This window comes from Albibacterium sp. (assembly GCF_035514885.1).
Classification (GTDB): Bacteria; Bacteroidota; Bacteroidia; order Sphingobacteriales; family Sphingobacteriaceae; genus Albibacterium.
Genome location: NZ_DATJCH010000003.1, coordinates 1 through 57,671, shown reverse-complemented (window position 1 = coordinate 57,671; position 57,671 = coordinate 1). Strand labels below are relative to the sequence as shown.

The window sequence follows — 57,671 nt, the reverse complement described above, 5'->3', positions numbered from 1 at the left end:
CAAAGAGATACCTTTATTTTGGTGAATCTTTATAACAAAAATACTTAATAATTATAAATATGAGAAAGATTGGATATACACTTTTAATCGCTATGCTTGGGGGACTCCTTGCAGTTGGTGGTTATAAGCTGTTTGAGAACACACAATTGAATAAGATGAGTTTTGAAGAGAGTCAGAAAGTTTATTTTGCAAACAATCCGACGAAAATAAGTTCATCTACCGGGAATCCGGATTTTACACAAGCTAGTGCCGCAGTTGCTCCAGCGGTAGTGCATATTGTAACTACGTATGAGCCTAGTTCGGCATCGAACAGACAACAAGGTCCGGCAAGTCCTTTTGATATGTTTCAGGATTTCTTCGGAACACCAAGAGGTCGTCAGCAACAAGCACAACCATCGCGCGCATCAGGATCGGGAGTAATAATTTCTACGGATGGGTATATTGTTACAAATAATCATGTTGTGGAAAATGCTTCCAAAATAGAAATCAAATTGACTGATAAACGCGTGTTTGAAGCTAAGTTGATTGGACGTGACCCTAATACTGATTTAGCATTGTTGAAAGTTAGCGCTTCAGGCCCTCTTCCTATTGTTAAATTAGGTGATTCGGATGCCGTAAATATTGGTGAGTGGGTGCTGGCGGTAGGTTATCCATTGGGATTGGAATCAACCGTAACAGCAGGTATTGTTAGTGCAAAAGGTCGTGCCTTAAATTTATTAGGGCAAGAGGAACGTCAACAACAATATTATAATAATCCGGATGAGGTGCCCGTAAGTGCAGCCATTGAGTCTTTTATTCAGACGGATGCCGTAATTAACCGTGGTAATAGTGGTGGTGCTTTGGTGAATGCCAATGGCGAGTTAATTGGTATTAATGCAGCAATTGCTTCTCAAACCGGCTATTATGCAGGTTATGGTTTTGCGATTCCTGTAAACCTAGTAAAAAAAATAGCCAATGACTTTAAAGAATTTGGTGAAGTAAAACGTGGTTTTGTTGGTATTACATTTACCGAACTTGACCCGGATGTAGCTAAAAGTCTGGATATCTCTGAATATAATGGTTTGTATGTTCAGAATGTGGTTGTTCAAGGAGGAGCTGAAAAAGCAGGAATTAAAAAAGGGGATATTATTACTCAAATCGATGGACGTGTGATTACTGCATCTTCCGTTTTGCAAGAGCATGTTGGTCGGATGAGACCTGGCGATAAGATTGAATTAACTTATTTGCGTGATGGTAAGACTCATAAAACAACAGTTACTTTACAGGATGCCGCATCTTCTATGCCTTCCGCTTCCGCAAGTACTAGTAAGAGTGCAACCCAACTATACAATGATCTTGGAGCTGGATTCAGTACCATTCCGACTGATCGTAAGAAGGAACTGGGAATATCTTCGGGAGTTGTAGTTTCTGCTGTAAGAAAAGATGGATTGTTCTCTCAATACGGTGTTCCTCGTGGATTGATCATTACCAGTATTAATGGCGTTGCTATTAATAATATCGATCAGATTGAGGATGCATTGAGCAAATCAAGATCTTCTATGATTAATATTAAAGGGATTTCTCCTGACGGAGGCCGTGTAGAAATGACCTTCCCTACAAAATAATTAAATTTAGTTTTTGTTTTTAAAGCCGTACTTGTTAGTACGGCTTTTTTTGTTTTTTCCTTAGAATTATTCTAAATTGGTTTATTTTTAATAAAACTTTAGCTATATGGAAATCAAATGGATAATTTTGCTTACCATAATTAAAAACAAGCCATAAAAATGAGTCGTTTCAATCAATTATTTTCTTCCACAATAGGGAAGAAGCTAATCATGAGTTTGACAGGGATATTTTTAAGTTTATTCCTGGTAGTGCACTTGGTTGGGAATCTTCAATTATTCAAGAGTGATGGCGGTCTGGCATTTAATGAATATGCCTATTTCATGACCCATTTTGCACCAATTAAAGTTGTTTCATATTTGTTATATGCAACTTTCATTTTGCACGCGCTCTATGCTTTAATCATTACTTATCGTAATAGAAAGGCGAGACCAATTGCATATGCATCTTATAATGGTGCAGCAAACAGCACCTGGAATTCACGGAATATGGGTCTTTTGGGGACTATTATTCTTATCTTCTTGGTAACTCATATGAGTAATTTCTGGTACCAATATCATTGGGGAGAAGTTCCTTATGTAGAATATACCACAAATATTCAAACAGGAGAGACTTCTGTTCGGGACGTTCCTGCTGCTGAGTTTCATGATTTTGTGAAATACATTGATAATGGTTCTGAAATTATGGTTGCAAAGGATTTATATAAGCAAGTAAACTTTTCGTTCCAGAGCTGGTATTTGGTAGCATTTTATGTGTTAGCAATGATTGCGCTAGGTTTTCACCTGGCACATGGATTTAGGTCTGCTTTTCAGACCCTTGGTTTTGATCATAATCGCTATGCTCCGCTTATTGGGGCAATAGGTTTTTGGATATTTGGCATACTGATTCCATTGTTGTTTGCTGCTATGCCTTTATATTCCTTCTTTGTTATTAATGGTTAGCATGAAATGCTGAAAATAAAATATTCAAAATGATTTTAGATTCTAAAGTACCCGAAGGCCCATTAGCTGAAAAATGGACGAAACATAAGTTTAATCTGAAACTAGTAAATCCGGCAAATAAGCGGAAATATAATATTATTGTAGTGGGAACTGGCTTAGCGGGGTCTTCTGCTGCTGCTTCTTTAGCAGAGTTAGGATATAATGTTAAAACTTTTTGCTATCAGGATAGCCCACGTAGAGCTCACTCTATTGCTGCTCAGGGAGGTATTAATGCTTCTAAGAATTATCCAAATGATGGAGATAGTGTTTACCGCTTGTTTTATGATACTATTAAGGGAGGAGATTATCGCTCAAGAGAAGCTAACACATACCGTTTAGCTGAAGTTTCATCCAATATTATTGATCAATGCGTGGCTCAGGGGGTTCCTTTTGCACGTGAATATGGTGGTTTATTAGATAATCGTTCTTTTGGTGGAGCGCAAGTCTCACGAACATTTTATGCTCGTGGTCAAACAGGACAACAATTACTTTTAGGTGCTTATTCAGCTTTAAACCGTCAAATTAAAAAAGGGACAGTTCAAAGCTATACACGCCATGAAATGTTGGATTTAGTTACCATTGATGGCCAGGCACGCGGAGTTATTACTCGTGATATGGTGACAGGAGCTATTGAATCGCATGCGGCACATGCCGTTATATTATGTACAGGTGGATATGGAAATGTGTTCTTCTTGTCGACTAATGCAATGGGATGTAATGTAACTGCTGCTTGGCGGGCACATAAACGCGGAGCTTTTTTCGCAAATCCTTGTTATACTCAGATTCACCCGACTTGTATCCCGGTTACAGGTGATCATCAGTCGAAGCTGACCTTAATGTCAGAATCATTAAGGAATGATGGTCGTGTTTGGGTTCCAAAAACGGTGGAGATGGCTCAACGTTTGCGTAGGGGAGAAATTAAGGTATTCGATATTAAAGAAGAAGACAGAGATTATTACTTAGAACGTAAATATCCATCTTTCGGTAACCTGGTTCCTCGCGATGTAGCTTCTAGAAATGCCAAGGAAATGGTAGATGAAGGTAGAGGAGTGGGCAAATCAGGCGTGGCTGTATATTTAGATTTTAAGGATGCTATCGCTCGTTTGGGTGAAGATGCTGTACGTGCAAAGTATGGTAACCTGTTCGATATGTATATGCAGATTACGGATGAAAACCCTTATAAGCAACCAATGCGGATTTATCCGGCAGTTCACTACACCATGGGTGGTTTATGGGTTGATTATAACTTGATGACTACCGTGCCAGGTTTATATGCCTTAGGAGAATGTAATTTCTCTGATCATGGAGCAAACCGTTTGGGTGCATCTGCTTTGATGCAAGGACTTGCGGATGGCTATTTCGTTATCCCTTATACTGTGGGTGATTATTTAGCAAAATTAGGGTTTGGTCCGGTAGATGCCAACCATCCTAACTTCGAAAAAACACGTGCTGAAGTTGAAGCGAAAGTTAACACCTTGTTGAGCCTTAAGGGTAAACAAACTGTTGATGATATTCATAAGAAATTGGGACATATTATGTGGGAATACTGTGGAATGGCACGTTCTGCAGAGGGACTAAGCAAAGCAAAGGGACTGATTCAAGAATTAAAAAAAGAGTTTTGGGCTGATGTCAATGTACTTGGTGAGAATGAAGAATTAAACCAGTCGCTCGAAAAAGCGGGTAGAGTTGCAGATTTCCTTGAACTTGCTGAACTGATGGTTGATGATGCTTTCAACCGTAAAGAATCTTGTGGAGGACATTTCCGAGTAGAAAGTCAAACAGAAGAGGGCGAAGCAAAACGTAATGACGAAGAGTTTTCTTATGTTTCTGCATGGCAATATCACGAAAATGCGCCGGAAGAATTGCACAAAGAGGAGTTAAATTTTGAAAATGTTGTATTAACACAACGTAGTTATAAATAGGTGTGAGTTCAAAGATTTATAATCTTTCCCCTAACATCTCAAATCTATAAATAAAATGAGTGGAAATATGAATTTAACGCTTAAAGTTTGGCGTCAAAAAAATGAAAATACTCGAGGTAAGTTTCATACGTATGAGGCAAAGGATATTTCTGAGGATATGTCTTTTCTAGAAATGCTTGACGTTGTAAATGATGAACTAACTCATAAAGGAGAAGACCCGATTTATTTTGATCACGATTGTCGTGAAGGAATTTGTGGGATGTGCTCTTTATATATAAATGGTAGGCCACATGGACCAAAAGAACAAATAACGACCTGTCAGCTTCATATGCGAAGCTTTCACGACGGACAGACTGTTGTTATAGAGCCGTGGAGAGCTGCTGCTTTTCCTGTATTAAAGGATTTGGCAGTTGACCGCAGTGCTTTTGACCGTATTCAACAAGCCGGTGGTTATGTTTCAGTGAATACCGGAGGAGCGCCTGATGCGAACATTATTCCGATTCCAAAGGTTAAGGCTGATGAAGCTTTTAACTCGGCAACTTGTATTTCTTGTGGAGCTTGTGTTGCAGCCTGTAAGAACTCATCTGCGATGTTGTTTGTAGGTGCTAAGGTGTCGCAGTTTGCATTATTGCCACAGGGACAAGCGGAGCGTAAGGAAAGAGCTCAGGCTATGGTAGATCAAATGGATAAAGAAGGTTTTGGCTCTTGTACTAATACCGGTGCTTGTGAAGCTGAATGCCCGGTGGGTATTAAGTTATCAAATATTGCTACTTTAAATAGAGAGTATCTTAGTGCGAAGATTGTTAAAGAAGCAGAAGTTCACTAATTAAAATCTTATTGCTATAAACGAATAAAAGCTCCGATTATCGGAGCTTTTATTCGTTTATAGCAATGTGCTTCTTTATTAAAAAAGACTACAGATTGACTGCATGATGTTAAAATTCGGAACTTTAATAAATGAAATATTTAATGGAGTTTCTTGCTCGATTAATGTTACATCTGAATAAACTAATAGAACCACCAAGGCGATAAATATCGGTACTAAAAGCAATAAATAAGGGGAGATATTTAGGAATAAGCGTTTCATGGTATGTATTTAAATAGCTTAAGCCGCAAATCTACAACACGGAATTGATAATCTCAAATTTATTTATAGGTATTTTCGTGTCGATTAATGTTTTTTCTTAAGGGGTGTTGATATTTAGGATTTCTCTTCCCAGATTTTTGAAATCATCATGATCGTTAATACCGCTTTCTGCATATCCTGAACAGATACCCATTCTTGCTTTCCGTGAAATGCGTGTTCACCGGCAAAGATATTAGGACAAGGCAAGCCCATAAAAGATAAACGAGATCCATCTGTTCCACCTCGGATACTGCGAAGAATAGGATTAATATGTAGCCTTTCCATGGCTTCTATGCCAATTTCGGTTACTTGTGGAAAATCTTTAAGGACATTCTTCATGTTTCTGTATTGTTCATGCACTATAAATTCATACGTGCAACCCGGATAGCCTGAAACAATTGTTTCGGTTAAATTTCTTAACTCGGTTTCGTGATCCCTTAATTTATTATCGTCGAAGTCACGGATAATGAAGTGAAGGGTTGCTTCTTCTACTGTACCCTGAATTGCAACAGGGTGAATAAATCCTTCTCTTTCTGAAGTTGTTTCTGGCGATAATCGATCTTTTGGCAGAGAATCTAAAAGTTGTCCGGCTACTTTTAATGCGTTAAGCATGGTGTCTTTAGCAAATCCCGGATGAACGCTTATTCCTTGAATGCGGATAATTACCTCATCTGCTGAAAAAGTTTCATTTTCGATAGAACCTAGAGTTTCACCGTCTACCGTATAACCAAAGTCGGCTGCAAGTTTTTTCATATCCAGCTTCTCAACTCCCCGGCCAACCTCTTCATCGGGGGTGAAAAGAATTCGGATGTCTCCATGTTTAATTTCAGGGTGATTCAGTAAAAGACGCGCTGCATCCATAATTGCTGCAAGCCCTGCTTTATTATCAGCTCCTAATAGCGTAGTGCCACTGGCAGTAATAATATCATTACCGTATTGCTTTGCTAAGTCGGGGTGTTCGCTTTCTCTTAAGATCTGCTTTGGATCATCAGGTAAGATGATATCTGCGCCTTGATAGTTTTTATGAATTAGAGGTTTAACATCTAATCCGCTACAGTCTGGAGAGGTATCCATATGGGCACAAAAACAGATTGTTGGAATCTTTTTGTTTGTATTGGATGGAATTGTGGCGAATACATAACCATGTTCATCCAATTCTGCATCTTTTATTCCTAATTCAAGTAATTGCTTTAACAATAGTTTGGCTAAATTCTTCTGCTTTTCAGTAGATGGGAAGCTTTCAGAATATGGATCAGATTGGGTGTCGATTTGAACATATTGTAGAAAATGTTCTGTGACCTGGAATTCTTCAGAATTAATTTGGATACTCATAGCTATTTAGCAAAAAAACCCACGCTTGCGTGGGTTTTTGTTTATTTATGCATTATTATTATGCGTTAGTTGATTCGTGTGTGTATTCTTCGTCGACTAAGATTCTGCCGCAATGTTCACAGACAATGATCTTTTTACGTTGACGGATATCAAGTTGTCTTTGAGGTGGAATCTGGTTGAAACAGCCAGAGCAAGAATCACGATCAATGGTAACTACAGCTAGTCCGTTTTTCGCATTTTCACGTAGACGGTGATAGGCAACCAATAATCTGTCTTCAATTTTTTTCTCAGCTTTTTCTGCTTTAGCCATAAGGCTTTGCTCTTCCTTTTCAGTCTCGCCGGTAATATTAGCCAGTTCTTCTTTCTTTACTTCCAGATCTTTTCTGCGTTCTTCGATATCAACTTGTGCTTTATCGTACTTAGAAGTTTTGGTTGTGATCTCGTATTCCAGTTCACGAATTTTTTTCTCTTGAACTTGTATTTCTAAGCCTTGTATCTCAACTTCCTTTGTAATAGCATCGTATTCACGATTGTTCTTTACATCAGTGAGCTGAGCTTCGTATTTTTTGATAGCAGCTTGAGAATCTTTAATCTGGTTTTTACGATTAACAATCGTATCTTCTAAGGCATCAAGCTCTGCTCGTATTTTCTCAATACGAGTTTCTAGGCCAGCTACTTCATCTTCCAGATCAGCAACTTCGATAGGAAGTTCGCCACGAACTTGATGAATTTTATCTATTTGTGTATGAATGGTTTGCAGGTTCCACAATGCTTGTAACTTCTGCTCTACAGTTTTTTCCATTAAAAATAATATTTTATGGGGTTCGTATTCTCAATTGTTATTCGGATTGCAAAGTTAGGGAATTTATTTTGAATTTTTTCTAACAATAAATGCTGTGTAAATTGCTCACTTTCAAAATGTCCGATATCTGCAATCATTACTTTATTTTCTGCATCAAAAAATTCATGATACTTGAAATCTGCCGAAATGAAAGCATCGGCACCTGCACGAATTGCTTGTTTCAATAAGAAACTTCCTGCACCTCCACATATGGCAATTCGTTGGATATCTCTCTTGAGCTTTTGAGTATGACGGATAACGGAAACCTGCATTTTCTCTTTTAGGTAAGCGAGAAAATTATCAGATGATAATGCTTCAGGAAGGTTGCCAATCATTCCGGATCCTACTTCTTGATAGGTGTTCACAAGAGAATAGATGTTATAGGCTACTTCTTCATAGGGGTGGCTTTGAAACATGGCAATTAGAATGCCTCGTTCTAGATGGTTCGGGTAGATAACTTCGATTGAAGTTTCATTGACTTCTTCACGGATACCAACCTTACCAAGTGTTGGGTTCGCATTCTCTTTTGGAAGAAAGGTGCCTGTGCCTTCGATGTTAAAACTGCATTCTGAATAATTACCAATATTTCCTGCGCCTGCAGCAAATAAAGCATCTCTCACTTGTATAATATGTGTATGAGGTACGAATACTGAAAGCTTCTTAAGAACTCCTTGTTTGGGAGAAAGTATACGTGGTTCCTGGACTCCCAGGCGGCTCATTATTTCTTTATTTACACCAAGTTGTATGTTATCCAGATTTGTATGTATGGCGTATAATGCAATGTTGTGTTTAATCGCTTTAGCGATTACGCGCTCAATATAACTGGCATCGTTGAAGCGTTTCATTCCCTTAAACACGATGGGATGATGAGAGATAATCAGGTTACAATTGGATTGAATTGCCTCATCAATTACCGCTTCCGTGCAATCCAATGAAATGAGCGCCTGATTGACTTCCTGATCAGGCTTTCCAACAATTAGACCAGAGTTATCATAGTCTTCTTGCCATTCTAATGGAGCAAAGCTTTCTAAGAAAGAAGTAATTTCAAATAGTTTCATGCTCATTTGATTCTTTTTTTAATCGAAGAAAACGGTTATGTTCTTTTAAGAGTACTCTAAAGTTGTCAATTTTGATCCAGTATCTGATAAAGAAATAGATGGAAAATAGACCGATGAATACAGAAAGGCCTTGCACAAGAGGGAAATTTGCTAACGCTATTAAAATTGCATACGTTGTTCCGGTGACTTTTCCCGGAAACTCTTCTTCTGCTATTTTACGATCATAGAATTCATTGGTAAGGGAATCTGACATGCGTGATGCGATTACGAAATTCCAATAGATATTAAAAATTGGAATCATAGTCAGCCACGCTAATTTAGGTTTAAGGAATCTGTTCTCTTCTGCGATGAGATCCAAGGTTCTTTTTAATGTATGACAATAAAATGCTAGAACCGTATAGTAAATAACCAAGGTTATTGCTAATGCCCAGATCATGTCCTCGGTGAATGTTATCCCATTATATTCCATCGTTACGAAATTACATTAAAAAACCAACAAATGGAGAATGGCTATGCTTAATTGAGCAATAAAATGGTTATACTTGTTATAAGCACTGATGAAAATAAATAAAGAAAATCAAAACCTTAAACAAGAAGCTGCCTGGCTTAAGGAGTTTTATGAAACAGGGAATTTAGAAGTTTTAGGTAAACTCTATGAACCTTATATGTTTCTGATTTTCGGTCTTTGCTTAAAATATCTGAAAGATACGACTAAGAGTGAAGATGCGGTTATGCAGATTTTTGAATCTTTAATTAAGAAATTAAGGATTCATCGGGTTGAGAATTTTAAGCCATGGTTGTATACGGTTGCGCGTAATCATTGTTTGATGCAACTGCGAGCTAAAGGGAAACAATCTGCGGTTTTATTTGATGAAAGCTTTATGGAAAGTGAAACATTTTTGCATCCTGATAGCAGTAAGGACGACCATGAAGAGCAACTCCAAAAAATGGAAAAATGCATTGATCAGTTAAATGAGGAGCAACGAGTTTGCGTTCGTCTATTTTACTTAGAAGAGAAGTGCTATAAAGAGATTTCAGAGAGTACAAATTACAGTATGAATCAGGTAAAAAGCTATATTCAAAATGGCAAGCGGAATTTAAAAATTTGCATGGATAAAACTTTATGAGTAAACAATACGATATTTTTTATATTCAACAATACCTGGAGGGGAGGTTAAGTGCCAAAGATATGCATCAATTGGAGCGCGATGCATTAGAAGATAGTATGCTTCAGGATGCGATAGAAGGCTTTCGTCAATCTAAAAGCATTAATCATAAACAATTAAGCTTACTTCAACATAGATTGGAGAGTAGAATAGAAGCGCAGCATACAGAAAAGAATAGGTTTTATTTTACAGCTCAACGGTTAACTGTGGCTAGCGTAGCTGGCGTAATGTTGATTGTTATTGGAATATTGTTTTGGATGACCAATAATCCACAAACATTTAATTCAGACATCAAAAATTCTCAGGCTCGTATGGAAGTTCATATGCAGGACAAAGCAAATGCAACCCTTGAGAGCGGGTTTTTGTTACCGAAAGATGGATGGGAAAACTTCAATGATTATTTGAGTATAAATGGTATTAATATATCTGAAGGAGAAGAAGTGAGGTTATACTTTGAGGTAAAGGATAATCATCCGCAAAATATAAGAATCATATCTTCAGGAAATCGGCAAATATCACAGGAATTGATCAGACTGTTACAAGAAGGTCCACTCTGGGAGGGGGAATCTGGTGAGTTAAAGATTAAATTTTAGGTTATTTCTTTTCCAGAGTAAAGCCAAAGGTACTTCCAACGCCTTCCTTGCTACGAACTGAAATTGTTTGTTGGTGTGCCTCCATAATGTGCTTAACGATCGATAATCCCAATCCTGATCCGCCAATTTCTCTGGCTCTGCTTTTTTCGGTTCTGAAGAATCTTTCAAAGATTCTTGGCAGGTTCTTTTCATCAATACCAATACCACTGTCAGTTACTTCTACTAAAATCTGATCATGCAATTCGAATATTTTAACCGTAGTTTTTCCATTTTCATTGCTGTATTTTATGGAGTTGGAAATAAGGTTGATCAGTACCTGACGTATTTTTTCTCGATCTGCAAATACCATCGTATGACCTCTCATTTTATCTTTAAATACCAGCTCGATTTTATGTTTCTGGGCTTTCCATTCTAAAGATTCCAAGACCTCGCTAATAAGCAATATAAGGTCGAATTGCTGAAAGTTAATAGGAAGTTCGCCACTCTCTAATTTAGAAATTTCATCGATGTCTTTAATGAGGTAGCTTAATCGATCTAAATTATTAGCAGCTTTATTTAAGAAGCTGTTCGCCAAGAGAGGGTCTTCTTCAATTAACCCATCTTGCAATGCATCAATATAACCTTGAATAGCGAAAAGTGGTGTTTTAAATTCATGGGAAATATTAGAAAGAAATTCCCGACGAAATTTTTCTTGATTCTTTAATGTCTCAATCTCCTCTTTTTTATCAATTGCCCATTCTCTGACTTCCTTTTGTACATCACCTATGGGATCGCTACTTATTTGCTCGCCGAAGCTATCTTTTAAATCTTTCCCCAGCTTTAAATGATGAATTAACTTGTAAATAAGTTTAATCTTGCTATAGATATAGCGTTCCATTAGAAAATAGAAAAAGCAGAAGCTTATGGCTAATGAACTTACAAAGGTTATGATCAGATAGAAGACACTTTGTTGGAAATAGAAGTTTACCAATGCGATAGCAAGTGAGACTAACAGGGCGTTTAAAATTATTAACGATCTGAACTTCATTGCTGTTAGCTTTTATGGTTTGTCTTTCGCAAATTCGCCTAATATGGTCATCCCGCCTTGAACTTTGTCGCCTAATTTAACGTTGATTTTAGTCCCTAATGGTAAAAAGACATCTACTCGAGAACCGAATTTTATAAAACCGAATTCCTGGCCCTGGTTTACTGTTTTACCTTCTTCAATATACCATACAATACGGCGGGCAAGGGCTCCGGCAACCTGTCTGAAAAGTACTTCTATCCCATTGTTGTTCACAACGGTCGTGGTGCGTTCATTTAAGGTGGAAGATTTCGGATTCCATGCCATTAAATATTTGCCGGGGTGGTATTTAAAGTAAGTAACAATGCCGGAAATAGGATTCCGATTGCTATGCACGTTGATTGGTGACATGAATACAGAAATCTGAATACGTCTATCATTAAAGTATTCAGTTTCTTCAGTCTCTTCAATCACAACTACTTTTCCGTCGGCAGGGCATAAGATAAAGTTGTTATTTTGACTAACGGTCAATTTTGGACTCCTGAAAAACTGAAGCACGGTAATAAAAAGGAAGGCTGATAGCAAGTAGACTGCCCATGTTAGTACTCCATTATTTGGAGCATAGTAATGGACAAGTGCATTGAGCACGAATATAAATAAAACACAAATGGCTATAGATGTATATCCTTCCTTATGTATGGTCATGTTATGTTATTTTGAGCAAAGATAATAATAAGCTGAACTACTCAATAGCTTTATAAATATCTTTTAAGTTTCTTCCCAGACCATTATAATCCATTCCATAACCCACAACAAAATCATCAGGTATTTCGAATCCTACATAGGCAATATTCTTAAATTGATGCTGTAGTTTTTTAGGTTTTAATAAGAGGGTGCATATAGAAACCGACGCCGGTTCCTTCTCCTTTATGCGTTCTAGCAAATAGTTGAGAGTGTTTCCGGTGTCAACAATGTCTTCAATAAGAATGACTTCCCGGTCCTTAATATCGACGCATAATCCGATAATTTCTTGTACCTCATCCTTTCTGTTTTCTCCTTCATAAGATGCGAGTTTGATAAAACAGATTTCAGCAGCAATATCAATCTCCTTCATCAGATCGGACATAAACATAAAAGACCCATTTAGAATACCAATAAAAACCGGAACTTGTTTTTCATAGGCAACATTAATTTGGGTACCAATGAGCCGTACCCGTTTTTGTATTTGATCATGCTCTATAATCAATCCAAATTCTTTTTTATCAATATTGAGTCTCATCTTTTCTTAATTAAGTTTCGTTCCAAAAAGATCCTGAAGAAGTTGTTCAGCCTCTTTTATTTCACGTTCTAGGTCTTCCCGATTAATATCCTGATTGATGGTATCAGGCACGCTGTGAGTAGGAAGTACTGCATCTCGTAAGCTCACAGAATAAAAACCATATGACTGTGTTGAATCGCGTGCTATAATGCCATCATTAGCCATTAGAGAGCCAATTAAGCGAAAATAACTTGCCAGATAGGGCTTGAGTCCGCCATATTCATTAAAGCGGTAGATTCCGTTTTTGGGACTCGGTACAATGCTGGCTAAAAATATGCTTTCACCTAAATCCAATTCAGAAGGTTTTTTAAGAAAATAATTGCGAGATGCCTCTGATATTCCATAAACATTTCTGCCCCACTCAATTACATTTAGATACACTTCGAACATTCGTTCTTTACTGACAATTTTATTGTGTTCAATTAGCCATACAATCAACATCTCTTCTACCTTTCTGGCTATTGTCTTTTCACGGTCTAAGAATACATTTTTCACCAATTGCATAGAAATAGTGCTTCCTCCACGCTTAAATGCCTTTTCTTTAAAATTAGTAGCTATTGAAGCCCGAATAGATCTTTCTTCAAAACCTTGGTGTCTAAAGAATGAAGGATCTTCTGCAGTAAGAACAGCATTTCTTAACAGTGGTGATATTTGATTCAAAGGAGTAAAGTTTGGGTTGTCAGGACCAACAATGATATCCCTAACAGGCTTTCCATTCTCATAAGGTGTATAAACAAATTGAGAGTTTATTTTAGAGAAATCGGTTTTTCCGTAAGCATTTATTTTAAACCCATTTTCTTGGAGCGATGAATTAAGCTTAACACTATCCGGATTCTTTGTGTCTAGAAAGAAGCTTGAGCTATACTTCATTGTACCACTAACTTTAAGTCCTTCTAATGATTCAAAAAGACCAACCGGAAAGGAGTCAAAAACATCTTGAGCTTTTGTTTCTGGAATTTCCAGACCGAGGGCAATGGTTTTAGAGGGACTTAATGAAAGTTTTGCATATGGTTTTGCTGAGATCTTGGCTAATGTCGCCAAGGAGTTTTTATCAAGCTCAATATAATCTTTACCAATAATTATTTCAGCATCCATCGATCCATTAGGCACAATTACATTGTTAGAGGCTATTCGCCAATGATTTACGAGTAGATTGACAATTCTGCCACTTGCACTTATCTGGAAGTTCTCGCTTCCATTCCATTTCGCTTTCTTCAAATGTGCTTCGAGCGTGTCAAAGTTTAATTTGAGGCCATACTTTTTTTCAAGTAAAGGAAACTCAACTTTCTTTTCCTTTGCGACAAGCTGAAAAAACAAATCATTTCTGTTCGGTTTAAGATCTCCATTCAGATACCAGGTTGCCTGATTCTGATTTACCAAAATGGTTGAAGTCAATTCACCATTGTCAATATCTGCAGCAGGGACGGTTAAGCTTTGTTTTAAACTATCATCTTGATAGCTAACCACAAAGTTCCTAAGTTTCATATTATCCGGTATCTTGAATAGAATTTGATGAATCATTCTATCTGCAACATTCGCCAGATTGAGCGGTTCATTATTTACAGTAGTTTCGGTACTGTCTTTTTTTCGAAATATGAAATCGTAATTACTTATGCTGTCTTTTTTAATAAAAGTGATCGCAGCATTCTCTAATCCCAGGTCTGCAATTTTTGTATTTCCAAAAAGCAATGGGAATATCTTAACGCTAACTGTTAAAGTCTGTATGGATGCAAGCTGATCTGCTTTTTGCGGAACTACTGTTACATTTTCAAGGGTTACTTCGCTCAGACCAGAGAAATACGCCTTATCAATGTTTAAGTCTATTTGATATTCCCGATTAGCTTTTTCTTGTACTTTCAAGATGGCACTTTTCAGCAGCGGGTCTCTTTTGTTGATAATTATAATGGAAATAATAGTCAACAATAGAATAAAGGATCCAGCTACAATTGCAGAGATCTTGTAATATCTTTTCGGTATTCTTTTGAAAAATGAGATTAAATTGTCCAATTGCTTGATCTATGCTGCCAATATGTTAATTGAATGTAGAATATTCCGTAAATATCCATAAAATCTGTTGTTTTTCAAGATTATGGGGCTTATTTCTTATTTTTGAAAATAAAAATAATAGAGGTTGTGTAATGATTACGAAAGAACAAGTTTTAAAGGCTTTAAGTTATGTTGAGGATCCGGATTTTAAGAAAGACCTGGTTACTCTTAATATGATTAAAGATATAGAAATAACACCTGATACGTTAAGTTTCAGTGTAGAACTGACAACTCCTGCTTGCCCGATGAAAGAACATCTTGAAAACGCTTGCCGGAATGCCATTACTCATTTTGTTTCTAAAGATATAGAAGTTAAGATTAATATGACATCCCGCGTGGTGTCTCCTCAAAATAATCAGTTGCCAAATATTAAACATATAATTCTGGTATCTTCTGGTAAAGGTGGAGTAGGTAAATCAACCGTTGCTTGTAATTTAGCATTGGCTTTAAGTATACAGGGAGCAAAAACAGGGTTGATAGATGCAGATATATATGGTCCTTCACTCCCAATCATGTTTGGTTTAGAAGGAGTAAAGCCAGGCACCATGTTGGGCGCAGATGGAAAACAAAAAATTGTTCCTGTTGAGAAATGGGGACTGAAGTTGCTTTCCATTGGCTTCTTTACAGACCCCAATCAGCCCGTTCCATGGCGTGGTCCTATGGCAAGCTCAGCTGTAAAGCAACTTTTTAATGATGCAGAATGGGGTGAATTAGATTATCTTATAGTCGATCTTCCTCCTGGTACAGGTGATATTCACATTACCATTGCTCAGGGTTATCCTATAACCGGTTCTGTTGTAGTTACTACTCCTCAGAATGTAGCCGTTGCTGATGCAACAAAAGGTATAGGGATGTTCTTAATGGATTCTATTAATATCCCTCTTTTAGGTATTATTGAGAATATGGCTTATTTTACCCCTGCTGAATTACCTGATAATAAATATTATATTTTCGGAAAAGGTGGAGGGAAATACTTGTCAGAGAGATTTGAAGTGCCTCTTTTAGGGGAGATTCCACTCGTTAAGAGTATTAGTAATTCGGGAGATATAGGCGTACCTGCAGTAATGGATGATGATTCCATTGTCGGTAAGGTTTTTATGGAGATTGCAGGTAAGGTTGCACAACAATTATCGATTCTAAATGAAGCAAGCTTTCTGAAAGTATAGTTTTCTGAAAGTTTGGATATTTTAGTATCTTTACGTTTAAAGATGTTGGTTATGGATTTAAAGGAAAGAGTAGAGCAGGCATTAGATAGTATGCGGCCTTTTCTAGAAACAGATGGAGGGAACGTTGCTATCGAAGAAATTACTGAAGACAATGTTGTAAGGCTTCGCCTAATAGGCGCATGTGCGTCATGTTCTATGAGTATTATGACTTTTAAAGCAGGTTTGGAGCAGGCAATCAAAAAAGCAGTTCCAGAAGTTACATCTGTGGAAGCGATTAATCTTACAGATTTTGCTGACCCTAATGCAACAATGCCCTTTAGGTAGAGTTGATTTAACATTATTTAACCCCAGCCAATCCTATAATTTGATAGTTTTGTGTCTATGAAATTTTGTTTAAGAACAATAGTAATTGTCCTGTTTTTTGGTATTTCTCTGAGCTCTTACGCTCAGGAAAGTACGGAAGATAAATTGGTGCAGTTTACTGGTATTATTCAAAATGCAGACTCATCTACCGTCGTTGTGCCTTTTGTGTCTATCAAAAACATATCCTATCAGAATCAGTTTTTTGCATCTAACCATCAAGGTTACTTTTCCTTTGTGGCACATGAAAGAGATACCATAGAATTTAGTGCAATTGGATATCGAACGACCCGCATTGTTATTCCTGAATCAAATGAGAATCGCTATAGCGAGATTATTAAAATGCAAGCAAGCATAACGAACCTGCCCGTCGTTGTTGTCCTTCCCTGGGCAAGCGTTGAGGAGTTTAATCTGGCATTTCTTGCTCTAGAGGTTGCGGATGATGATTATCTCTTGGCAAAGCGTAATCTTAATAGAGAAAGCCTATTAGCCATGGCTCGTGAAGCCCCTAGAAGTGCTGCTGAGATACAAAACTATAATGCTGTAAGCAGCCATCTAAACATGGTTAATAAAAATATTAACCAGCGTTATGCTAACCCTTTGTTAAATCCTTTTGCCTGGGCGAAGTTTATTGATCAGATATCAAAAGGAAAAGATAAGTAACTCATCAGTGCTTCTGATTGATTCTTATTCTCTTATTCTACCCAGGTTACTTTCTCACTAAGAGGAGAACGCTTTCCCAACGATCGCTTTTCTTTATGATAACCCATATAGAACAAACCAATACAGCTTTCGTTCTTAGATAAACCTAGAAATGAATCAAGTTCATGAATTAACTTTGAGCTACTCCAATATGATCCAATATCTTGTGCAGATGCTGCTAATGCCATGTTCTGTACTGCTGATGCTACAGCAGCCAGTTCTTCCCATTTAGGTATTTTTCCACTTTCATTCAGGCAAATAGCGATTACAGCTCCTGATTGCAATATTTTCTTTTGGATAGATTCACCTTTCTTCTTGCTATAATCATCCTTAGATACACTTTTCTTATATTGTTTTTTTAGCGCATCTGCCAATTTAATCAAGCCCTCTCCGGTAAAGACAGTAAACCTCCAGGGCTGCGTTAGTTTATGGGTAGGTGCCTGAACAGCACATTTAAGTAGCTCCACAAGGATATCTTTTGCGATCGGTTTATCGATATAGTCTTTAGGAAACACACTTCTTCGATATTTAATCAATTCCTGAATCGTTGTATTTAACTCGCTCATATTTATTGGGTTAAAATAGCTGATAATCCTTTCTTAATTCGTTTTATACTTTCCTCTTTCCCTAAGGTTGCGGCAATATCAAAAATGTGCGGGCCGAATTTACCGCCTACTAGCATAATTCTGAATGGAAGCATGAGTTCTCCCATTTTTAAGCCACTTGCTTGTATGGCAAGCTTATAAAGACTTTCAATACCTTCTGAATTCCACGGCTCGAATCCTTCAAATTTTTCAATGATATCTGTAAAGAAAGTTGTTTTTTCAGCCGTCCATTTTGGTAACACAGAAGCCAGATCATATGTTTCAGGTTCTTTAAAGAAGAATGAAGCCTGATCCCAGAAATCCACTAAAAGCATTAATCGTTCCTTCACTAGATTTACTACGATATCCAGGTAGTGATTATCTATGTCAAATATCTGGTGTTCAGCGAGGATTGCAATAAAGTAAGGCCTTAGTTCTTCAAGGCTTGATTTCTTAATCCACTCATGGTTAAACCATTTGGCTTTTTCAAAATCAAATTTTGCACCAGAATTATTGATTCTTTCAATAGAAAACCTCTCTACCAATTCATCCAATGAGAATAGTTCTTGGTCAGAACCATCATTCCATCCTAAAAGAGCCAGCATATTTACAAATGCTTCCGAAAGAAAACCCATCTCACGGAAACCTTTAATAAGTTCCCCCGATGCAGGGTCGGTCCAATTCATAGCAAATACCGGGAAGCCCAATCGGTCGCCATCGCGCTTACTCAATTTTCCATGCCCATCAGGCTTTAAGATCAATGGTAAATGTGCCCATTGTGGCATTTCCTTTTTCCAGCCCAGATATTCCCAAAGTAAAATATGTATAGGGGCAGAAGGAAGCCATTCCTCTCCTCTGAAAATATGGCTGATCTGCATTTTATGATCATCCACTACGACTGCCAAGTGGTAAGTCGGCATATTATCAGCCTTTAATAGTATTTTATCATCAACTATATTGGTCTCGAAGCTTACCTGACCACGAATCATATCATTGAAACTGATTGTCTCATCTTCAGGAACCTTAAGTCGAATAACATGAGGTGTATTCTTTTCAAGCAAAGTACGTACTTCTTCTTCAGGAAGACTTAGCGAATTTCGCATACTTGAACGGGTCTTATGTCCGTATGTGAAGTTGGGCGTTTTTTTGCGTTCTGCGTTCAATTCCTCAGAAGTGTCGAATGCATAATAAGCATTCCCATCTTCAACCAATCTCTCAGCGTAAGCACGATAAGATTCTTTTCGTTCACTTTGACGATAGGGTCCAAATTCTCCCGGATTTTGCGGGCTTTCTTGTGGCAGTATACCACACCAGCTCAGGCACTCAATAATATATTCTTCTGCTCCAGCTACAAAGCGTGTTTGATCTGTATCTTCAATCCGGAGAATGAAATCACCATTGTGTTTTTTTGCAAATAGGTAATTAAACAAAGCAGTGCGAACACCACCTAAATGTAAGCCACCAGTAGGGCTCGGTGCAAAGCGCACCCGAACTTTTTTATCATCAACCATTTGGCAAAGATAAATAATTGAAAGCGAGCTTACGCTTATTCGTTTATGTTTTGATAGAAATATGTATTTTGGCTAAAATTATTTGTCATGAATCCCTATCAGAATAGTCAACGTTGGAAATTCGCCCTCTTAATTTTTGCTGCAATCATAACCGCTACCTCTTTAATTTATACTAATTATTTGGTAAAGAATTTATCGGCAGCAGAACGCACCAAAGCAGAAGTGTGGGCAATGAGTACACGTAATATTTTTGATATGCCCGATGTAAATGATGAATTCACAACCTTTATTTACGCAATACGTGATAGTCTGTCAATGCCTGCTATCATTGCTGATTCTCGGGATAGTATATTTTATTGGAAAGGATTGGATACTTCACGTACCAATATCAGTTTTCAGAATGAAATAGTTATGGAAGGCACGCCTATGCCTAAGTACGATCCTGCTTATTTCAATCGACAGTTGAAAATTATGAAAGAGCAGCATCCTCCTATTATAGTTGATTTATACAACGGAGAATCTTGGTATATCTATTATAAGGATTCCTCTTTATTGACCCAACTGCGCATCTTTCCCTATGTTCAGCTTTCATTAATTACTATCTTTTTAGTGATAGCGTATACCGTTTTTAATTCCATTAGAAAATCTGAACAGAATCAGGTTTGGTTGGGGATGGCAAAAGAAGCAGCACATCAACTTGGGACACCTATATCTTCGTTAATGGCTTGGGTAGAACTTATTAAAGCTAAATTTAATGCAGAAGACGACCCTTTAATTGATGAAATGGGACAAGATGTTAAACGCTTAGAAGTCGTCGCCGATCGTTTTTCTAAGATTGGATCCAAACCTGTCTTAGAGCCACATAATCTATACGATGTTGTGCAAGATTTTGTTAATTACTTTAGAATAAGAGTAAGTGATAAAATAGAATTTGTGGTTGCTGGAGATAGGCATGTTGAAGCGATGTTAAATGTTCCTCTTTTTGATTGGATACTAGAGAATATCATTAAGAATGCTACCAATGCCATCGATTCAACTGGAAAAATAGAGGTCAGAATTGAAGAAAACATTGTTAGAGAACAGATTTTTATCGACATTAGTGACAATGGGAAAGGAATTCCACGTTCCATGTTTGATACAGTATTTCAACCTGGCTTTACCACACGAAAACGTGGATGGGGACTTGGACTGTCTCTAACCAAAAGAATGGTAGAAAATTATCATAACGGTCAGGTCTTTGTTAAAGATTCTGAAATAGGAAAAGGTACGACCTTTAGAATTATATTAAAAAGCAGCTTAGTTTATGAACCCACTAAAATCTGATGAGTATCCTGTTTCATGGGAGCAGTATATTGAAGTAGTGAATAAAGACCCCAAGGAAGTTTTAAAAACCCAGTTAAACTCTTTTCCTGAGTTTTTAACAAGTATTCCTCCTGAGAAAGCAGAGTATTCTTATGCCGAAGGAAAATGGACTATCAAGGAAGTGATTGGCCATGTAATCGATACGGAACGTATTATGGCCTATCGTGCATTATGTTTTGCTCGTAATGATACTCAATCTTTACCAGGCTACGATGATGAACTCTTTGTTCAGAATGCTCATTTTAATGACTATAGTTTAGAGCATTATGCAGAAGAGTTTACTTTATTACGGAAATCCAATATTCTGCTAATAGAATCTTTTAATGCTACCGAGCTATTGCGAAGTGGCTTGGCCAATGAGCGTTTAGTAAGTGTTCGTGCACTTATTTACATGATTGCGGGGCATCTTGCCCACCATAGGAACATTATCCAAGATCGTTATTTAGATAATATTTGAAACTAATAGAATCGCCATTTGTTAAACTATTATCTATATATAGACGGAAATCTTTATAGATAGGTTTAGGTGAGACGCTCTGATGAGATATCAGAGCGTCTCTTTTTTTGCAATCAATTGTATGTTTCTTTTTCTTTTAATTACAAAATAATTTCATTAGTCTTGTATTGCTATTTATGGTATATCTTAAATAGCATTAACCTCCATTCACCTAAAAAATAATTTCTAATGGCTCAAGTAAATTCACCTGGTCAGCTACCTCAGAAAGGCGTAAGCCCTATTGTTATCATTGGTGCTTTATTCTTTTTGCTGGGTTTTGTAACCTGGTTAAATTCACTTTTAATTCCATATCTTGAAATTGCTTGCGAGCTGACAAAGTTCCAATCTTACTTTGTTGTTTTTGCGTTTTATGTCGCTTGTTTGGTAATGGCTCCAGTCTCGACGAAAATATTAGGTTTGTTCGGCTTTAAGAATGGAATGTCGGTCGCCTTAATAATAATGACAGTCGGAGCTTTGTTGTTTATTCCTGCAGCATTAACCCGTACCTACGAGATATTTTTACTGGGTTTATTTGTAATGGGGAGTGGATCTGCCATTCTTCAAACTGCTTCAAACCCTTATATCACGATTGCCGGACCAGCAGCCAGTGCTGCAAAGCGAATCAGTATTATGGGAATTTGCAATAAACTTGCCGGAGCGGCCGCTCCTCTGATTCTGGGTTTATTCTTACATCTTGATAAAGCAGATGCTTTACGTTCAGAGATAGCTGGTATGAGTTTAGAAGCTAGAAACTTGGCTTTAGATCAAATGGCTCATCGCGTAATCACACCTTATATTGGTATTATTGTCGTTTTACTAATTTTAGCTTTCTGGGTTTATAAATCAGGTTTGCCAGAAATCGATACGGATGAAGAAGATGAAGCAATTGCTTCGTCTAATACCGGCAAAACCAGTGTTTTCCAATTTCCTCATGTTATTTTAGGAGTAATTACTTTGTTTTTATACGTAGGTGTAGAAGTAATTGCTGGAGATACGATCATTAGCTATGGCTCTTCTCAAGGAATCCCTTTATCAACTGCTAAATTTTTTGCAACAGGAACCATGGTTTCTATGGTTGTGGGGTATATCATTGGTATTACCACCATTCCTAGATATATTAAACAAGAGAATGCATTACGAGTAAGTGCAATCTTAGGTTTGGTTTTCTCCCTATCGGCAATTTTTACTTCAGGATATGTTTCTCTAGCCTTTATTTCTCTCTTAGGCTTAGCTAACTCCTTAATGTGGCCTTCTATTTGGCCTTTGGCATTAGCTGGTTTAGGGCGTTTTACAAAGTCTGCATCATCTCTTCTTGTGATGGGTATTGCAGGGGGAGCTGTTATTCCATTATTATACGGTGCATTAGCTGATTACTGGAATCCACAACAAGCTTATTGGATCGCAGTTCCTTGTTATATCGTTATCCTGTACTACGCTATTGCAGGCCATAATTTAGGTAGAAAAAGCTCTGAAATTAAGTTTTAGCGAAAAGGCCTTAGGAAATGAGGCTCTCTAGGCAATCTGCTGCTTTCATTCTAATAATAATTAAAAATCCAATAGAGTGAATTTAAGGGGGTTTCAATTATCTTAAAAAACAGCCCAGCAATTGCTATTTACTTTTTATAAATGCTATCAAATATTTGTAAATTGCACCCGTTGTTTGCAATGTGTTTGCAGATCGAAATAATAATCTAATAACATTTAGCTGAAGAGCAATAATTAAAGACACATTAAGGGTATGTTTGAGAATTTACAGGATAAGTTAGATAGAGCGTTTAAGGTTTTAAAGGGCCAGGGAAGTATTTCAGAGATTAACGTTGCGGAAACCGTTAAGGAAATCCGTAAAGCATTGCTAGATGCCGATGTTAACTATAAGACGGCTAAAACTTTTACTGATGAAGTTCGGGAAAAAGCGTTGGGGCAAAATGTATTAACCAGCGTTTCTCCGGGTCAATTATTAACCAAAATCATGAATGATGAGCTTGCCTCATTGATGGGTGGAACGGTTACTGAACTTGAGCTGAAAGGTAACCCTACTGTGATTCTGATTGCTGGATTGAATGGTGCCGGTAAAACAACTTTTTCTGGAAAGTTAGCTAATTATCTAAAAGATAAAAAGAATAAAAAACCATTGTTAGTGGCAGGCGATGTTTATCGTCCGGCTGCCGTTGATCAACTTCAGATTTTAGGGGAACAAGTTGGTGTTCCGGTGTATGCTAACCTTGAGTCTAAGGATCCGGTTGCTATCGCTATGGAAGGTATCGCTGAAGCAAAACGCAATGGAAATAATGTAGTTATTATTGATACTGCTGGTCGTTTAGCTATTGACGAGGCCTTAATGAATGAGATATCTGCTGTTAGGGAAGCAACAAAACCACAGGAAATCTTATTTGTAGTTGACTCAATGACTGGTCAGGATGCAGTTAATACGGCTAAAGCTTTTAACGATCGACTTGATTATACAGGAGTTGTATTAACGAAATTAGATGGTGATACTCGTGGTGGTGCGGCTTTATCTATTAAATCAGTTGTAAATAAACCGATCAAGTTCATCGGTACTGGTGAGAAGATGGAAGCTCTTGATGTTTTCTATCCAGATCGTATGGCATCCCGTATTCTGGGGATGGGTGACGTAATATCATTGGTTGAAAGAGCACAACAACAATTTGATGAGAAGGAGGCTGCCGAGCTTCAAAAGAAAATCAGAAAGAATAAGTTTGATTTTAATGACTTTCAAAGCCAGATTCAGCAGATTAAGAAGATGGGTAATATGAAAGACCTGATGGGTATGATTCCCGGTGTTGGAAAGGCCTTGAAAGATGTAGAGATCGAAGATGATGCTTTTAAACCCATTGAAGCTATTATTCAATCTATGACACCTTATGAGCGTGAAAACCCTGATATTATTGGTCAGCCTCGACGCCAAAGAATTGCCGATGGATCAGGAACTAATCTGCAGGAAGTCAATAAGTTGATGAAGCAGTTTAACGATATGAAAAAGGTGATGAAGCAATTCTCCAATCCAGCAGCTGCAGCCAAATTGATGAAGAATATGCCAAAAATGCCATTCGGTAAATAATATACAATTTTCAATTATTGCTATAAAGTACTAATTAACTGCGTCTCTTGCAGTAGGTTTCGCTTATCTATGTTTTCTTCTCTATATTAGGGAAAAACGTTTGTATGCTTGTTAAAACCTATGCTAGCTCTGTTTATGGCATTGAATCAATAACCGTTACGGTTGAGGTAAAAGTTACTTCGGGTACCAAATATTATATTGTTGGTTTACCCGATAGTGCCATCAAGGAAAGTCTTCAACGGATAGAAAGTGCTATACAGTCTGCGGGTTTTCGAATGCCCCGACAAAAAATCGTAGTTAACTTAGCCCCTGCGGATATTCGAAAAGAAGGATCGGCCTATGATCTTGCCATAGCACTTGCAATTTTAGGGGCTTCCGGTCAACTACAGACAGAAAAACTCAATGATTTTTTAATACTTGGTGAACTTTCTCTGGACGGAGGAATCCAACCCATTAAAGGAGCCTTGCCAATAGCCATTCAAGCAAAACAAGATGGTTTTAAAGGACTTATTCTGCCAGAAGACAATGCACGGGAAGCTGCTATTGTTAGTGATCTTCAGGTGTATGGTGTTGAAAATATTGCAGAAGTAATCTCGTTTATTGATGGTAAAATGCCCCTTGAGGAGACTTATGTAGATCCAAGGAAAGAGTTTCAGAAGAATATTAATAACTACGAAAGCGATTTCTCCGATGTTAGCGGTCAGGCTAATATTAAAAGAGCTTTAGAAATAGCTGCCGCAGGTGGTCATAACGTTATATTAATCGGTCCTCCTGGATCTGGAAAAACCATGTTGGCGAAGCGTTTGCCGACAATCCTCCCACCTTTGAACTTGCATGAGTCTCTCGAAACTACTAAAATTCATTCAGTAGCCGGCAGGTTAGCTGCAACAGAATCCTTAATGACCGTCCGACCGTTTCGTTCTCCTCATCACACCATTAGCGATGTTGCTCTGGTTGGCGGAGGAGCTAACCCTCAGCCGGGTGAGATATCGTTGGCACATCATGGAGTATTGTTTCTAGATGAAATGCCCGAGTTTAAGCGATCAGTTCTGGAAGTTATGCGGCAACCTTTGGAAGAACGAAAAATTACCATTTCAAGAGCACGATTAACGGTCGACTATCCCGCTAGCTTTATGTTGATTGCTTCCATGAATCCTTGTCCGTGCGGCTATTATAACCATCCTGAGAAAGATTGCATTTGTTCGCCTGGCATTGTTCAAAAATATCTTAGTAAGATTTCCGGCCCTTTATTAGATCGTATCGATCTACACATAGAAGTTACGCCGGTAGATTTTAATGAACTAAGCTTAAGCGGACAATCTGAGAATAGTGCAACTGTAAGAGAGCGGGTAATTGAAGCACGTGAAAAGCAATCAGATCGTTTTATAGCTCACCAGGAAGTGCATTGTAATGCACAAATGGAAGATCGGATGGTTCGCGAAATCTGCCAGGTTTCAGCATCCGGACAAGCTTTGCTTAAGTCGGCAATGGAAAGACTCGGATTATCGGCTCGCGCTTATAATCGGATATTAAAAGTCTCCAGAACCATTGCTGATTTAGAAGGAAGCAAAGATATTGAGAATGAGCATCTGGCAGAAGCCATCCAATACCGTTCGCTGGATCGTGAGAGCTGGGCGGGTTAATGTTTGAATGTTGTAAATATTTTAGAGCCTCGCTATAAATAGGCAATATTTTTGTACTTTCGCGTGTTTTATATACCTTTTGATATAAATATTAATAATTAATTAAAGTAAAATTTAAAAAAATGAAAGTTGCAGTTGTTGGTGCTACAGGTCTGGTTGGATCTATGATTTTAAGAGTACTAGAGGAACGAAACTTCCCGGTTACTGAATTGATTCCCGTTGCTTCAGAAAGAAGTAAGGGTAAGGAAATTAGTTTCAAGGGGAATAAGTATAAGGTAGTCACTGTAGATGAAGCAATTGCATTAAAACCGGAAATCGCTCTATTCTCAGCTGGAGGCTCAACTTCAACAGAATTTGCCCCTAAATTTGCAGAGACAGGAACCATTGTAGTTGATAATTCTTCTGCGTGGCGTATGGATCCTTCAAAAAAACTAATCGTCCCTGAAGTTAATGCTTCGGTATTAACTGCAGACGATCGTATTATCGCAAATCCAAATTGCTCTACCATTCAAATGGTAGTAGTATTAAAGCCTTTGCATGATAAATATAAAATTAAAAGAGTCGTTGTTTCTACCTATCAGTCGGTTACCGGTACAGGTGTTAAAGCCGTTTCACAATTAAATGATGAGCGTGCAGGTATAGAAGGAGAAAAAGCATATCCATACAAAATCGATTTGAACGTAATACCTCAAATCGATGTGTTTGTAGAGAACGGATATACTAAGGAGGAAATGAAGATGATTCAGGAAACCAATAAGATTATGGGTGATGATGCTATCCGTGTAACTGCTACTACGGTACGTATTCCTGTAATGGGAGGTCACTCAGAGTCTATCAACATTGAGTTTGAGAATGATTTCGATTTAAACGAAGTACGCAGTATCCTTTCGCAACAATCAGGAGTGGTTGTAGTTGATGATCCTGCAAATCAGAAGTACCCAATGCCATTGGATGCACATGAGAAAGACGAAGTTTTTGTTGGTAGAATCCGTCGCGATGAAACTCAAGACAATACTTTGAACTTATGGGTAGTCGCTGATAACTTACGTAAAGGTGCAGCAACCAATGCTGTACAGGTTGCTGAATACCTGGTAGAGAATAAATTAGTTTAATAGAATTCGATAATTATGGAGAGGCACTGTTTATAGTGCCTCTTTTTTTGTTTTAAAAGATAATCGTAAATAATTAGCTGTGTAATTGTAAAGACAGCCGAGGTATTTAAAAAAATGGCTTACCTTTGACGCCTGAATAGTAATACTTCTTCAACATTCGGAAAACACAATGAAATACAAACGCATCTTATTAAAACTTAGTGGAGAAGCCCTGATGGGTGAGAAAAATTATGGAATTGATATAGATCGGGTAGCCCAATATGCTCGTGAGATTAAAAATGTGCACAATGAAGGCGTTGAGATTGCCATTGTTATTGGCGGTGGAAATATTTATCGCGGTTTAAGTGCTGAAAAGTCTGGAATGGATAGGGTGCAGGCAGACTATATGGGAATGCTAGCAACAGTTATTAACTCCATGGCTTTACAAGATGCCTTAGAGAAAGTAGAATTAAAGACCCGCTTGCTGACCGCCATTAAAATGGAGCAGATTTGCGAGCCTTTTATTCGTAGAAGAGCGGTTCGTCATTTAGAGAAAGGCCGTGTGGTTATTTTCGGTGCGGGTACTGGTAACCCTTATTTTACAACCGATACAGCAGCATCTTTACGTGCAATTGAAATCAATGCCGACGTTGTTTTAAAAGGAACTCGTGTTGATGGTATCTATACTGCAGATCCTCTAAAAGATGCAACAGCCACTCGTTTTGAAGAATTAAGTTTTCAAGATATATATGACCGGGGTTTAAGTGTAATGGATATGACCGCTTTTACTCTTTGCCATGAGAATAACCTACCAATTATTGTTTTTGATATGAATAAAGAAGGGAATTTCTTAAAGTTGGTACAAGGAGAAACTATTGGAACCTTGGTGAGATAATACTTCTTGGAAAAAATACTATTTTTGATTTTAAATTAGATACCCATGAACGACCTCATAAAATTACAACTGGACGATACGGCTGAAAGTATGGAAAAGGCCGTGTCTTTCGCAGACAATGAACTAACTAAGATACGTGCTGGAAAAGCAATGCCATCTATGCTTGATGGTATATATATTGATTATTATGGAGCCGCATCTCCTTTGTCGCAAGTTGCTACCATCAATACACCCGATGCACGCACACTTGTTATACAACCTTGGGAGAAGAATCTTCTTCAAACGATTGAAAAGGCAATTATAGATTCAAACATCGGTCTTAATCCTCAAAATGATGGTAATGTTATCCGTTTATTAATTCCGGCTTTAACTGAAGAACGTAGAAGAGATTTAGTTAAGAAAGTGAAAGATGAAGCAGAAAAAGGACGTATTGCTGTTAGAAATCTTCGTAAAGATGGAAATGAGCAATTAAGGAAATTAAAAAATGATGGAGCTTCTGAAGATGAAATAAAAGATGGAGAAGCAGAAGTTCAAAAATTAACGGATAAATATATTGCTAAAGTTGATAAGCTTGCCGAATTGAAAGAGCAAGATATCATGACGGTATAAATAATAAATTAATTCTATTGACAAAAAAGAGGATGTTCGAAAGAGCATCCTCTTTTTTGTTTGAATAATTCCTGATTTATTCTCTTTTCAAGGAGTTTTGTAATTATTAGCGCCAGTAAAATTCAATCTAATTGAGTATAGACTTGCATTAGCTCTACATGAACTATTAAGGGACAAGACAAGGAGCAAACAGGGTTCAAGCAGGGGTAATTTGCGAGTCTTACCCCTGTTTGGTCCCTGTTTGATCCCTGTTTGACCCCTGTTTGAGTAAATCGAGAATTTAAAGAGATTCGGATAAAACACGCAGGGCCATAAGCTATGTTGTAAAAAAAGAACAGAGCAATTCCATGCCGCTTATTGCGGTTAAAAAATAAGTTGAATAATAGAATTTATCGGATGGTGCTACCCGGGTTGATATCATCAAGTGGAGCAACGAAGCTTAATTTTCCATTGCTGTCTTCAGCCATTAGAATCATTCCTTGCGATTGGATTCCTTTAATAGCACGAGGCTCGAGGTTCACCAAGATGGATACTTGCTTTCCGATGATTTCGTCGGGTTGGTAGAATTCTGCAATTCCTGATACGACTGTACGTTCATCAATTCCGGTATCGATGGTTAATTTTAGCAATTTCTTGGTTTTAGCAACCTTCTCTGCTGCAATGATCTTTCCTGTGCGGATATCCATTGCTGAAAAGTCATCAAAGCTGATGTTGGATTTCACCGGACTTACTTCACTTTTTGCTGGTTGATTATCAATTTTTGCCTGAGCAAGTTTATCCAGTTGGAATTGTACTTGTTCATCAGTAATCTTTTCGAAAAGTAATTGTACTTCCCCTAGTTGATGGCCTGGCTGTAATAAGTTAGCTTTTCCAGCTTGTTCCCAATCCTTTTGAGGTTGGTTTAACATGGTGAAGAGCTTCTCGGCAGTAAACGGTAAGAATGGCAATGCCAGCGTAGCTAAATTAGAAGCTATCTGCAGACTTACGTTTAAAACGGTTTTGACACGTTCCTCGTCAGTTTTTATAATCTTCCAAGGTTCTTCTTCAGCGAGGTATTTATTTCCTAAGCGGGCAACGTTAATGAAATGCGACAATGCTTCGCGGAAACGGTAGTCGTTTATTGATTTTTCTATTTTCTCAGGATAGTGGGTAAGTTCCTCCAATACACTGCGGTCGTTTTCAGTAAGTGCGGAAGCCTCCATTACCTTTCCGTCAAAATACATATGAGAAAGTACCATAACGCGGTTAATGAAATTACCGAAAATAGCAACCAGCTCGTTGTTTATACGCGCTTGGAAATCTTTCCAGGTGAATTCACTATCCGATGTTTCGGGTAAAATAGAAGTCAGTACATAGCGTAATTCATCTTGTCTTTGAGGGAACTCGTTTAAGTATTCATGCAGCCATACGGCGTGGTTCCTGGATGTTGAAAGTTTGTCACCTTCTAGGTTCAAAAATTCATTCGCCGGAATGTTTTCAGGCAAGATATAATCGCCATGGGCTTTTAAAATCGCCGGAAAGATGATGCAATGAAAAACAATGTTGTCTTTTCCAATAAAGTGAATTAAATGTGCATTATCTTTCGGATCCGCTTGTATTTTCCAGTACTTTTCCCAATCGTTATTAGTGTCAAGCGCCCACTGTTTGGAAGCAGAGATATAACCGATAGGAGCATCGAGCCAAACATAAAGCTTTTTACCTTCGGCTTCTTTTAGTGGAACATCTACTCCCCAGTCTAGATCCCGAGTCATTGAACGAGCTTGTAAACCCGACTTTAACCAAGAACTACATTGGCCGAATACATTCGATTTTAAAATATCTTTCTTACCTTCAATTAGCCACTTCTCTAAGAAATCTTGATATTTATCAAGAGGTAAGTACCAATGTTTAGTTTCTCTTAAAACAGGAGCTTTCCCGCTTAAAGTAGAGATGGGATTAATTAGATCGGTTGGATTTAAGGAAGTGCCGCATTTTTCACATTGGTCGCCATAGGCACCTTCGCTGTGACAATTAGGGCAAGTCCCTACAATATATCTATCAGCTAGGAACTGATTAAAATCTTCGTCGTAGTATTGTTCTGATGTCTTCTCAATAAATTCTCCTTTGTTATAAAGGTTTAGGAAAAATTCTTGTGAAAGTTCATGGTGGATTTGTGCAGAGGTACGATGATAGATATCGAAAGCAATTCCAAATTCTTTAAAGCTTTCCATGATCTGAAGATGATACTTATCAACGATTTGTTGAGGAGTGCTACCTTCTTTTTTGGCTTTAATGGTAATCGCTGCGCCATGTTCGTCTGATCCGCAAACATGCAAAACATCGTGTTTTTTAAGTCGTTGAAAGCGTGCAAATATATCAGATGGAATATAAGCTCCTGCTAAATGTCCGATATGAAGGGGGCCGTTTGCATAAGGCAAAGCGGATGTTATCGTAAATCTTTTTGTTTCTTGCGCTTTCAATCTCTTGGTGTTTTGTTATTTTGCAATATCGCAATAAGGAAATTGTGCGATATTTGTTAATTATGCAAAGATAATTCAATTTGTCGTTTCTAAAACCGATAATCGTATGAAAGTGCCTCCATTTTTAAAAAAAAGAGATAAAATAGGGATCGTTGCTCCCGCAGGAAACATTCCGGGAGGTTTGAGCGATGCAATAAAGTTATTAGAAACATGGGGATTGGAGGTGTTTGTTGGTAAATCGGTTAATTCCTTCTTTCATCAGTTTGCCGGAGATGATGAATTGCGTACACTTGATTTGCAGAATATGCTTGATGATAGTTCTATCAAAGCTGTTTTTGCTGCTCGTGGAGGCTATGGAACCGTGCGGATTATTGATCAAATCGACTTTTCAACCTTTGCAGGTAATCCAAAATGGGTTATAGGATTTAGCGATATTACCGTATTGCATAGCCATATTCAAGCTTTATTTGGAATTGCAACGGTACATGGACAAATGCCGCTTACAATACCTGATGCAACTAAAACTTCGCTAGAAACTTTGCGAAAGGCTCTTTTTGGTGAGGAGCTTTCCTATCAATATACTAGCAGGTATGAAAATAAGAATGGCTATGGAGAGGGTATATTAACCGGAGGGAATTTGGCTGTCTTATTAAGTATCTCGGGGTCGATCTCTGAAGTGGATTATACGGGTAAGATTCTCTTTATAGAAGATGTGGGTGAGTACTATTATTCTATTGACAGGATGCTGCGGATGTTGAAGCGCGCAGGAAAGTTAAAAGACTTAAAAGGGTTGATAGTTGGAGCTTTTACGGCACTTAAAGATCGGGAACCGAGCTTTGGTTTCTCTGTACCTGAGATGGTTATTGGCTTGGTTGAAGAGTACGGCTATCCGGTAGCGACTGATTTTCCTGCAGGTCATATTGACAATAATAAGACATTAGTTTTAGGGAAAAGGGTAGCTTTGCGGATTCAAGAAAAATCAGTTACATTAAATTATTTATAGTATGGCTTTATTATCATCATTTGGAAAGTACAAAGATCTTGGATTGCTGTTAATGCGTATTGGTTTAGGATTGTTTTTTATAACTATCCATGGTTTCCCTAAACTGGCAGGCGGACCTGAAATGTGGGCTGGGGTAGGTTCTGCGATGAGCAATATTAATATCCACTTCTTTCCGACTTTCTGGGGGTTTATGGCAGCACTTGCTGAGGGTCTTGGTGGTTTGTTTTTGTTGTTAGGGTTGTTCTATCGTCCTACATGTATTTTCTTGCTATTTACGATGATCATGGCAGGCATCTATCATCTTTCTGCCGGCGATGGAATGGCAACCGCTTCCCGTGCATTTGAGATGGCTGTTGTTTTCTTTGGGTTGATGTTTGTCGGTCCGGGTAAATATAGTTTGGATAAGCGATAAAATTATCGCTTATCCGGATTATTGCATATCAAATAAGTGTTTTTCTGCATGATATGACGAGCGTACTAATGGTCCACTCTCTACATATTTGAATCCGATTTCTAATCCGATTTCTTGGTAGCGTTTAAATTGTTCAGGAGTAATCCACTCAACTACCGGATGATGGTTTTTGCTTGGTTGTAGGTATTGACCTAGTGTTAATACATGAACGCCAACGTTATATAGGTCGTTCATTGCTTCAACAACATCTTCTTCTGTTTCGCCGAAACCAAGCATAATGCCTGATTTTGTACGCAATCCGGCTTCAGAAATACGTCTTAAGCATTCTAAACTACGATCGTACTTAGCTTGAATTCGTACTTCGCGAGTTAATCGGCGTACCGTTTCAAGATTATGTGAAACTACCTCTGGCCTAACGGCTAATACGCGCTCCAGGTTTTCCCAGATCCCTCGGAAGTCAGGTATTAAAGTTTCTAATGTCGTACCCGGGCTTTCGCGGCGGATAGCATTGATCGTTTCTGCCCAGATGGTTGATCCTCCGTCTTTCAGATCATCACGATCCACCGATGTAATTACACAATGTTTTACTTCCATGAGACGTACCGATTCAGCAACACGGTTCGGCTCTTCTAAATCAACAGCCTTCGGTCTACCGGTAGCTACCGCGCAAAAGGAGCATGAGCGTGTACAAATATTTCCCAAAATCATAAAGGTAGCTGTTCCTGCTCCCCAGCACTCACCCATATTCGGACAGTTCCCACTCTCACAGATCGTATGTAGTTTGTGGGTATCAACCAAACTACGCACATGGCGATATTCTTTTCCCACAGGTAATTTAACACGTAGCCAATCGGGTTTGCGTTGCAATTGGTTTGCCGAAATAACTGGAAGTTCAATCATACTACAAAAGTAAAGATAATATTGTAATTTAGAGGGGTAGATAGACCTAGTGAACTTTTTATCACAATTATTACATCATTATTATATTATGGCTACGATACGAAATGAATATTTAGGAGGATTACGCACAAGAGCGACCCATTTGAAGTCAGGAAATTCAATAATTACCGATGCACCGGTTGATAATCAGGGTAAAGGTGAAGCTTTTTCGCCTTCCGATTTGGTGGCAACTGCATTGGGCAGTTGTATGTTAACATTGATGGGTATTGCTGCAAATACACATGGGATAGAAATAGAGGGAACGAAACTGGAAACTACCAAAGTTATGGGCACAGATCCTCGTCGGATCGTTAGGTTGGATGTTTCATTTACATTTCCTGCAGGGAAAAACTATAGTGATAAAGAAAAAGCCATTTTGGAAAAAGCAGCTGTAACTTGTCCGGTATATTATAGTCTGGATCCGGATATAGAAAAGGATATCCAGTTTAACTGGTAATTCTTAAGGGGCTTATTTCTTAGGCCGGAATTATTTTAAAGCTTTCATCTTGCTTGGCTACTGTAGCTATTGACGCGTTGTTGGCATGATAGAACAGGCATTTCCAATTATTTTTGGATGCTTCGTTTACATATTGTTCTCTCAGCTCCATGGCTTTGCGACCATCGTAATCATATTTTGCCATAAACTGACGCAAAGCTTGCTCGGGCTCGGGCCATTCATCACCTCCATAGAAGATGGCTTGGTCATCTCCTTCAATATGAAAGACCTGGTGAGCTTTGGTATGGCCGCCACTAAGTTCGTAGCGGATATAGTCGTTTAACTGTCCGCTGCCTTCTACAAATTGAATTTGTCCGCTACGCTGTAGAACATCAAATATTTCTGTTCGGTAAGACGAAGAGTTTCCGCTGTATGCTTCTTCCCATTCTTGGCGTTGAATAATATATTCTGCATTGGGGAATGTAACTTCGAGTTTCCCATCCTTTTCAAAAACCATTCCTGAAGAATGATCCTGGTGGAGGTGTGACATGAGAACAAGGTTAACATCTGACGGATCAAAGCCTTCCTTTTGAATATTGGAATGGATTAAAAGTTCTCCATTGCGATGTTGGCCCAAACCAGTATCAATTACAATAAGATCGTTATGATGTTGAACAAGGAAGGGTTGTACATGAATAAAAAGGGAACCTTTGCGATCCTTTTTATCATCTGTTTTTGGATCAAAGGGGATGAATTTTTTATCTGTTCCTACCGAATAATATCCTTCATGTAATGAGAAAGCTTGCATAAGAGTGTGTTTTGATTCGTTGCTAATACGACTCACATGACGTATATTTACCAAAATTGTATTACAAATATATGCAAAAAAGATGGGTAGAACAGGCTCTGCTTTATCCTGAAAAGGTTGAGGAGCTCTGTAAATCTTTAGGTATCAGTAGGGTTTTAGCACGTTTATTAACGAAGAGAGAAATTCATAGTTACCAGGATGCCGAGCATTTCTTTTGTCCTGAACTCAATCATCTTCACGATCCCTTTTTAATGAAAGATATGGATAAAGCCATATTACGAATTGAGAAGGCTCTTGAAAACAACGAAAAGATATTAATTTATGGCGATTACGATGTAGATGGTACTACGGCGGTTGCACTGGTTTATAGTTTTTTCAGAGAATTTTATAATCGTATAGATTTTTATATACCTGATCGCTATGCGGAAGGTTATGGGATTTCTACTGCAGGAGTTGATTATGCCCATGAACATGGTTTTTCTCTTATTATTGCATTAGATTGCGGTATAAAATCAATGGATAAGGTGTCTTATGCTCATTCAAAACAGATTGATTTTATCATTGCCGATCATCATAATCCAAGTGATACATTACCGGATGCAGCAGCTGTTTTAGATCCGAAACGGATTGATTGTAATTATCCTTTTAAGGAGCTATCGGGAGCCGGAATAGGCTTTAAGCTAATTCAGGCTTTCTCTCAAAGGAATTCGATTTCAGATGAAAAGGTTTATTGTTATCTGGACTTGGTTGCGGTTAGTATTGCTTCAGATATTGTTCCGATAGTAGGTGAAAACAGGGTTCTTACTCATTATGGTCTTAAAAAATTTAATTCCAATCCCTGTGTGGGATTGGAAGCTTTAATTGCCCTGTCACGAAATAAAGAAGTTTTTTCTGTGCGCGATCTTGTTTTCCAGATTGGTCCCCGGATTAATGCTGCAGGTAGAATTAAGCATGCACGTGATGCTGTTTTTCTCTTAGTTTCAAGAAGTGCGGAGGAAGCCAGGCAATTTAGTGAACAGATTGATATACAGAACAGTCAGCGCAAAGACTTTGATAGTCAGATTACGGAAGAAGCTCTTGCTATGATTGATGAAAGTGAAGAGTTTAGACAAAGGAAAACTACGGTTGTTTATAAGCAAGATTGGCATAAGGGCGTGATTGGAATTGTTGCATCCCGCTTAACCGAGAAATATTATAGACCTACCGTGGTATTGACCCGTTCTAACGGAATGGTGGCTGGCTCAGCAAGATCTGTATTAGGATATGATCTGTATGAAGCACTGAATCAATGCAGTGAGCTTTTTGAGCAATTTGGAGGACATAAGTATGCAGCAGGCTTATCTATGTTGGAAGAGAACGTAAGTGCATTTCAGACTCGTTTTGAAGAAATAGTATCTGCCAATATTCCGATGCAGTTATTGACTCCGGAATTATTGATTCATGAAGTTTTGGAATTGAAAGAGATAGGTGGTAAATTTTTCCGGATATTGAAACGTTTTGCACCTTTTGGACCACAAAATGAGTCTCCTTTGTTTTTGAGTAAAGGAGTAAATTTGGTAGGTTATGCAAGTATTGTAGGGAAGGGGCATTTAAAGATGCGGGTAGTTCAAGGCGCTTCTTCTGCTTTTGAATGTATTGGCTTTGGCTTGGCAGAAATGTATTCTCTTGTTAGCGATGGTTTACCATTTGATATCTGTTATTCAATCGAAGAGAATGTGTGGAGGGATAGAAGAGAGATTCAATTAAATATTAAGGGAATTAAAATGGCTGAATATTCAACTGAATCGGTAAATTAGCGGGATAATATGATTCTAAGAGCAGAAAATTTAGTAAAGAAATATAAGCAGCGTAAGGTTGTAGATGATGTTTCATTTCAGGTTGAGCAAGGAGAAATTGTGGGTTTATTGGGGCCTAATGGGGCAGGAAAAACAACTTCCTTCTACATGATCGTGGGTCTAGTAAAACCAACTTTAGGCCGTGTATTTTTAGGAGATGAGGATATTACCGGCGATGCCATGTATCGGAGAGCTCAAAAGGGCATTGGTTATTTGGCTCAAGAGGCGTCTGTATTCAGGAAGCTTTCTGTAGAGGATAATATTCTGGCTGTACTTGAAATTCACTATAAAGACAAAGAGGAACGTATGGCAAAGCTAGAAGAGCTTATCAGTGAATTTAGCTTAAATAAAGTTCGTAAGAATCGCGGAGACCTGCTTTCTGGTGGTGAGAGGAGACGTACGGAGATTGCACGTGCCTTGGCTGCCAATCCGAATTTTATCTTACTGGATGAGCCTTTTGCAGGGGTAGATCCGATTGCAGTGGATGAGATTCAAACCATTGTTTATAAATTGAAGCATCGTAATATTGGTATTTTAATAACAGATCACAACGTTCAGGAAACTTTATCCATTACTGACCGGGCTTATTTATTAACAGAGGGACGGATTATGCTAACGGGTACTCCTCAGGAGATAGCCGTGAATGAGATGGCAAGAACGTATTATCTGGGTCAGCATTTTGAATTAAAAATTAAAAAACGTTAGCGGACAACTATGGCGATTGTTAATTCGATTCTGAAATGGATAATGAAGAAGCGCATGCATCAGATTGAGCTGTTTAAAAAATATCCAAATGAGGTTCAGGAAGAGTGGCTCCACGATTTAATATCTGCTGCCCAGGCCACAGAGTGGGGTAAGAAATATGACTATGAGTCCATCTGTAATTCCGAAGTATTTAAAGAGCGTGTACCTATTCAGACCTATGATAGCTTAAAGCCTTATATAGAAAGAATGTTAAAGGGAGAGCAAAATATACTCTGGCCTTCTCCTATTAAATGGTTTGCTAAGTCGTCAGGCACAACTGCTGATAGAAGTAAGTTTATCCCTGTTAGTGAGGAGGCATTGGAAGATTGCCATTATACAGGAGGGAAAGACTTATTGAGCATTTACTGTCAGAACCGCCCAGATAATGCTGTTTTTGAAGGAAAGGGCTTGGTATTGGGAGGAAGTCATCAGATTAATGAAATTGGGAAAACTTCCTCGGGCGACCTATCAGCTATCATTGTCCAGAATCTTCCATTTTGGGCTGAATATCATCGTTTCCCCGATATTGAATTAACCTTGAATCCTAACTTTGAGGAGAAGATAGAAAGAATAGCTCATTTAGCATTGAATGAAAATATTACCAGCCTTTCGGGTGTCCCTACTTGGAATATTGTACTGGCGAAGCGTATCCTCGAAATTTCAGGAAAGTCTAATCTTCTGGAAGTATGGCCCAATTTAGAATTCTACTTTCATGGCGGAGTGAGTTTTAAACCCTATCGCGCACAATTTGAGCAATTGATACCTTCTGAAAATATGTATTATATGGAAAACTATAATGCTTCGGAAGGTTATTTCGCTATTCAGGACCTTCCTGATTCGGATGAGATGCTTCTGATGTTGGATTATGGTATCTATTTTGAGTTTCTCCCGATGGAGAACTTATTGGATGAGCATCCTAAAACGAAGAACTTAAGCGAGGTGGAGATCGGTAAAAACTATGCTATTATTATTTCTACTAATGCTGGTTTATGGCGGTATATGATAGGGGATACTGTGAAGTTTACCTCTCTGTCTCCGTATCGTATTCAGGTAAGTGGAAGGACCAAACAATACATCAATACTTTTGGTGAAGAGCTTATTGTAGATAATGCGGAAGATGCAATTCGTGCTGCCAGTAAGGCAACAGGTGCAATCGTTAAGGATTATACAGCCGGACCGGTTTATTTCAAGGATAAAGAGGCCGGTGCACATGAATGGATTATAGAATTTGAAAAGCAGCCAGAGAATGCCCAACATTTCTTTGAAGTGTTGGATCAGGTCTTAAGGCAGGTTAACTCGGACTATGATGCAAAACGAGTTAGTAACTTAGCACTGAAAGCTCCGATCATTCATATTGCTAAAGAAGGCACTTTCTATGACTGGATGAAAAAGCGTGGAAAGCTTGGCGGACAGAACAAAGTCCCACGCTTGTCTAATGATCGCATTTTTCTGGATGACCTCTTAACAATGATCTCAGAGTCCTCCTAATAGCTCTTTATTTTCTTTGTAAGGGTTATTTTGTCGGTTCCTTTTTAGGGAAAATGAGTGATAAAATAATGCTCCCGAACAATATCGTAACAATCACAATTAGCGAGTGTGAGGTTGTAAAGCCAATGCTTTCTAAGGGTGTATGTAATAGCATTTTTGCTCCGATAAATACCAATAGGAAAGCCAATCCGGCTTTTAAGTAATGGAACTTATGGATTACATTAACCAAAAGGAAGAACATTGATCTCAATCCGAGTATAGCAAAAATATTAGAGAAGAATACAATGTAGGGATCTTGTGTTACTGAAAAGATAGCCGGAATAGAATCTACTGCAAATATGATATCGGTTGATTCGATCATCAATAGTACAAGAAATAATGGTGTGATGAACCTTTTCCCATCTACGTGATGAAAGAAATGGTCTCCAATGAAATTGGGCGTTACGGAGAAGTATTTAGATGCGAAGCGCACTATTTTATTCTCTTGCGGATCAAGGGTTTCTTCTTCATTTCTTTTGATAAACATCATGATCCCTGTATAAACTAAGAAGATACCAAAGATGTAAAGAATCCAATCGAATCGGCTAATTAATGCGGCTCCTAAGAAAATAAAGATAAAACGGAATATCAAAGCGCCTAATATTCCCCAAACTAGTACGCGGTGATAATGTTTAGGATCAACACCAAAGGAGCTGAATATTAATACCATAACAAAGATATTATCTACTGAGAGTGCGTATTCTACTACATAGCCGGTTAGGTACTCGAGAGCGAGGTTATTATTATATATCTGTATACTTGCTGCAAGATCATTCGGAATTAATTGAATGCTGTGCATATGCCTTTCTGTGACAGCAACAAGAGTTTCAAAATCTTGAACGTTATGTAACTCGTTTCCCCAAATACGGAGTATAACATAAAAGATAAGTGCGAAACTTACCCAAATGGTGCTCATTATTGCCGCAGCTTTAAAGCTGATAGCTTCATTTTTTTTATTGAAGAGACCTAAGTCAATTGCAAGCATTAGGGCGATAAAAATTAAAAATCCACCAAAGAAAAGTAGTTCATGCGTTAGAAAAGAAGAATCCATTTTTTTATTTTTTGCGCTCTGTTGTAAATTGTACTAATTGTTGAAGTCCTGTCCGGTATTCACTTTCAGGGAAAGTGTTTAATATTTTAAAGGCTTCTTCCTGATATTCCAGCATTTTCTCGTGGGCATATTGCAGGCCACCACTGGACTTTACGAAGTCGATTACCTCTTTCACCTTTTTGGAATCTTCACTATGATTTTTTACCAAATTAATGAAATAACGCTTTTCGGCTTTCTTAGTTTGTTTTAGTGCATAGATTAAGGGCAATGTTAGTTTTTTCTCTTTGATATCATTCCCTAAAGGTTTTCCGATATCATCGATTCCAAAATCAAATAAATCATCTTTGATCTGAAAGGCAATGCCAATTTTTTCTCCCAGTTGACCCATTCGTTGAATAACTTCTTCGTCTGTTGTTACGGATGCGGCTCCGCATGCGCAACAAGAAGCAATTAGAGAGGCTGTTTTTTTACGAATAACTTCAAAGTAGACCGCTTCGTCAATATCAAGACGCCTTGCTTTTTCCATTTGCAATAGTTCGCCCTCAATCATTTGTTCCATTGCTTCAGAAATTATCTTAAGAAGCTTGAAATCATTGTTTCGGATGGATAGCGTTAACCCTTTTGACAATAAGAAGTCGCCTACAAGTACAGCAACTTTATTTTTCCAAAGCGCATTAACAGAGAAAAACCCTCTTCGTTCATTGGAATTATCGACTACGTCGTCGTGAACCAGCGTTGCTGTATGTAATAATTCAACCAGTGCTGCGCCACGGTGTGTTGCATCGTTAATAAGACCGCAATTTCCTGCAGCAAAAAAGACAAACATGGGTCTGATTTGCTTGCCCTTTCTTTTGACGATATAATGAGTTATACGATCTAAAAGAGGTACTGAGCTCTGCATGGACTGTCTGAACTTGCCTTCAAATAGATCAAGTTGTTCAGCAATGGGTTTTCTTATTTCACCGAGTGTCAACATGGAGTGCGTGGTAATGCTTGAAAATTTTCAGCACAAACATAACGAATTTTAAGAATTTGTTGATCTATTAATTTAACAAGTATGTATACGCTCATGATTATCTAAGATAAAAACAGATTCCTATTGGAATGTTGTTTTACAGTTGTTGATGAAGAGTGCAATTTCTGAAGGCGTTGCAATCGTATCAACGACCTTTTTAGAAATTGCTTTTGCAGGCATATAAGGAACCTGTGAGCTGAGTGGATCTTGGGCAATGCAGTAGCCTCCTTGAGATTGTATGGCTTCTAACCCGCGTATTCCATCTGAGTTTGCTCCTGATAGAAGAACTCCAACCATACGGTTCTGATAGACATCTGCAGCTGTTATAAAAGTAAGATCAATGCTGGGTCTTGAGAAGTTAACTTTCTCTGAGGCATCTAGGGAAAGGGAATGATCCTTTTCTATAAATAAATGATAGTCCGCTGGTGCAATGTATACTACACCTGGCTTTATCTTCTCTTTATCTTCTGCTTCTTTTATGGTAAGTGTAGTTTTTAGAGCTAATAAATTAATCAGCATTTCTGAATTAGGAGCAGACTTTCTGTGAAAGACAACAATAATTGATACAGATAGGTCGGATCTTAGCTTGGGAAGGATTTCGAGAATAACCTGTAAGCTTCCAGCTGAGCCCCCAATTGTAATTAGATCAGCTATCATGTTTCCTCCATATCTTTTCATTCGGATCCACTTGTTTGTATTTAGGAGAAATGCTGGCAAAGCGAAGGGTTTCTTTCGTTCCCATCGCCAGGTATCCCAGATTATCCAAACTTTTATCTATCAGGTCAAACACCCGACCTTGTAGATGCGTGTTAAAGTAAATTAGTACATTTCTACATAAAACTAATTGAAAGCTGTTGAAAGAGGAGTCGGAAACGAGGTTATGAGTTGAGAAAACTATCTTCTTTCGAAGTGTTTCATTGAATATAACAACATCATATTTCGCAGAGTAGTAAGATGAAAAGTCTTGATAGCCACCACTGGAGAGGTAGTTTTCAGAATATTGTTTAATTGATCTTAAACTAAAAATCCCCGATTTTGCTTTTTCCAGCACTCTTGGATTTAAGTCGGTAGCATAAATCAAACTCTTGTGTAGCAGATTGGCTTCTTTTAGTAAAATCGCAATTGAATATGCCTCTTCACCGGAGGCGCATCCCGCGACCCATATTCTAATGAAAGGATAGGTGCCTAAGGTTGGAATAATATGCTGTCTTAGATATTTAAAGAACTCAGGATCGCGAAACATCTCTGTAACGTTTACTGTAATTTCTTCTAGGAATCGCCTTAGGTAAAAGCTATCGTTAATCAAACGATAGTGTAATTCTGCAAAGCTTGGAAACCTATCAATGGTTATAAGCCTAATCAACCTCCTCTTCATAGATGCACGGCTATAATCTGAAAAATCATAACCATGCGCTCGGTGTAAGTCTATTAATAAACCCTCTATATCCTCATCTCTAACTATTTGTACTTCCATTATCCAAATACTGGTTAATCTTGTTTATTAGCAGATCTATATCTACCGGTTTGGGAAGATAGTCCGATGCCCCAGCATGTAGACACTTTTCTTTGTCGCCAGACATTGCCTGAGCCGTTACTGCTATAATAGGGATGTTTTTTAAGGCTTTCTTTTGTTTGATTTTGCCTATTGCTTCATATCCATCCATATCCGGCATCATCATATCCATCAAAACTATGCCAATTTCTTTGTTCTCCAGTAAGTGATTGATGCCCTCTTGCGCGGAATGTGCGGATATGCAATTAAAACCTCTTGACTGAAGTACAGCACGTAAAGCAAAAGTGTTTTTTGAGTCATCATCAACGACTAAAATTTGTGTTTTCATAGATAAAACTAAGGGTTCCAGCTTTTTAATTAATTATATAACCACACTCTTAATAAAGAAATTAATTGATCTATATCTACCGGCTTTGATATATAATCGGAAGCGCCTGCACGGATACATTTTTCTCGATCGCCTATCATTGCTTTTGCGGTAACTGCTAATATAGGTAGGTTAGCCATTTTTGGATTTTTACGTATCCGGGTTGTAGTTTCATAGCCATCTAATTCCGGCATCATCATATCCATTAATACGATATCTATTTCGTCTTGATGAGCTTCGAGGATTTCCAAGGCTTCCTTTCCATCATTTGCTGAGAGCACTCTCATGTTGTTGCTTTCTAATGCCTTGGTAAGCGAATAAATATTACGAATATCATCATCTGCAATTAATACTGTTTTTCCTTCAAGGATTTCGTTAAACCTCCCTATATTTTTGGGAGTCTTAGCTTTTTCTTCAGATATTTTATTTTCTTCTATCAGATGTAGGAAAAGTGTCACCTCATCTAGTATTCGTTGATAAGAATGTGCTGTTTTTACTACAATAGAATCAGCATATTGCTTAATTTTTTGCTCTTCAATACGAGATAGGTTTTTGCCGGTGAAGATGATAATTGGAAGGTTCTCTAAACCCGGATTATCCTTAATTGTTTCCAGTGTTTTATATCCCTCTTCATCTGGAAGACCCATATCTAATATAACACAATCGATTTCCTCGCTTTGAAGTGCAGAAACACCATCCTTGATATTCCCTTTAATTTCTGATTTTACACTAAAATTACCGAGATACTCGGATAGGGCCTGAGCATGTTTAAGATTCTCTTCAATGATTAATACCTTTTTAGGGCCTTTTGATAATGCTTTTTCCAGTTTAATGAATATCTCATTCATTTGTTCGAAAGCAATAGGCTTATTGATAAAATCAATGGCACCTTTTCGAAGACTTTCCTTTTTGATTTGAAAGGACGACATCATATGAACGGGTATATGGCGCGTTGAAGAGTTTTCCTTTAGTTCTTTCATCACTTGCCATCCATCTTTAATTGGTAATTGTAAGTCTAGTAAAATGGCTATAGGATTATATTTGAAAGCTAATTCTACCCCATAATCACCTCTTACTGCAACAAGGCCTTTGTAACCTTTTTTTCTGGTAAATGCAAGCAGTGATTTGGCGAAAGTAGGATCATCTTCAATAATTAGAATGGTATTATCGCCTTCTTTAATCTTTTCTCTATCGTCTGGTATGTCCTCAGGAATAACTGTAGCAATGTATGTTGTTGTGTCCTCCTTCGGGTCAGCTTTATCTTCAATGATAGGTTCAACAGATTTGGAACCTTGTTCAGAAATTACTTCTTTTTTTATTTTAGACACCTTATTTATATCAGCAGGAATTGTCAGTGTAAATTCACTTCCAGACCCTAACTTGCTCTTTAATGTAAGGTCTCCACCTAATAATTTTGCTAATTCTCGGCTAATGGCAAGCCCCAGACCTGTGCCGCCATACTTTCTGCGTGTAGAGCCATCTGCTTGTTGAAAAGCACCAAAGATATGTTCTTGTTTGTCTGCTGCTATTCCAATTCCAGAATCTTTAACGGAGATATCAATGAGGTCTGGATTGGCAGAGTTTGGTTCGATGCGAAGCTGTATATATCCTTTCGCAGTAAATTTAAGAGCATTTGAAATAAGATTTTTTAGAATCTGCTCAAGACGAGACCGGTCTGTAGTAATTGATTTAGGTATTTTTCCACTTACAGATAATTGTAAATCCAGTTTTTTCTCTTTTGCCATTTCTCCAAACAGAGAACGCATTCTTGATACAATTTCATCTACATTTTCTGATTGAAACTCAACACTCATTTTTCCAGCTTCGATCTTAGATAGGTCAAGGATCTCATCGATTAATGATAGTAAACCCTTTCCAGAAGTTTGAATAACCTCTGCATACTCAACTTGATCTGCGCTAAGGTTATTGGTTCCATTTTCACTTAGTAGCCGGGAAAGAAGTAAAATAGAATTTAAAGGTGTTCTGAGTTCATGCGACATGTTTGCAAGGAATTCAGATTTATAGCGTGTGCTTAACTCTAATTCTTCAGATTTCCTTTGAATCTCTAAATTACGTTCAATAATAAGATGATTACGATCTTCTAAAATATTGCTTCTCTCTTCCAGTTCTTGATTTGCTTGTAAAAGCTCCTCCTGCTGTACTTTTAGTTCCTCCTCTGATGCCTGCAGTTTTTGTGTTTGTGCTTCTAATTCAGTATTGAGATTCTCTAATTCGCTGTGCTGTGTTTGTAGTTCTTCTGTTTGTGTTTGTGTTTCTTCCAAGAGTTCTTGTAACCGCACCCGCGATTTCATACTTTGAAATGTACTGGCAATGTTTACCGCTACTTTTTTAACAAAATCTATTGAAGCGTTATTAAAGCTATTAAAGGATGCGATCTCAATTATGCCTTCTACTTGTCCGTTTTGAACAAGAGGGATAAGAAATAAGTGAGTAGGTTGAGCCTTGCCCATACTGCTTCCTATCGCGAGATAATCTTCAGGAATATGGTCTATGATTACAGGCTTCATATTCTTTGCTGCGTTACCCAAGCGATTCTGGCCCAAGCGGATAACTTTAGGGATTAAATTATTGTTAATTACCGCATAACTACATTGGAGCTCTAAGGTGTCTGTGTAATTATGAAGGTAGAGGGTTCCAATATCGGCATTCAGGTAGTTTACTAAGGAAGCTAATACAGCGCTGCAAGTTTCTTCAAGATTTTTGCGCCCAATCAAAACACTGTTAATGGTTGAAAGCCCTGTTTGTACCCAAATCTCATCTTCTTTAGAGGCTGAAAAAGCCTTAAGCGACTCTTTCATTTTTAAGATAGACTGACCAAGTTTGTCTTTTTCCCCTCTTACATCAAATTCTATATTAAAATTGTTTTTTCCTATTGTCTCAGCTGCTTCTGCTATTTTTATATTGTTCTTGTCAATTTGAATAAATGACTGGGCGAGTCTTCCAAGGGCATCGTTTGGATAGTCTGGAAGTTCAACGCCCGTTTCGCCAAGCGCTATCCTGTAAGCTTCTTGTTTTAATTTATTAATCTGCTCGGTTGTAGATTTAATAGCGAAAAATATAATTGCTGATATTAAAAGAGCTATAAGTATTAAGGCGATAAAAAGATACCTTTGTTCTTTAATAGTATCTTGATAGGCTTCTAAGGTATTCTTTTGAATGGTATTCAAAATATCTTGATGCATTTTTTTTAGCGCATCCATTCCCGCAGCCGAGGTGCGCCACCATTCTTCTGCATTATAAGAGTCATCTATTCTTCCTTCATTTATAATCGTATTAAAAAGATTAATTGTCGGGTTGAGGTCGGAACTCTCACTCAACTTATTGTAATCGGCGATTATCTGCTCATCTTTGTTTGTTAATAGTTCGTATTCATACGATTTGAAGAGATCGTAGTTTTTTTGGAAATCAGTGAAGGATGTGGAAAGAGATTCATCATGCGTTAGATTTAAATAGATGTCTAAACGCATTAATGCAATCAGATTAGCCATGCCTGACAGGGCAGCACTAGCCTCCAGCTTATCGTTTGATGTTTTGATCAGAATAGGGTTATCAGTTCGGATACTGATATTACTTTGTAAACGATTAATGAGGAGTTGGTAATTTAATAAAACATCGTTTGCGGTAATACTATCAGTATCTATTCTTCTTCTCCAATCTTCAAGGCTATTAATGAATGTAAATTTCTTATAGTCTTCTGTAAAACCATTTTGTGAGGTCTTTTCTAATTCGTTGAAAGCAATGTCTGACTGTTCTCGCTGAACAATTAAATTGCTGTTATTCTCCCTTTTTAATAAGAAGCTTAAACTAAACCGTCGCTCTTTCTGTAATTCATCAATTAGGTTAGCTGTAGCAATTGTATTATTTAAACGACTTATAAAGTTATTTGTCGTACTAACCTGAATCTGCTTCTCTGCCTGAATAATATAGAAATAATAAAATAATGCTAGTAAAGGAATAACTGCACTAAATAGTAATTTTAGATTTAACGGAATTCGATTGAATAGCTTTGTCATTATTTGGTTTAATTGATTAGTCTGTTAGTTCTTACTGTTTATTGGAAGTTTAAAGTAGAATGTTGATCCATTTCCCAGCTGACTGTTTACCCCACAAACGCCATTATGACGATGTATAATTTCACGGCAGATATAAAGCCCTATACCTAATCCCTGAAAGCGATTAGAAGATTCTTCAACCCGGAAAAATTTCTCGAAAAGTTGCTCTTGTAATTCTTGAGAGATACCAATTCCCAAGTCAGTAACATGAATCTCCAGCGCGTCTTCTGTTATAATTGATTCAACTTGTATTTCGCGTTTATCTGGTGAGTATTTAATGGCATTTGTCAGGTAGTTTATGACAACCTGTTCGAGTCGCATTTCATCTCCAAGATAAATTAAATCAGCAGAACCTTTTTGTATAATGGTATGCTCAGGAAATATATGCTGAATATTTTCTATTGCATTATTTAACATATCCTGAAATGGAAAGGGGCGTAAATTGAACTTCATCTTCCCGCTATCCATATTTGATATATCCAATAAATCTGATACTAAGTCGCCAAGTTTATTGATTTGAAAACTTGCCTTTGAAATATAAGTCTTGAGATCTTCGTTATTCTCTTTTTTAATCAAACGCTCCAGCAATTGGATATAACCACGCATACTGGTCAGGGGAGTTTTTAATTCATGACTTGCTATACTTATAAACTCGTCCTTCTTTTTTTCAAGTAATTTACGTTGCTCAATTTCTTTTTTTAAGGATTTCTGTATCTTTTTTAATTGATTGTTCTGTTCGAACAGTCGATTGAAAGTTTTTACTTTTAGTAATAGGATGTCAGGGTCAAAAGGTTTGGTTATGTAGTCGACCGCTCCTGATTGATAGCCGCGCGTAATAAACTCTTTGTCGATATTTACAGCAGAAAGGAATAGGATAGGGGTGTCTTTTGCTTTACTGTAATCAAGTATTGTTTCTGCTACTTCAAAGCCATCCATCCCTGGCATTTGGACGTCTAAAATTATTAATGAATAAACAGTTTTTAGAACTTTTCGTAATGCTTCTTCACCAGAAGATGCGCTATCAACGCTAAAATTATTGTGTTCTAGAAAGCCACGTAAGGACACTAAATTTTCTGGCTTATCATCGACGATTAGTATCATACAGGATTAATATGTAAAATATTTAGAGCTGGTTTAACCAATTAACAATTTTACAAAAAACTCATGACAAAAAAGATTAAATAAGAATAATTAAAGCACAAGAAAAGAGGAAACTTTGTTCCTCTTTTCTTGTGCTTTAATAGATAAGGGCTCTTAAAGAATTAAAATAAGTAATAAGATAATAATGATGATGGCACCTACAGAAAGGTAAACCCCACCTTGTCCTAGTGCTTTCGCTTCTTTATTCATGTCGCGTAATTCCTTCTTTAAAGCCTTTCTTTCTTGTTTACTAAGATCGGATTTATCCAACTCCTTAATTTCCTTTACACGTTCACGCATTTCATTCATACGTATCGTTACTTCTTCTTTTGTATAATCCTTGGTTGGATCATCGATTGCCGGAGCTGCCGATACTGAAGAACTGAAGGTAAAAGCTAACAATAATACTGTTAATAGAGAATAAATTTTTGCTTTCATGACAAATCTTTTAAGTGAGAAAATATGTTCTATTCTATAAAAGATAAATATGGTCGTATTTGTTTTAAATTCTAAAAAAATATTTTGACCTAAGGGGTATTTCCCAATAAGTTAAAGTTTGCGGCTCCTTTTTAGATATTTTTCATGATTGAATGGCCAAGTTTATCGCGTTTAGTGCGTAAATACAACTCATTGTGCTTGTTTGATTTAATCTCAAGAGGCACATTTTCTACTACCTCCAAACCATAACCAATAATACCTGCTCTTTTCTTAGGATTGTTAGTCATTAAGCGCATTTTTGTAACTCCTAAATTTCTAAGTATTTGAGCTCCCACACCATAATCACGTTCATCTGCTTTAAAGCCTAGTTTTAAGTTAGCATCTACGGTATCTAATCCGTTCTCTTGAAGGTTATAAGCACGAAGCTTATTAATTAGGCCGATGCCTCTTCCTTCCTGGTTCATATAAACAATCACACCTTTGCCAGCTTTTTCGATCATTTCCATGGCTGCATGTAATTGTGCACCACAGTCGCATCTGCATGAACCAAAAATATCACCGGTTACACAAGAGCTATGTACTCTTACCAAAATAGGTTCACCAGGCTCCCAGGCACCCTTGATAAGAGCAACGTGCTGTTCTCCTGTATTCTTTTGAGTATATGCAGACATTTCAAAGTCGCCCCACTCGGTTGGTAATTTAACAGAAACTTCCTTTATAATTAAAGAATCCTCGTTTAAACGGTATTCGATTAGATCTTCAATGGAAATAATTTTGAGATCAAATTTCTTGGCGATGGTTAATAGATCAGGTAAACGTGCCATTTCACCATCGTCTTTTAAAATCTCTATCAGAACCCCTGCAGGTTCAAAGCCAGCCAATCTGGCTAAATCAATTGCCGCCTCCGTATGCCCAGTTCTACGTAATACACCTCCATCCTTTGCGCGTAAAGGAAAGATATGCCCTGGTCGGCCTAGTTCTTCTGGTTTAGTTTCTGGATTTACGAGAGCTTTAACAGTCTTTGATCGGTCAGAGGCAGAAATACCTGTTGTGCATCCATGACCAATTAGGTCAATAGAAACTGTGAAATTTGTTTCGTAAGCAGCTGTATTTTTGCCTACCATTAAATCCAGTTTTAATTCATCACAACGTTCTTCTGTTAGCGGAACGCAGATTAAACCACGGCCATGCGTTGCCATAAAGTTAATCACTTCAGGAGTAGCATTCGCTGCAGCTGTAACAAAATCACCCTCATTTTCGCGGTCTTCGTCATCCACTACGATAACTACTTTCCCAGCTTTTATATCATCAATCGCTTCTTGGATTGTATTTAAACGAATTGCCATAGATTATTGGTATTGAAATTTTTACAAAAATACGTTTTATGAATGTCTATTAGATAATATAACCGTCATTAAACTAGGCAGAAACTCGCTTTTTAAGCTTGTCCCATATTTTCTTGATCGTAAGCTTATACTGCTCAATATCAAATAGAGCAGAGTCTGTTGCTGCTTTATAGGTTAAGAAAATCCCTAAAGGGGCTAATATGAAAATGGCAGTCCACATTCCGAATATTTCATTGATATTTCCTTCTCTTGCAGACTTCTCTGCGAGTGTTGAAATTACATAGTATATTAAAAAGAAAATAATAGCCATTACTACAGGCAAGCCTAAGCCTCCTTTGCGAATAATAGCTCCCAATGGAGCACCGATTGAAAAGAAAACCAAACAAACTACCGATAAGGTAAATTTCCGTTGATATTCCATCAGGTATCTTCGGATCGAACTCGCGTATTCACTGTCTGTAGTTGCTTTTATTGAAAGCACATCTTCGATATAGCGGGTTTGATTCTGTGCTTCAGCAATGGCAGCCATTCTGTTTCTTTCTGGAACAACGTCTAAAAGAGTGCTTTTGTAGCTAATTGGATCGGTAGCCTTTTTTGTGGATGGATAATGATACTGCGAGTATATTTTGTAGTAGGGCTCGAGTTCGCGAAAAACTTCACTACGAAGACTATCGTTGTATGCAGATATAGAATCAGCATAATATTCCAACTGCCTTAAATTCAACATCGCATAATGACTTTTGAATAGATTCTCATCGGTTCTTTTCATTTCGAACGCGGACATGTCGAATTTCTGCTCTGTTTGATCGAAGTAATAACGCGTAAAAAGTTGTCGAGGGTCGTAAGTTTTTGATCCTGATGTCTCTTCATATCGAACACCGTCTTTAAGCTCAAGAACCATGTAACTATTATCTGAGGTGTTGTACATTTTTCCCTCTTTAGCCATTAATACATTTGTGCCTGAAGTGTTTGGAGCATGCTGATAGATAATCAGATCTTCAAGTTTAGTGCCGTTTTCGCTCTTGCTTTTTGCACGGATAGCATAGCCCGGAATGCTGTTGTTAAATACACCCTCTGTTATTAGGAAGTCTGCTTTTTTCTCACGAACATCGTATAATAGAGAGCCCATTTTTAGGTTGGCAATCGGCAGCATATAGTCGCTAAAAACAAAAGCTCCCATGCTGAAAAGGGAAACAAATATAATGAGCGGCATCATTGCCTTTCTTAAGGAAATTCCTGCTGCTTTAATTGCGGTAAGTTCAGAGCTTTCTCCCAAATTACCAAAGGTCATGATAGAAGATAGAAGCATAGAAAGCGGCAATGCCATTGCTACATTAGTTGCTGAAGCATACCAAAGTAATTGTAAAATGACATACCATTCAAAGCCTTTTCCGATGAGATCATCGATGTATTTGAATAGAAAAAGCATCAAAAGTACAAACATTACGATAAAAAACGTAACGATGAAAGGCTTGATGAATGCCTTAAGTACAAGTACATGAATCTTTTTCACCTTACAAAGGTAAGGAGAAATTTATGATTTAAGCACCTAAAACGCTTAAGAGGTAGTCGATCTGATTATCCCATATTGATTTACGGTCATCAAGATTAGATTCATCTGCAAAGTCAGTTACAGCAAGTGCAACATCGTTTGTAAGTTCATCTTGTACAATCTCTAATTCAAAATAGTAAGGGTCTTCTTCTAACCATTTATAACGAACAATTTTGTTTTCTCTCTCATTCATTAATTTAGCCTTCCGGCTGTCGCCATGCCAGGTGAAGGTATATATATGATCACGAGTTGATACTTCATCTGCAAACCATTGGGATAATGCATTTGGCTCAATTAAAAAAGAGTATAAAATTTTGGGTGAAGATTTTATTTCATATTCCAAATGGAATTTTATTTTTTCTGACATATATATCCGGGTTCATTTAAAGTACAAAAATAGATTGTAAAGTTTTTTTCTAAAGAAAGGGAAATTAAACTATATTTGCAAACCGAAAAAGGAAGCATCTTTTTAGGAACCTGGCGGGGTAGCTCAGATGGTTAGAGCGCAGGATTCATAACCCTGAGGTCGGCAGTTCGATTCTGCTCCCCGCTACTCAAGGAGACAGCATATCGTTGTCTCCTTTTTTATACCAATAAAATCTTCAAAACAAACTATTAATAATCTAACAGATATCATTAATATGTTATTGGGCTGTTATACCCATGTAATTTAGTTCACTGGTTTCATCGCTGATTGTTAATCGATATTATTTGTTTTTGGGTATAGTTTTCATAATCGAAATGATTGCCAAAATTACCATACACAAGTTAAAAAGCAACGCTATCATTGCTGCTTCCCGAATGGCAATATTATCTTGTCTTCCGGCGAATGAGATAATCTGGTCAATAATATTGCCAGAAGTGTTAATAGAACTAAATCCGGTAAAAATTCCAGCAGATATAGCTACACCAAAAGCAGCCCCAAGTGACGATGCCATTTTGTAAATTCCCGAACCTGCACCCGCTTGTGCTTCTGGTAAATTCGAAAGGGCCGCGTCGGTTGATGGTGTGGCATAAAAAGCTAAGCCTAGACCAAAAAGTGTGTAGGAAATAATAGCTAAGATTTTGTATGTTTCAGTCATCAGGTTGGTCGGTAATAAAAGAGCTATCGATATTCCTACTACGATAGAACCCCAAATCATAGGTTTTCGAGCACCAAAACGCTGTAATAATTTTTCTCCTACCCTAATGAAAGCAACAATAGCAATAGCATAACCCAATGTTAGTAATCCTGCTGTCTGTGCAGAAAGACCGCCTCCTACCTGTAGCAGCATTAAAGATACAATCAGCATTCCCGCAACTCCATTAAGTAAAAAGTTGGATATAGTGGCTCCCGTATAAATTGGATTGTTAAAAAGGTTAAAATCGATGAAAGCATTCTTCTTTCCATTTTCAATGCGAAAAAAGAGAACTCCAAATACAAGAATGAGGACAGCTAAAATAATTGTTAGAAGGCTAAGCCAACCAAATTCACCTCCTTTACTTACCAATACTTGAAGTGCGATCATAACAACCATAAATGTAAAAATACCCGCAATGTCAAGTGTTGGGTTTCCTGATTGTTGAACCTTGCTTTCAGGAGTGTCTTTAACCATTAGAAACCCAATAACGGAAATTGCTGCTGACATGAAAAAGATGTAGCGCCATCCTATATTTTGAGCCATTAATCCACCAAAAAGAGCACAAAATCCCGAGCCTCCCCAAGAACCAATAGACCAAAGACTAATCGCTCTTTGACGATCGGTCCCATCCCAATAAGCTTTTACTAAAGCCAAGCTTGCCGGCATAATACACGCACCCGATAAGCCTTGAAAAATACGGCCAGTAATCAAAGTTGGATTTGCCATTGGTCCGACAGGAGTTAAACCAACGAGCATTGAGCCAATAATACTAAAGATAAATCCAAGTAAGATGATTTTTACTCGTCCAATACGATCGGCAAGACCACCCATGACTACAATAAAAATACCTGAAAATAAAGATGTAATGGATACAGCAATGTTCATCATTGAAGTATCCATTTGAAGGTCTTTAGACATCACGACATTAATGTTTAATGTTGTTTGTGCAAATAACCAAAATGCTATAACTCCAAAAATAATTCCGAATAGGAGTTTATCATTTCCTTTGTACTGCGTTGCTTGATTTATACTATATAGATTAAATTTTTATAGAGTCTGAAGAACCTGTACTAGCGTATGAAGCTTTAAATAAAGGTAGAAAAAATAAAATGTTTACACTAATCTAAGAAGTAGAAAAAGAAGCAAAATATTTGCTGTATATCGTTGTTTATGAATATATTAATTTTTTAGTGAATGCATCAGATCCTCAAATAATCTAAACAAATAGATGTTACCTTTGGTTATAAATTTTATATATTTACTATGTAAAGATTGTATCGTCATAGACAGTCTCAATTAAACGCCTGTTTAGCCAATAAAATAACATCATTATGGAAATCAATCAAATCAAGTCATTCAACACCAGAATGGACAGCTTTATTGATAAGCTTCTTCCTGAATTAAGAGACATATATAAAGATATACATCAAAATCCTGAATTGTCTTTACAGGAATTCAGAACAGCTAAAATAGCTGCTGATTATTTAACAAAATATCAATTTGAGGTTACTACTGAAATCGGAATAACGGGTGTAGTAGGTGTTATGAAAAATGGTAATGGTCCAACTGTAATGCTACGGGCAGATATGGATGCACTTCCAGTTGCTGAGGCAACTGGCTTACCTTATCAAAGTACAAAGATAGCGAGGGATGAAGATGGCGTTGAAGTTGGCGTTTCGCATGTATGTGGACACGATTTGCATGTAACCTGGCTAATGGGAGCTGCACGATTATTTTCAGAACACCGTGACGTATGGAAAAGCACCTTAATGGCTGTCTTTCAACCCGGAGAAGAAGTGGGTCGTGGTGCACAAGGAATGATAGATGACGGTATGATGGAACGTTTTCCTAAGCCCGACATAATTTTGGGACAACACGTAATGGTTGGAGAGTCTGGCACAGTCGGTTATCGTAGTGGCGCTATATTATCCGCAGGCAATAGCCTTAAAGTTAAGATTTTTGGCCGCGGCTCTCATGGTTCACAACCACAAACCTCCATCGACCCCGTTATCATGGCAGCCGCTACAACCATGCGATTACAAACCATTATTTCGAGAGAGGTAGCACCGGTTGAAAACGCTGTACTAACTATAGGAGCCCTACAGGCTGGCACCAAAGAGAATATCATTCCAGATGACGCAACGTTGAAACTGAATATTCGTACGTTTAATGATGGTGTTAAAGATCATATACTTTCAGCAGTTAAACGTATATGTTGCGCAGAATGCGCTGCGTCTAATGCGCCAAGAGATCCTGAATTTACTACATTGGATAGCTACCCTTTAACTGAAAATGACGCAAAGGCAACCGCAAAAGTTGCAGAAGCTTTTCATGTACAGTTTGGAGATAAAGCACAGGAAACGTTACCAGCTTCAGCGAGTGAAGATTTTAGTGTTTTCGGAAGAAACTGGAAAGTTCCCTATGTCTTTTGGTTCGTTGGCGGTACAGATCCTCAAACGTATTTAGAAGCTAAGAAAAATAATCAGATAAATACAATTCCAAGTAATCATTCCACCAAATTTGCACCTGTTATTGATCCAACCTTAAAAACAGGATTGCAAGCAATGATGACGGCTGCTGCTGCATGGTTTAATTAAACATTATATGCTGCAAAAATAGATGGATAAATTACATACCTTTTACTATATCCTTGACTTGTTAGGTACTTTCGCATTTGCTATAAGTGGTGCAACGGCAGCAAAACAGAATAAACTTGATTTGTTTGGGATTTGGGTTATTGCGTTTACTGTATCGTGTGGCGGAGGGATTATACGAGATATTTGTATCGGAGCTATTCCTCCTGCCGGACTCACAAACTGGTATTATCTTGCAACAGCAATTGTTGCGACCGTACTTGCTATACGTTTATATCCCACAGTAGAACGACTCAACCGGCCAGTAATACTGTTTGATGCTGTTGGCTTATCATTATTCGCAGTTACCGGAGCGCAGAAAGCACTTTCTTTTGGTCATAATGGTGAGGCTGCGGTTCTTTTAGGAGTTATCACAGCAGTTGGTGGCGGAGTATTGCGTGATGTTTTTCTTGGACGAGTACCAATAATATTACAAAAGGAGATTTATGCATCTGCTGCCCTTTTGGGTGCTCTAATTGTTGTTTTAGGAAACTATTTAAAATGGCTATCAGGCGATCTGATGGCAATTATTGCATTAACCTTATGTTTTACATTAAGGATATTAGCACTTCGTTATCATTGGAACCTCCCCACTTTTTCAACCGACAAACCATAGTTAGTTTTTGCTCTTTATCATTATCTTTGTACCATTAAATATACTCCTTTTTGCAATAAAGTATTAATAGAAGATAGAATGAAAACCATGTTTAAATATTTAATGATTTTGCCTCTAGCAGTTATCCTTGTAAGTTGTAATCAGGGAGCAAACAACGAAACCGTAACTCAAGTTACGTCAGAAGTTGTTGAGATGCCACAACCTGTATCTACTTTGGGTTTTCGTACAGGAGACCAAGTGCCAAATGATATGGTATGCATGGTAAACGATGAATACATGGGCAAGAAACAGATACCGGTTGTTGTTGGAGCAACTACCTACTACGGTTGTTGCGATATGTGTGTACAGCGTATTCCAAATGATGAATTGGTTCGTAAAGCTGCTGATCCTTTTACAGGAGAAGAAGTAGATAAGGCGAATGCTTACATCGTGCTGATGAACGAAACGGGAGAAGTAGCTTATTTCTCATCAAAAAGTAATTACGAAGCCTTTGCCTCTAAGGTGCCTCAATCGTAATAGCCAATATTATTTCTGATTTTCTATAGATACGACATAATGACTAGTCGTATCTTCTTTGATATTCTAACGGATATGGTACATATCTTCTTCGGACATAAAAGGGACATTAAAGGTGTTTGCCCCTACAAAGTCCGAAGAAGGTCCCTACTATGTCCCTAGAATATCCCTATAAGAATAAAGGGAGTGTCTTACCCTATAATAACTATACACTATTGTTAATAATTACTTAATTAGTTATACATTCTAAATTGTTAATTCTAAAGGAGCTATACAAGTACTTTTTCGTCTTTGTTATAGCTTTTCGTTTTCCATAGTTTTCTAAGGACGCCTGTCTTTAAATGAGCCTGTTCCGGGGTCAGTAAATCGACACTTAAATGTGGGCGGATCGTATTGTAGGCTTTGATATTACGTGCAATCCTTTTTTTTGTTTCTTTGAACCCATCTGCTGAATTGTAAAGGTTGAAATCGGTTTTTAAGATTCCGTTAACGCGTTCGGCAATGGCATTCTCATAGGGGTCACCGTTTTCTGTCATGCTTATGGCAACTTTTCCCTCCAGCAACACATCCACGTAGGCTTTGCTGCAATACTGAGATCCCCTGTCCGAATGATGGATCAGTTCTCCTTCGGGGTACATTCTATTGCCTAAAGCCATTTTTAATGCTTCGATGCAACCTTGCCCCGATAGATCTTTGCGGAAGCAAAAGCCCATAATCTGTTTGGAGTAGGCATCGGTAACCAAGCTCAGGTAGCCCCATTGTCCCGAGAAGCGGATATAAGTGATGTCGCTTACCCATATCTGTTCGGGCCGGCTTGGAATTAGATCCTTGATCAGATTGGCATATTTATGCATCCAGTGGCGGGAATTGGTGGTAATTGCTTTTCGTCTCCTCCTGCGGATCTGTAAGCCATGCTCGCGCAGCAGGTCGAACATGTAGTCCCGCCCGATCTTGATCTGGTGCGACCGGAACACCGGAGTCAGCATGCTATGCAGCTTCAATGTCCCTATCCCTGGTATTTCCTTCCTGATTTCCAGCACCTTTTGAATAACGATGTCCTCTTTTAGTCCTTGATCCTGGACGCGCCACCCTTTATCATAATAGGCATGCCGGGTTTTGCCAAACAGTCTGCACAGGGTACCTATCCCTATGTTGGGATAATCCTGTTTCATTTTGATGACTGCCTGGCACCAGGCTTTTTTCTGATATTGATCTTTAGCGTTTCCTCTGCAACATCAATCAGGGTTTCCAGTGCCTTGTTCTTGAGCTCAGCTTCGGCAAGGGCCTTTTGGAGGGCCCTTACCTCATCGCTTTGTGGTACTTGGGGGGCTTTCTGCTTCATGGACGGTGGATTATGACTGCTATATCCGCATTTTTCTTTTTAATCTCCCGCAACCAGCCCCTTATGAGCGAAGTACTCTTCAAGCCGTAGGCGATCTGTACTTCTTTTAGGGTCATCCCAGATTCTACGGCACGGAGGATCGACCGCTTTTGGGTAGGACTGTAGGTCCGTCTCTTGCCAGCCTGATATTCCGGGGAACCGTATTGGGACATCCAAACATCCAAAGATTTATAGGACATGCCATGCATGCGCATTGCTTCTTTTCGTGGAAGCCCCTCTTCGATTTCTTTTACGATTTGC

The 57,671-nt window shown here is 37.9% G+C and carries 55 protein-coding genes and 1 tRNA gene; 27 read left to right on the top strand and 29 right to left on the bottom strand.

Translation table 11 applies throughout. The annotated features are described in order from the left end of the window. The first annotated feature begins 59 nt into the window (after positions 1–59). The 4 genes from VL047_RS00330 (at position 60) to VL047_RS00315 (ending at position 5,330) form a co-directional block, all read left to right on the top strand. Positions 60–1,604: a Do family serine endopeptidase gene (locus tag VL047_RS00330; RefSeq protein ID WP_325357341.1), complete on the top strand. Its 1,545-nt coding sequence runs from the start codon at positions 60–62 to the stop codon at positions 1,602–1,604. A 159-nt stretch (positions 1,605–1,763) separates the two neighbouring features. Further along, positions 1,764–2,543, top strand: coding sequence for a succinate dehydrogenase cytochrome b subunit (locus VL047_RS00325; RefSeq protein WP_325357339.1), 780 nt, complete (start codon positions 1,764–1,766; stop codon positions 2,541–2,543). Positions 2,544–2,572: 29 nt separating this feature from the next. After that, entirely contained in the window at positions 2,573–4,504 is a 1,932-nt protein-coding gene (locus VL047_RS00320) for a fumarate reductase/succinate dehydrogenase flavoprotein subunit (RefSeq protein WP_325357337.1), read from the top strand. A 67-nt stretch (positions 4,505–4,571) separates the two neighbouring features. Further along, positions 4,572–5,330: a succinate dehydrogenase/fumarate reductase iron-sulfur subunit gene (locus VL047_RS00315; protein WP_349255172.1), complete on the top strand. Its 759-nt coding sequence runs from the start codon at positions 4,572–4,574 to the stop codon at positions 5,328–5,330. 78 nt (positions 5,331–5,408) lie between these two features. Here VL047_RS00315 and VL047_RS00310 read toward each other — a convergent pair whose 3' ends face one another. The 5 genes from VL047_RS00310 to VL047_RS00290 all read right to left on the bottom strand — a co-directional run bounded on the left by VL047_RS00310 (position 5,409) and on the right by VL047_RS00290 (position 9,330). Continuing rightward, positions 5,409–5,591: a hypothetical protein gene (locus tag VL047_RS00310; RefSeq protein ID WP_325357333.1), complete on the bottom strand. Its 183-nt coding sequence runs from the start codon at positions 5,589–5,591 to the stop codon at positions 5,409–5,411. A 114-nt stretch (positions 5,592–5,705) separates the two neighbouring features. After that, on the bottom strand, positions 5,706–6,962 hold the full coding sequence (pepT, locus tag VL047_RS00305) for a peptidase T (RefSeq protein ID WP_325357331.1): 1,257 nt from the start codon (positions 6,960–6,962) through the stop codon (positions 5,706–5,708). A 58-nt stretch (positions 6,963–7,020) separates the two neighbouring features. Next, positions 7,021–7,764 carry a zinc ribbon domain-containing protein gene (locus VL047_RS00300; RefSeq protein WP_325357329.1) on the bottom strand — a complete coding sequence of 248 codons (744 nt, stop codon included), beginning with the start codon at positions 7,762–7,764 and terminating at the stop codon, positions 7,021–7,023. Next, positions 7,764–8,861, bottom strand: coding sequence for a Nif3-like dinuclear metal center hexameric protein (locus VL047_RS00295; RefSeq protein WP_325357482.1), 1,098 nt, complete (start codon positions 8,859–8,861; stop codon positions 7,764–7,766). Before VL047_RS00295 ends, VL047_RS00300 begins: the two co-directional genes overlap by 1 nt. Next, a complete protein-coding gene (locus VL047_RS00290; RefSeq protein ID WP_325357327.1) occupies positions 8,848–9,330 on the bottom strand; it encodes a hypothetical protein in 483 nt (160 codons plus the stop codon). The genes VL047_RS00295 and VL047_RS00290 overlap by 14 nt, the downstream gene beginning before the upstream one ends. A gap of 88 nt (positions 9,331–9,418) precedes the next feature. Between VL047_RS00290 and VL047_RS00285 the strand changes: the two genes are divergently transcribed. Together VL047_RS00285 and VL047_RS00280 are read left to right on the top strand one after the other, a co-directional pair. After that, entirely contained in the window at positions 9,419–9,988 is a 570-nt protein-coding gene (locus tag VL047_RS00285) for a sigma-70 family RNA polymerase sigma factor (RefSeq protein WP_325357325.1), read from the top strand. Continuing rightward, positions 9,985–10,620 carry a hypothetical protein gene (locus VL047_RS00280; protein ID WP_325357323.1) on the top strand — a complete coding sequence of 212 codons (636 nt, stop codon included), beginning with the start codon at positions 9,985–9,987 and terminating at the stop codon, positions 10,618–10,620. The genes VL047_RS00285 and VL047_RS00280 overlap by 4 nt, the downstream gene beginning before the upstream one ends. 1 nt (position 10,621) lies before the next feature. Here the strand turns inward: VL047_RS00280 and VL047_RS00275 are convergent, their stop codons facing one another. Genes VL047_RS00275 through VL047_RS00260 form a run of 4 tightly spaced genes read right to left on the bottom strand, consistent with a single transcriptional unit; the run spans position 10,622 to position 14,801 of the window. Next, positions 10,622–11,647: a sensor histidine kinase gene (locus VL047_RS00275; protein WP_325357321.1), complete on the bottom strand. Its 1,026-nt coding sequence runs from the start codon at positions 11,645–11,647 to the stop codon at positions 10,622–10,624. A gap of 12 nt (positions 11,648–11,659) precedes the next feature. Then, positions 11,660–12,328 carry a phosphatidylserine decarboxylase family protein gene (locus VL047_RS00270; RefSeq protein WP_325357319.1) on the bottom strand — a complete coding sequence of 223 codons (669 nt, stop codon included), beginning with the start codon at positions 12,326–12,328 and terminating at the stop codon, positions 11,660–11,662. 37 nt (positions 12,329–12,365) lie between these two features. Continuing rightward, positions 12,366–12,902 carry a hypoxanthine phosphoribosyltransferase gene (gene hpt / locus VL047_RS00265; RefSeq protein WP_325357317.1) on the bottom strand — a complete coding sequence of 179 codons (537 nt, stop codon included), beginning with the start codon at positions 12,900–12,902 and terminating at the stop codon, positions 12,366–12,368. Positions 12,903–12,908: 6 nt separating this feature from the next. After that, the gene (locus tag VL047_RS00260) at positions 12,909–14,801 is read right to left on the bottom strand and encodes a transglycosylase domain-containing protein (protein ID WP_325357315.1); all 1,893 of its coding nucleotides are present in this window, start codon (positions 14,799–14,801) and stop codon (positions 12,909–12,911) included. Between the two features lie 278 nt (positions 14,802–15,079). Between VL047_RS00260 and VL047_RS00255 the strand changes: the two genes are divergently transcribed. The 3 genes from VL047_RS00255 to VL047_RS00245 are packed head-to-tail and all read left to right on the top strand — an operon-like array spanning position 15,080 to position 17,176. Continuing rightward, positions 15,080–16,153 carry an Mrp/NBP35 family ATP-binding protein gene (locus VL047_RS00255; RefSeq protein ID WP_325357313.1) on the top strand — a complete coding sequence of 358 codons (1,074 nt, stop codon included), beginning with the start codon at positions 15,080–15,082 and terminating at the stop codon, positions 16,151–16,153. A 51-nt stretch (positions 16,154–16,204) separates the two neighbouring features. Continuing rightward, on the top strand, positions 16,205–16,477 hold the full coding sequence (locus tag VL047_RS00250) for a NifU family protein (protein ID WP_325357311.1): 273 nt from the start codon (positions 16,205–16,207) through the stop codon (positions 16,475–16,477). Positions 16,478–16,534: 57 nt separating this feature from the next. Beyond that, positions 16,535–17,176, top strand: coding sequence for a hypothetical protein (locus tag VL047_RS00245; RefSeq protein WP_325357309.1), 642 nt, complete (start codon positions 16,535–16,537; stop codon positions 17,174–17,176). A gap of 32 nt (positions 17,177–17,208) precedes the next feature. Here VL047_RS00245 and VL047_RS00240 read toward each other — a convergent pair whose 3' ends face one another. Next, positions 17,209–17,781, bottom strand: a complete 573-nt coding sequence (locus tag VL047_RS00240; RefSeq protein WP_325357307.1) for a nitroreductase — start codon at positions 17,779–17,781, stop codon at positions 17,209–17,211. 2 nt (positions 17,782–17,783) lie between these two features. Beyond that, positions 17,784–19,310 carry a glutamate--tRNA ligase gene (gene gltX, locus VL047_RS00235; RefSeq protein WP_325357305.1) on the bottom strand — a complete coding sequence of 509 codons (1,527 nt, stop codon included), beginning with the start codon at positions 19,308–19,310 and terminating at the stop codon, positions 17,784–17,786. Positions 19,311–19,397: 87 nt separating this feature from the next. Between gltX and VL047_RS00230 the strand changes: the two genes are divergently transcribed. The 8 genes from VL047_RS00230 to frr all read left to right on the top strand — a co-directional run bounded on the left by VL047_RS00230 (position 19,398) and on the right by frr (position 28,485). Continuing rightward, positions 19,398–20,633, top strand: a complete 1,236-nt coding sequence (locus tag VL047_RS00230; protein ID WP_325357303.1) for a HAMP domain-containing sensor histidine kinase — start codon at positions 19,398–19,400, stop codon at positions 20,631–20,633. Further along, positions 20,614–21,129: a DinB family protein gene (locus VL047_RS00225; RefSeq protein ID WP_325357301.1), complete on the top strand. Its 516-nt coding sequence runs from the start codon at positions 20,614–20,616 to the stop codon at positions 21,127–21,129. Before VL047_RS00230 ends, VL047_RS00225 begins: the two co-directional genes overlap by 20 nt. Before the next feature lie 228 nt (positions 21,130–21,357). Next, on the top strand, positions 21,358–22,653 hold the full coding sequence (locus VL047_RS00220; protein WP_325357299.1) for a sugar MFS transporter: 1,296 nt from the start codon (positions 21,358–21,360) through the stop codon (positions 22,651–22,653). A gap of 253 nt (positions 22,654–22,906) precedes the next feature. Further along, positions 22,907–24,247 (top strand): signal recognition particle protein, encoded by a 1,341-nt coding sequence (gene ffh, locus VL047_RS00215; RefSeq protein ID WP_325357297.1) that lies wholly within the window; start codon positions 22,907–22,909, stop codon positions 24,245–24,247. 104 nt (positions 24,248–24,351) lie between these two features. Continuing rightward, the gene (locus VL047_RS00210; protein ID WP_325357295.1) at positions 24,352–25,890 is read left to right on the top strand and encodes a YifB family Mg chelatase-like AAA ATPase; all 1,539 of its coding nucleotides are present in this window, start codon (positions 24,352–24,354) and stop codon (positions 25,888–25,890) included. A gap of 122 nt (positions 25,891–26,012) precedes the next feature. After that, complete coding sequence (locus tag VL047_RS00205; protein WP_325357293.1) at positions 26,013–27,002, top strand: aspartate-semialdehyde dehydrogenase; 990 nt, start codon at positions 26,013–26,015, stop codon at positions 27,000–27,002. Between the two features lie 169 nt (positions 27,003–27,171). Further along, positions 27,172–27,876 carry a UMP kinase gene (pyrH, locus tag VL047_RS00200; RefSeq protein ID WP_325357291.1) on the top strand — a complete coding sequence of 235 codons (705 nt, stop codon included), beginning with the start codon at positions 27,172–27,174 and terminating at the stop codon, positions 27,874–27,876. A 45-nt stretch (positions 27,877–27,921) separates the two neighbouring features. Further along, positions 27,922–28,485 (top strand): ribosome recycling factor, encoded by a 564-nt coding sequence (frr, locus tag VL047_RS00195; protein ID WP_325357289.1) that lies wholly within the window; start codon positions 27,922–27,924, stop codon positions 28,483–28,485. 389 nt (positions 28,486–28,874) lie between these two features. On the opposite strand, the gene metG is transcribed toward frr, so the two are convergent. Further along, positions 28,875–30,944, bottom strand: a complete 2,070-nt coding sequence (gene metG, locus VL047_RS00190; RefSeq protein WP_325357287.1) for a methionine--tRNA ligase — start codon at positions 30,942–30,944, stop codon at positions 28,875–28,877. Between the two features lie 106 nt (positions 30,945–31,050). On the opposite strand from metG, the gene VL047_RS00185 reads away from it, so the two are divergent. Beyond that, positions 31,051–31,947 (top strand): LD-carboxypeptidase, encoded by an 897-nt coding sequence (locus VL047_RS00185; protein ID WP_325357285.1) that lies wholly within the window; start codon positions 31,051–31,053, stop codon positions 31,945–31,947. 1 nt (position 31,948) lies between these two features. Continuing rightward, entirely contained in the window at positions 31,949–32,359 is a 411-nt protein-coding gene (locus VL047_RS00180; RefSeq protein ID WP_325357283.1) for a DoxX family protein, read from the top strand. A gap of 18 nt (positions 32,360–32,377) precedes the next feature. Here the strand turns inward: VL047_RS00180 and lipA are convergent, their stop codons facing one another. Further along, a complete protein-coding gene (lipA, locus tag VL047_RS00175) occupies positions 32,378–33,259 on the bottom strand; it encodes a lipoyl synthase (RefSeq protein ID WP_325357281.1) in 882 nt (293 codons plus the stop codon). An 88-nt stretch (positions 33,260–33,347) separates the two neighbouring features. On the opposite strand from lipA, the gene VL047_RS00170 reads away from it, so the two are divergent. Then, positions 33,348–33,755 (top strand): OsmC family protein, encoded by a 408-nt coding sequence (locus VL047_RS00170; protein ID WP_325357279.1) that lies wholly within the window; start codon positions 33,348–33,350, stop codon positions 33,753–33,755. 19 nt (positions 33,756–33,774) lie between these two features. On the opposite strand, the gene VL047_RS00165 is transcribed toward VL047_RS00170, so the two are convergent. Then, positions 33,775–34,542 (bottom strand): MBL fold metallo-hydrolase, encoded by a 768-nt coding sequence (locus VL047_RS00165; protein WP_325357277.1) that lies wholly within the window; start codon positions 34,540–34,542, stop codon positions 33,775–33,777. Between the two features lie 71 nt (positions 34,543–34,613). Between VL047_RS00165 and recJ the strand changes: the two genes are divergently transcribed. The 3 genes from recJ to VL047_RS00150 are packed head-to-tail and all read left to right on the top strand — an operon-like array spanning position 34,614 to position 38,609. Beyond that, positions 34,614–36,338: a single-stranded-DNA-specific exonuclease RecJ gene (gene recJ, locus VL047_RS00160; RefSeq protein WP_325357275.1), complete on the top strand. Its 1,725-nt coding sequence runs from the start codon at positions 34,614–34,616 to the stop codon at positions 36,336–36,338. Positions 36,339–36,347: 9 nt separating this feature from the next. Further along, positions 36,348–37,082 carry an LPS export ABC transporter ATP-binding protein gene (gene lptB, locus VL047_RS00155; protein WP_325357273.1) on the top strand — a complete coding sequence of 245 codons (735 nt, stop codon included), beginning with the start codon at positions 36,348–36,350 and terminating at the stop codon, positions 37,080–37,082. A 9-nt stretch (positions 37,083–37,091) separates the two neighbouring features. Then, positions 37,092–38,609 (top strand): GH3 auxin-responsive promoter family protein, encoded by a 1,518-nt coding sequence (locus tag VL047_RS00150; RefSeq protein WP_325357271.1) that lies wholly within the window; start codon positions 37,092–37,094, stop codon positions 38,607–38,609. A 25-nt stretch (positions 38,610–38,634) separates the two neighbouring features. Here the strand turns inward: VL047_RS00150 and VL047_RS00145 are convergent, their stop codons facing one another. The 11 genes from VL047_RS00145 to VL047_RS00095 all read right to left on the bottom strand — a co-directional run bounded on the left by VL047_RS00145 (position 38,635) and on the right by VL047_RS00095 (position 51,510). Further along, a complete protein-coding gene (locus tag VL047_RS00145; RefSeq protein ID WP_325357269.1) occupies positions 38,635–39,699 on the bottom strand; it encodes a TerC family protein in 1,065 nt (354 codons plus the stop codon). 4 nt (positions 39,700–39,703) lie between these two features. Then, complete coding sequence (locus tag VL047_RS00140; RefSeq protein ID WP_325357267.1) at positions 39,704–40,675, bottom strand: polyprenyl synthetase family protein; 972 nt, start codon at positions 40,673–40,675, stop codon at positions 39,704–39,706. A gap of 120 nt (positions 40,676–40,795) precedes the next feature. Beyond that, entirely contained in the window at positions 40,796–41,392 is a 597-nt protein-coding gene (locus VL047_RS00135; RefSeq protein ID WP_325357265.1) for a chemotaxis protein CheB, read from the bottom strand. Then, positions 41,361–42,191: a CheR family methyltransferase gene (locus VL047_RS00130; protein ID WP_414635294.1), complete on the bottom strand. Its 831-nt coding sequence runs from the start codon at positions 42,189–42,191 to the stop codon at positions 41,361–41,363. Before VL047_RS00130 ends, VL047_RS00135 begins: the two co-directional genes overlap by 32 nt. Continuing rightward, positions 42,169–42,555: a response regulator gene (locus VL047_RS00125; RefSeq protein ID WP_325357261.1), complete on the bottom strand. Its 387-nt coding sequence runs from the start codon at positions 42,553–42,555 to the stop codon at positions 42,169–42,171. The genes VL047_RS00130 and VL047_RS00125 overlap by 23 nt, the downstream gene beginning before the upstream one ends. A 29-nt stretch (positions 42,556–42,584) precedes the next feature. Then, positions 42,585–46,628 carry a response regulator gene (locus VL047_RS00120; RefSeq protein WP_325357259.1) on the bottom strand — a complete coding sequence of 1,348 codons (4,044 nt, stop codon included), beginning with the start codon at positions 46,626–46,628 and terminating at the stop codon, positions 42,585–42,587. 24 nt (positions 46,629–46,652) lie between these two features. Next, positions 46,653–47,768, bottom strand: a complete 1,116-nt coding sequence (locus VL047_RS00115; protein WP_325357257.1) for a hybrid sensor histidine kinase/response regulator — start codon at positions 47,766–47,768, stop codon at positions 46,653–46,655. 153 nt (positions 47,769–47,921) lie between these two features. Continuing rightward, positions 47,922–48,245 carry a hypothetical protein gene (locus VL047_RS00110; RefSeq protein ID WP_325357255.1) on the bottom strand — a complete coding sequence of 108 codons (324 nt, stop codon included), beginning with the start codon at positions 48,243–48,245 and terminating at the stop codon, positions 47,922–47,924. Positions 48,246–48,376: 131 nt separating this feature from the next. After that, positions 48,377–49,591, bottom strand: coding sequence for a bifunctional 3,4-dihydroxy-2-butanone-4-phosphate synthase/GTP cyclohydrolase II (locus tag VL047_RS00105; protein WP_325357253.1), 1,215 nt, complete (start codon positions 49,589–49,591; stop codon positions 48,377–48,379). Between the two features lie 73 nt (positions 49,592–49,664). Continuing rightward, on the bottom strand, positions 49,665–51,104 hold the full coding sequence (locus VL047_RS00100) for an LptF/LptG family permease (RefSeq protein ID WP_325357251.1): 1,440 nt from the start codon (positions 51,102–51,104) through the stop codon (positions 49,665–49,667). Between the two features lie 28 nt (positions 51,105–51,132). Continuing rightward, complete coding sequence (locus VL047_RS00095) at positions 51,133–51,510, bottom strand: START-like domain-containing protein (RefSeq protein ID WP_325357249.1); 378 nt, start codon at positions 51,508–51,510, stop codon at positions 51,133–51,135. A 112-nt stretch (positions 51,511–51,622) separates the two neighbouring features. Here VL047_RS00095 and VL047_RS00090 point away from each other — a divergent pair. Next, positions 51,623–51,696, top strand: a tRNA-Met gene (locus VL047_RS00090). A 154-nt stretch (positions 51,697–51,850) separates the two neighbouring features. On the opposite strand, the gene VL047_RS00085 is transcribed toward VL047_RS00090, so the two are convergent. Continuing rightward, complete coding sequence (locus VL047_RS00085; protein WP_325357480.1) at positions 51,851–53,293, bottom strand: MFS transporter; 1,443 nt, start codon at positions 53,291–53,293, stop codon at positions 51,851–51,853. Positions 53,294–53,595: 302 nt separating this feature from the next. Between VL047_RS00085 and VL047_RS00080 the strand changes: the two genes are divergently transcribed. The 3 genes from VL047_RS00080 to VL047_RS00070 all read left to right on the top strand — a co-directional run bounded on the left by VL047_RS00080 (position 53,596) and on the right by VL047_RS00070 (position 56,029). After that, positions 53,596–54,861, top strand: coding sequence for a M20 family metallopeptidase (locus VL047_RS00080; RefSeq protein WP_325357247.1), 1,266 nt, complete (start codon positions 53,596–53,598; stop codon positions 54,859–54,861). A 22-nt stretch (positions 54,862–54,883) separates the two neighbouring features. Continuing rightward, positions 54,884–55,513 carry a trimeric intracellular cation channel family protein gene (locus tag VL047_RS00075; protein WP_325357245.1) on the top strand — a complete coding sequence of 210 codons (630 nt, stop codon included), beginning with the start codon at positions 54,884–54,886 and terminating at the stop codon, positions 55,511–55,513. Positions 55,514–55,591: 78 nt separating this feature from the next. Then, positions 55,592–56,029 (top strand): hypothetical protein, encoded by a 438-nt coding sequence (locus VL047_RS00070; RefSeq protein ID WP_325357243.1) that lies wholly within the window; start codon positions 55,592–55,594, stop codon positions 56,027–56,029. Between the two features lie 269 nt (positions 56,030–56,298). On the opposite strand, the gene VL047_RS00065 is transcribed toward VL047_RS00070, so the two are convergent. The 3 genes from VL047_RS00065 to VL047_RS00055 form a co-directional block, all read right to left on the bottom strand. Next, a complete protein-coding gene (locus VL047_RS00065; RefSeq protein WP_325357241.1) occupies positions 56,299–57,201 on the bottom strand; it encodes an IS3 family transposase in 903 nt (300 codons plus the stop codon). After that, a complete protein-coding gene (locus VL047_RS00060; protein ID WP_325357239.1) occupies positions 57,198–57,371 on the bottom strand; it encodes a hypothetical protein in 174 nt (57 codons plus the stop codon). The genes VL047_RS00065 and VL047_RS00060 overlap by 4 nt, the downstream gene beginning before the upstream one ends. Beyond that, positions 57,368–57,671 (bottom strand): helix-turn-helix domain-containing protein (locus VL047_RS00055; RefSeq protein ID WP_325357237.1); only part of this gene is annotated, 304 nt, incomplete at its 5' end. The genes VL047_RS00060 and VL047_RS00055, both read right to left, overlap by 4 nt.

What these genes read in the sequence shown, in the direction of transcription:
- VL047_RS00220 (WP_325357299.1), top strand. Translation starts at nt 21,358, where the DNA reads ATGGCTCAAGTAAATTCACCTGGTCAGCTACCTCAGAAAGGCGTAAGC.
- VL047_RS00330 (WP_325357341.1), top strand. Translation starts at nt 60, where the DNA reads ATGAGAAAGATTGGATATACACTTTTAATCGCTATGCTTGGGGGACTC.
- recJ (WP_325357275.1), top strand. Translation starts at nt 34,614, where the DNA reads ATGCAAAAAAGATGGGTAGAACAGGCTCTGCTTTATCCTGAAAAGGTT.
- VL047_RS00115 (WP_325357257.1), bottom strand. Translation starts at nt 47,768, where the DNA reads ATGATACTAATCGTCGATGATAAGCCAGAAAATTTAGTGTCCTTACGT.
- VL047_RS00070 (WP_325357243.1), top strand. Translation starts at nt 55,592, where the DNA reads ATGAAAACCATGTTTAAATATTTAATGATTTTGCCTCTAGCAGTTATC.
- VL047_RS00210 (WP_325357295.1), top strand. Translation starts at nt 24,352, where the DNA reads ATGCTTGTTAAAACCTATGCTAGCTCTGTTTATGGCATTGAATCAATA.
- VL047_RS00285 (WP_325357325.1), top strand. Translation starts at nt 9,419, where the DNA reads ATGAAAATAAATAAAGAAAATCAAAACCTTAAACAAGAAGCTGCCTGG.
- VL047_RS00145 (WP_325357269.1), bottom strand. Translation starts at nt 39,699, where the DNA reads ATGGATTCTTCTTTTCTAACGCATGAACTACTTTTCTTTGGTGGATTT.
- VL047_RS00310 (WP_325357333.1), bottom strand. Translation starts at nt 5,591, where the DNA reads ATGAAACGCTTATTCCTAAATATCTCCCCTTATTTATTGCTTTTAGTA.
- VL047_RS00075 (WP_325357245.1), top strand. Translation starts at nt 54,884, where the DNA reads ATGGATAAATTACATACCTTTTACTATATCCTTGACTTGTTAGGTACT.
- VL047_RS00110 (WP_325357255.1), bottom strand. Translation starts at nt 48,245, where the DNA reads ATGAAAGCAAAAATTTATTCTCTATTAACAGTATTATTGTTAGCTTTT.
- VL047_RS00170 (WP_325357279.1), top strand. Translation starts at nt 33,348, where the DNA reads ATGGCTACGATACGAAATGAATATTTAGGAGGATTACGCACAAGAGCG.
- VL047_RS00245 (WP_325357309.1), top strand. Translation starts at nt 16,535, where the DNA reads ATGAAATTTTGTTTAAGAACAATAGTAATTGTCCTGTTTTTTGGTATT.
- VL047_RS00140 (WP_325357267.1), bottom strand. Translation starts at nt 40,675, where the DNA reads ATGTTGACACTCGGTGAAATAAGAAAACCCATTGCTGAACAACTTGAT.
- VL047_RS00185 (WP_325357285.1), top strand. Translation starts at nt 31,051, where the DNA reads ATGAAAGTGCCTCCATTTTTAAAAAAAAGAGATAAAATAGGGATCGTT.
- VL047_RS00125 (WP_325357261.1), bottom strand. Translation starts at nt 42,555, where the DNA reads ATGAAAACACAAATTTTAGTCGTTGATGATGACTCAAAAAACACTTTT.
- pepT (WP_325357331.1), bottom strand. Translation starts at nt 6,962, where the DNA reads ATGAGTATCCAAATTAATTCTGAAGAATTCCAGGTCACAGAACATTTT.
- VL047_RS00275 (WP_325357321.1), bottom strand. Translation starts at nt 11,647, where the DNA reads ATGAAGTTCAGATCGTTAATAATTTTAAACGCCCTGTTAGTCTCACTT.
- VL047_RS00290 (WP_325357327.1), bottom strand. Translation starts at nt 9,330, where the DNA reads ATGGAATATAATGGGATAACATTCACCGAGGACATGATCTGGGCATTA.
- ffh (WP_325357297.1), top strand. Translation starts at nt 22,907, where the DNA reads ATGTTTGAGAATTTACAGGATAAGTTAGATAGAGCGTTTAAGGTTTTA.
- VL047_RS00205 (WP_325357293.1), top strand. Translation starts at nt 26,013, where the DNA reads ATGAAAGTTGCAGTTGTTGGTGCTACAGGTCTGGTTGGATCTATGATT.
- VL047_RS00240 (WP_325357307.1), bottom strand. Translation starts at nt 17,781, where the DNA reads ATGAGCGAGTTAAATACAACGATTCAGGAATTGATTAAATATCGAAGA.
- VL047_RS00060 (WP_325357239.1), bottom strand. Translation starts at nt 57,371, where the DNA reads ATGAAGCAGAAAGCCCCCCAAGTACCACAAAGCGATGAGGTAAGGGCC.
- pyrH (WP_325357291.1), top strand. Translation starts at nt 27,172, where the DNA reads ATGAAATACAAACGCATCTTATTAAAACTTAGTGGAGAAGCCCTGATG.
- VL047_RS00150 (WP_325357271.1), top strand. Translation starts at nt 37,092, where the DNA reads ATGGCGATTGTTAATTCGATTCTGAAATGGATAATGAAGAAGCGCATG.
- VL047_RS00105 (WP_325357253.1), bottom strand. Translation starts at nt 49,591, where the DNA reads ATGGCAATTCGTTTAAATACAATCCAAGAAGCGATTGATGATATAAAA.
- frr (WP_325357289.1), top strand. Translation starts at nt 27,922, where the DNA reads ATGAACGACCTCATAAAATTACAACTGGACGATACGGCTGAAAGTATG.
- lptB (WP_325357273.1), top strand. Translation starts at nt 36,348, where the DNA reads ATGATTCTAAGAGCAGAAAATTTAGTAAAGAAATATAAGCAGCGTAAG.
- VL047_RS00320 (WP_325357337.1), top strand. Translation starts at nt 2,573, where the DNA reads ATGATTTTAGATTCTAAAGTACCCGAAGGCCCATTAGCTGAAAAATGG.
- VL047_RS00300 (WP_325357329.1), bottom strand. Translation starts at nt 7,764, where the DNA reads ATGGAAAAAACTGTAGAGCAGAAGTTACAAGCATTGTGGAACCTGCAA.
- VL047_RS00065 (WP_325357241.1), bottom strand. Translation starts at nt 57,201, where the DNA reads ATGAAACAGGATTATCCCAACATAGGGATAGGTACCCTGTGCAGACTG.
- lipA (WP_325357281.1), bottom strand. Translation starts at nt 33,259, where the DNA reads ATGATTGAACTTCCAGTTATTTCGGCAAACCAATTGCAACGCAAACCC.
- VL047_RS00165 (WP_325357277.1), bottom strand. Translation starts at nt 34,542, where the DNA reads ATGCAAGCTTTCTCATTACATGAAGGATATTATTCGGTAGGAACAGAT.
- VL047_RS00095 (WP_325357249.1), bottom strand. Translation starts at nt 51,510, where the DNA reads ATGTCAGAAAAAATAAAATTCCATTTGGAATATGAAATAAAATCTTCA.
- VL047_RS00295 (WP_325357482.1), bottom strand. Translation starts at nt 8,861, where the DNA reads ATGAAACTATTTGAAATTACTTCTTTCTTAGAAAGCTTTGCTCCATTA.
- VL047_RS00120 (WP_325357259.1), bottom strand. Translation starts at nt 46,628, where the DNA reads ATGACAAAGCTATTCAATCGAATTCCGTTAAATCTAAAATTACTATTT.
- VL047_RS00325 (WP_325357339.1), top strand. Translation starts at nt 1,764, where the DNA reads ATGAGTCGTTTCAATCAATTATTTTCTTCCACAATAGGGAAGAAGCTA.
- VL047_RS00230 (WP_325357303.1), top strand. Translation starts at nt 19,398, where the DNA reads ATGAATCCCTATCAGAATAGTCAACGTTGGAAATTCGCCCTCTTAATT.
- VL047_RS00270 (WP_325357319.1), bottom strand. Translation starts at nt 12,328, where the DNA reads ATGACCATACATAAGGAAGGATATACATCTATAGCCATTTGTGTTTTA.
- VL047_RS00250 (WP_325357311.1), top strand. Translation starts at nt 16,205, where the DNA reads ATGGATTTAAAGGAAAGAGTAGAGCAGGCATTAGATAGTATGCGGCCT.
- VL047_RS00315 (WP_349255172.1), top strand. Translation starts at nt 4,572, where the DNA reads ATGAATTTAACGCTTAAAGTTTGGCGTCAAAAAAATGAAAATACTCGA.
- VL047_RS00180 (WP_325357283.1), top strand. Translation starts at nt 31,949, where the DNA reads ATGGCTTTATTATCATCATTTGGAAAGTACAAAGATCTTGGATTGCTG.
- hpt (WP_325357317.1), bottom strand. Translation starts at nt 12,902, where the DNA reads ATGAGACTCAATATTGATAAAAAAGAATTTGGATTGATTATAGAGCAT.
- VL047_RS00080 (WP_325357247.1), top strand. Translation starts at nt 53,596, where the DNA reads ATGGAAATCAATCAAATCAAGTCATTCAACACCAGAATGGACAGCTTT.
- VL047_RS00135 (WP_325357265.1), bottom strand. Translation starts at nt 41,392, where the DNA reads ATGAAAAGATATGGAGGAAACATGATAGCTGATCTAATTACAATTGGG.
- VL047_RS00280 (WP_325357323.1), top strand. Translation starts at nt 9,985, where the DNA reads ATGAGTAAACAATACGATATTTTTTATATTCAACAATACCTGGAGGGG.
- gltX (WP_325357305.1), bottom strand. Translation starts at nt 19,310, where the DNA reads ATGGTTGATGATAAAAAAGTTCGGGTGCGCTTTGCACCGAGCCCTACT.
- VL047_RS00255 (WP_325357313.1), top strand. Translation starts at nt 15,080, where the DNA reads ATGATTACGAAAGAACAAGTTTTAAAGGCTTTAAGTTATGTTGAGGAT.
- VL047_RS00225 (WP_325357301.1), top strand. Translation starts at nt 20,614, where the DNA reads ATGAACCCACTAAAATCTGATGAGTATCCTGTTTCATGGGAGCAGTAT.